Origin of the sequence: Streptomyces sp. NPDC001717, from assembly GCF_042892775.1 — a bacterium.
Taxonomy (GTDB): domain Bacteria; phylum Actinomycetota; class Actinomycetes; order Streptomycetales; family Streptomycetaceae; genus Streptomyces.
The window spans coordinates 54,922-109,376 of the sequence record NZ_JBIAUK010000002.1 but is presented as its reverse complement, the minus strand read 5'-3'; the positions used below and the strand labels follow the sequence as shown (position 1 = coordinate 109,376).

56 protein-coding genes and 4 pseudogenes (2 of these 60 only partly in view) are annotated in these 54,455 nt (G+C 71.3%); 33 read left to right on the top strand and 27 right to left on the bottom strand.

The genetic code is table 11. The features are described 5' to 3' along the window. The 11 genes from ACFYZL_RS05030 to ACFYZL_RS04980 all read right to left on the bottom strand — a co-directional run. Positions 1–638, bottom strand: the 5' portion of a protein-coding gene (locus ACFYZL_RS05030; protein ID WP_388676113.1) for an ROK family protein. It extends 586 nt beyond the left edge of the window; only the first 638 of its 1,224 coding nucleotides appear in the window; the start codon lies at positions 636–638; its stop codon lies off the left edge, out of view. 384 nt (positions 639–1,022) lie between these two features. Then, the gene (locus ACFYZL_RS05025) at positions 1,023–2,060 is read right to left on the bottom strand and encodes an aldo/keto reductase (RefSeq protein ID WP_384743002.1); all 1,038 of its coding nucleotides are present in this window, start codon (positions 2,058–2,060) and stop codon (positions 1,023–1,025) included. Continuing rightward, the gene (locus ACFYZL_RS05020) at positions 2,057–5,926 is read right to left on the bottom strand and encodes an ABC transporter ATP-binding protein (RefSeq protein WP_388676110.1); all 3,870 of its coding nucleotides are present in this window, start codon (positions 5,924–5,926) and stop codon (positions 2,057–2,059) included. The genes ACFYZL_RS05025 and ACFYZL_RS05020 overlap by 4 nt, the downstream gene beginning before the upstream one ends. After that, positions 5,923–7,275, bottom strand: coding sequence for an LLM class flavin-dependent oxidoreductase (locus ACFYZL_RS05015; RefSeq protein ID WP_388676107.1), 1,353 nt, complete (start codon positions 7,273–7,275; stop codon positions 5,923–5,925). Before ACFYZL_RS05015 ends, ACFYZL_RS05020 begins: the two co-directional genes overlap by 4 nt. Further along, the gene (locus tag ACFYZL_RS05010; protein ID WP_388676104.1) at positions 7,272–8,048 is read right to left on the bottom strand and encodes an ABC transporter ATP-binding protein; all 777 of its coding nucleotides are present in this window, start codon (positions 8,046–8,048) and stop codon (positions 7,272–7,274) included. The genes ACFYZL_RS05015 and ACFYZL_RS05010 overlap by 4 nt, the downstream gene beginning before the upstream one ends. Beyond that, positions 8,024–8,932, bottom strand: coding sequence for an ABC transporter permease (locus tag ACFYZL_RS05005; protein WP_388676101.1), 909 nt, complete (start codon positions 8,930–8,932; stop codon positions 8,024–8,026). The genes ACFYZL_RS05010 and ACFYZL_RS05005 overlap by 25 nt, the downstream gene beginning before the upstream one ends. Beyond that, a complete protein-coding gene (locus tag ACFYZL_RS05000) occupies positions 8,922–9,431 on the bottom strand; it encodes a flavin reductase family protein (RefSeq protein ID WP_384742989.1) in 510 nt (169 codons plus the stop codon). Before ACFYZL_RS05000 ends, ACFYZL_RS05005 begins: the two co-directional genes overlap by 11 nt. Beyond that, entirely contained in the window at positions 9,428–10,564 is a 1,137-nt protein-coding gene (locus tag ACFYZL_RS04995; protein ID WP_384742986.1) for an LLM class flavin-dependent oxidoreductase, read from the bottom strand. Before ACFYZL_RS04995 ends, ACFYZL_RS05000 begins: the two co-directional genes overlap by 4 nt. A 1-nt stretch (position 10,565) precedes the next feature. Beyond that, a complete protein-coding gene (locus tag ACFYZL_RS04990) occupies positions 10,566–11,618 on the bottom strand; it encodes an ABC transporter substrate-binding protein (protein WP_388676096.1) in 1,053 nt (350 codons plus the stop codon). A 108-nt stretch (positions 11,619–11,726) separates the two neighbouring features. Next, complete coding sequence (locus ACFYZL_RS04985; RefSeq protein ID WP_388676093.1) at positions 11,727–12,677, bottom strand: TauD/TfdA dioxygenase family protein; 951 nt, start codon at positions 12,675–12,677, stop codon at positions 11,727–11,729. Between the two features lie 405 nt (positions 12,678–13,082). After that, the gene (locus ACFYZL_RS04980; protein WP_384742979.1) at positions 13,083–14,267 is read right to left on the bottom strand and encodes an ROK family protein; all 1,185 of its coding nucleotides are present in this window, start codon (positions 14,265–14,267) and stop codon (positions 13,083–13,085) included. 622 nt (positions 14,268–14,889) lie between these two features. Here ACFYZL_RS04980 and ACFYZL_RS04975 point away from each other — a divergent pair. From ACFYZL_RS04975 to mtnB, 3 genes are read left to right on the top strand one after another with little or no spacing between them, the layout of a single operon-like run. Further along, positions 14,890–15,477 carry an acireductone dioxygenase gene (locus tag ACFYZL_RS04975; RefSeq protein WP_388676090.1) on the top strand — a complete coding sequence of 196 codons (588 nt, stop codon included), beginning with the start codon at positions 14,890–14,892 and terminating at the stop codon, positions 15,475–15,477. Continuing rightward, the gene (mtnC, locus tag ACFYZL_RS04970) at positions 15,474–16,187 is read left to right on the top strand and encodes an acireductone synthase (protein ID WP_388676087.1); all 714 of its coding nucleotides are present in this window, start codon (positions 15,474–15,476) and stop codon (positions 16,185–16,187) included. Before ACFYZL_RS04975 ends, mtnC begins: the two co-directional genes overlap by 4 nt. Then, positions 16,184–16,789: a methylthioribulose 1-phosphate dehydratase gene (mtnB, locus tag ACFYZL_RS04965; protein WP_388676084.1), complete on the top strand. Its 606-nt coding sequence runs from the start codon at positions 16,184–16,186 to the stop codon at positions 16,787–16,789. Before mtnC ends, mtnB begins: the two co-directional genes overlap by 4 nt. A 71-nt stretch (positions 16,790–16,860) precedes the next feature. Here mtnB and mtnA read toward each other — a convergent pair whose 3' ends face one another. Next, positions 16,861–17,892, bottom strand: a complete 1,032-nt coding sequence (mtnA, locus tag ACFYZL_RS04960) for an S-methyl-5-thioribose-1-phosphate isomerase (protein ID WP_388676081.1) — start codon at positions 17,890–17,892, stop codon at positions 16,861–16,863. Positions 17,893–18,277: 385 nt separating this feature from the next. On the opposite strand from mtnA, the gene ACFYZL_RS04955 reads away from it, so the two are divergent. Genes ACFYZL_RS04955 through ACFYZL_RS04935 form a run of 5 tightly spaced genes read left to right on the top strand, consistent with a single transcriptional unit; the run spans position 18,278 to position 23,497 of the window. Next, positions 18,278–19,327, top strand: a complete 1,050-nt coding sequence (locus ACFYZL_RS04955; RefSeq protein ID WP_388676078.1) for a BMP family ABC transporter substrate-binding protein — start codon at positions 18,278–18,280, stop codon at positions 19,325–19,327. After that, positions 19,308–20,813 carry an ABC transporter ATP-binding protein gene (locus ACFYZL_RS04950; RefSeq protein ID WP_388676075.1) on the top strand — a complete coding sequence of 502 codons (1,506 nt, stop codon included), beginning with the start codon at positions 19,308–19,310 and terminating at the stop codon, positions 20,811–20,813. Before ACFYZL_RS04955 ends, ACFYZL_RS04950 begins: the two co-directional genes overlap by 20 nt. Position 20,814: 1 nt before the next feature. Then, positions 20,815–21,882 (top strand): ABC transporter permease, encoded by a 1,068-nt coding sequence (locus ACFYZL_RS04945; protein WP_388676072.1) that lies wholly within the window; start codon positions 20,815–20,817, stop codon positions 21,880–21,882. Further along, positions 21,882–22,751, top strand: a complete 870-nt coding sequence (locus tag ACFYZL_RS04940) for an ABC transporter permease (RefSeq protein ID WP_388676069.1) — start codon at positions 21,882–21,884, stop codon at positions 22,749–22,751. The genes ACFYZL_RS04945 and ACFYZL_RS04940 overlap by 1 nt, the downstream gene beginning before the upstream one ends. Beyond that, on the top strand, positions 22,748–23,497 hold the full coding sequence (locus ACFYZL_RS04935; protein ID WP_388676066.1) for a nucleoside phosphorylase: 750 nt from the start codon (positions 22,748–22,750) through the stop codon (positions 23,495–23,497). Before ACFYZL_RS04940 ends, ACFYZL_RS04935 begins: the two co-directional genes overlap by 4 nt. Before the next feature lie 393 nt (positions 23,498–23,890). Here ACFYZL_RS04935 and ACFYZL_RS04930 read toward each other — a convergent pair whose 3' ends face one another. Both ACFYZL_RS04930 and ACFYZL_RS04925 read right to left on the bottom strand, forming a co-directional pair. Continuing rightward, positions 23,891–24,124 (bottom strand): STAS domain-containing protein, encoded by a 234-nt coding sequence (locus ACFYZL_RS04930; RefSeq protein ID WP_388676063.1) that lies wholly within the window; start codon positions 24,122–24,124, stop codon positions 23,891–23,893. A gap of 564 nt (positions 24,125–24,688) precedes the next feature. Next, complete coding sequence (locus ACFYZL_RS04925) at positions 24,689–25,045, bottom strand: STAS domain-containing protein (protein ID WP_384587175.1); 357 nt, start codon at positions 25,043–25,045, stop codon at positions 24,689–24,691. Positions 25,046–25,244: 199 nt separating this feature from the next. Here ACFYZL_RS04925 and ACFYZL_RS04920 point away from each other — a divergent pair, with 199 nt between their 5' ends. From ACFYZL_RS04920 to ACFYZL_RS04905, 4 genes are all read left to right on the top strand, one after another. Continuing rightward, a complete protein-coding gene (locus ACFYZL_RS04920; RefSeq protein ID WP_384742944.1) occupies positions 25,245–25,520 on the top strand; it encodes an isoamylase early set domain-containing protein in 276 nt (91 codons plus the stop codon). Between the two features lie 16 nt (positions 25,521–25,536). Beyond that, positions 25,537–26,013 carry a hemerythrin domain-containing protein gene (locus ACFYZL_RS04915; protein WP_384742941.1) on the top strand — a complete coding sequence of 159 codons (477 nt, stop codon included), beginning with the start codon at positions 25,537–25,539 and terminating at the stop codon, positions 26,011–26,013. Beyond that, positions 26,010–26,435 (top strand): hypothetical protein, encoded by a 426-nt coding sequence (locus ACFYZL_RS04910; protein ID WP_388676059.1) that lies wholly within the window; start codon positions 26,010–26,012, stop codon positions 26,433–26,435. Before ACFYZL_RS04915 ends, ACFYZL_RS04910 begins: the two co-directional genes overlap by 4 nt. An 81-nt stretch (positions 26,436–26,516) precedes the next feature. Continuing rightward, positions 26,517–27,212, top strand: coding sequence for a DUF6766 family protein (locus tag ACFYZL_RS04905; RefSeq protein ID WP_388676056.1), 696 nt, complete (start codon positions 26,517–26,519; stop codon positions 27,210–27,212). Between the two features lie 153 nt (positions 27,213–27,365). Here the strand turns inward: ACFYZL_RS04905 and ACFYZL_RS04900 are convergent, their stop codons facing one another. Both ACFYZL_RS04900 and ACFYZL_RS04895 read right to left on the bottom strand, forming a co-directional pair. Continuing rightward, the gene (locus tag ACFYZL_RS04900; RefSeq protein WP_384742932.1) at positions 27,366–28,169 is read right to left on the bottom strand and encodes a hypothetical protein; all 804 of its coding nucleotides are present in this window, start codon (positions 28,167–28,169) and stop codon (positions 27,366–27,368) included. Between the two features lie 350 nt (positions 28,170–28,519). Further along, positions 28,520–29,176, bottom strand: a complete 657-nt coding sequence (locus ACFYZL_RS04895; RefSeq protein ID WP_388676053.1) for an HSP18 transcriptional regulator — start codon at positions 29,174–29,176, stop codon at positions 28,520–28,522. Between the two features lie 128 nt (positions 29,177–29,304). Here ACFYZL_RS04895 and ACFYZL_RS04890 point away from each other — a divergent pair, with 128 nt between their 5' ends. The 5 genes from ACFYZL_RS04890 (at position 29,305) to ACFYZL_RS04870 (ending at position 31,464) form a co-directional block, all read left to right on the top strand. After that, a complete protein-coding gene (locus ACFYZL_RS04890) occupies positions 29,305–29,739 on the top strand; it encodes an Hsp20/alpha crystallin family protein (protein WP_388676050.1) in 435 nt (144 codons plus the stop codon). A 103-nt stretch (positions 29,740–29,842) separates the two neighbouring features. Further along, the gene (locus ACFYZL_RS04885; RefSeq protein WP_388676047.1) at positions 29,843–30,238 is read left to right on the top strand and encodes a DUF2267 domain-containing protein; all 396 of its coding nucleotides are present in this window, start codon (positions 29,843–29,845) and stop codon (positions 30,236–30,238) included. A gap of 64 nt (positions 30,239–30,302) precedes the next feature. Then, a complete protein-coding gene (locus tag ACFYZL_RS04880) occupies positions 30,303–30,746 on the top strand; it encodes a DUF2267 domain-containing protein (protein WP_384742923.1) in 444 nt (147 codons plus the stop codon). Positions 30,747–30,874: 128 nt separating this feature from the next. After that, on the top strand, positions 30,875–31,159 hold the full coding sequence (locus ACFYZL_RS04875; protein WP_384742921.1) for a hypothetical protein: 285 nt from the start codon (positions 30,875–30,877) through the stop codon (positions 31,157–31,159). Next, positions 31,159–31,464: a barstar family protein gene (locus ACFYZL_RS04870; RefSeq protein ID WP_384742919.1), complete on the top strand. Its 306-nt coding sequence runs from the start codon at positions 31,159–31,161 to the stop codon at positions 31,462–31,464. Before ACFYZL_RS04875 ends, ACFYZL_RS04870 begins: the two co-directional genes overlap by 1 nt. On the opposite strand, the pseudogene ACFYZL_RS04865 reads toward ACFYZL_RS04870, so the two are convergent. Together ACFYZL_RS04865 and ACFYZL_RS04860 are read right to left on the bottom strand one after the other, a co-directional pair. Then, positions 31,465–32,288 (bottom strand): annotated as a pseudogene (locus ACFYZL_RS04865) (IS5 family transposase). It lies immediately after the preceding gene. 295 nt (positions 32,289–32,583) lie between these two features. Continuing rightward, the gene (locus ACFYZL_RS04860; RefSeq protein ID WP_388676042.1) at positions 32,584–34,371 is read right to left on the bottom strand and encodes a PucR family transcriptional regulator; all 1,788 of its coding nucleotides are present in this window, start codon (positions 34,369–34,371) and stop codon (positions 32,584–32,586) included. Between the two features lie 264 nt (positions 34,372–34,635). On the opposite strand from ACFYZL_RS04860, the gene dnaK reads away from it, so the two are divergent. The 9 genes from dnaK (at position 34,636) to ACFYZL_RS04815 (ending at position 44,922) form a co-directional block, all read left to right on the top strand. Beyond that, on the top strand, positions 34,636–36,531 hold the full coding sequence (gene dnaK, locus ACFYZL_RS04855) for a molecular chaperone DnaK (protein ID WP_384742914.1): 1,896 nt from the start codon (positions 34,636–34,638) through the stop codon (positions 36,529–36,531). Positions 36,532–36,540: 9 nt separating this feature from the next. Continuing rightward, a complete protein-coding gene (locus ACFYZL_RS04850; RefSeq protein ID WP_384742911.1) occupies positions 36,541–37,155 on the top strand; it encodes a nucleotide exchange factor GrpE in 615 nt (204 codons plus the stop codon). Between the two features lie 6 nt (positions 37,156–37,161). After that, positions 37,162–38,112: a DnaJ C-terminal domain-containing protein gene (locus ACFYZL_RS04845; RefSeq protein WP_384742908.1), complete on the top strand. Its 951-nt coding sequence runs from the start codon at positions 37,162–37,164 to the stop codon at positions 38,110–38,112. Further along, positions 38,109–38,516 carry a chaperone modulator CbpM gene (locus tag ACFYZL_RS04840; RefSeq protein WP_388676037.1) on the top strand — a complete coding sequence of 136 codons (408 nt, stop codon included), beginning with the start codon at positions 38,109–38,111 and terminating at the stop codon, positions 38,514–38,516. The genes ACFYZL_RS04845 and ACFYZL_RS04840 overlap by 4 nt, the downstream gene beginning before the upstream one ends. Beyond that, positions 38,507–41,146, top strand: coding sequence for an ATP-dependent chaperone ClpB (clpB, locus tag ACFYZL_RS04835; RefSeq protein ID WP_388676034.1), 2,640 nt, complete (start codon positions 38,507–38,509; stop codon positions 41,144–41,146). The genes ACFYZL_RS04840 and clpB overlap by 10 nt, the downstream gene beginning before the upstream one ends. Then, complete coding sequence (trxA, locus tag ACFYZL_RS04830) at positions 41,143–41,601, top strand: thioredoxin (protein ID WP_388676031.1); 459 nt, start codon at positions 41,143–41,145, stop codon at positions 41,599–41,601. Before clpB ends, trxA begins: the two co-directional genes overlap by 4 nt. A 70-nt stretch (positions 41,602–41,671) precedes the next feature. Then, positions 41,672–41,935 (top strand): UBP-type zinc finger domain-containing protein, encoded by a 264-nt coding sequence (locus tag ACFYZL_RS04825; RefSeq protein ID WP_376613969.1) that lies wholly within the window; start codon positions 41,672–41,674, stop codon positions 41,933–41,935. Next, positions 41,935–43,686 carry an FAD-dependent oxidoreductase gene (locus tag ACFYZL_RS04820; RefSeq protein WP_388676027.1) on the top strand — a complete coding sequence of 584 codons (1,752 nt, stop codon included), beginning with the start codon at positions 41,935–41,937 and terminating at the stop codon, positions 43,684–43,686. Before ACFYZL_RS04825 ends, ACFYZL_RS04820 begins: the two co-directional genes overlap by 1 nt. Before the next feature lie 102 nt (positions 43,687–43,788). Beyond that, on the top strand, positions 43,789–44,922 hold the full coding sequence (locus ACFYZL_RS04815) for a hypothetical protein (protein WP_384742894.1): 1,134 nt from the start codon (positions 43,789–43,791) through the stop codon (positions 44,920–44,922). Between the two features lie 507 nt (positions 44,923–45,429). Here ACFYZL_RS04815 and ACFYZL_RS04810 read toward each other — a convergent pair. The 3 genes and pseudogenes from ACFYZL_RS04810 to ACFYZL_RS04800 all read right to left on the bottom strand — a co-directional run. Next, on the bottom strand, positions 45,430–45,687 hold the full coding sequence (locus tag ACFYZL_RS04810; protein WP_384742891.1) for a hypothetical protein: 258 nt from the start codon (positions 45,685–45,687) through the stop codon (positions 45,430–45,432). Between the two features lie 61 nt (positions 45,688–45,748). Beyond that, on the bottom strand, positions 45,749–46,450 hold the full coding sequence (locus ACFYZL_RS04805) for a B12-binding domain-containing protein (RefSeq protein WP_388676911.1): 702 nt from the start codon (positions 46,448–46,450) through the stop codon (positions 45,749–45,751). Positions 46,451–46,675: 225 nt separating this feature from the next. Then, positions 46,676–46,855 (bottom strand): annotated as a pseudogene (locus ACFYZL_RS04800) (MerR family DNA-binding transcriptional regulator); the annotation flags it as partial. A 191-nt stretch (positions 46,856–47,046) separates the two neighbouring features. On the opposite strand from ACFYZL_RS04800, the pseudogene ACFYZL_RS04795 reads away from it, so the two are divergent. The 5 genes and pseudogenes from ACFYZL_RS04795 to ACFYZL_RS04775 form a co-directional block, all read left to right on the top strand. Further along, positions 47,047–47,646, top strand: a pseudogene (locus ACFYZL_RS04795) (cryptochrome/photolyase family protein); the annotation flags it as partial. Between the two features lie 282 nt (positions 47,647–47,928). After that, positions 47,929–49,461, top strand: a complete 1,533-nt coding sequence (locus ACFYZL_RS04790; protein ID WP_384742885.1) for an SDR family oxidoreductase — start codon at positions 47,929–47,931, stop codon at positions 49,459–49,461. A 134-nt stretch (positions 49,462–49,595) separates the two neighbouring features. Then, positions 49,596–50,135 (top strand): DUF4383 domain-containing protein, encoded by a 540-nt coding sequence (locus ACFYZL_RS04785; protein ID WP_388676021.1) that lies wholly within the window; start codon positions 49,596–49,598, stop codon positions 50,133–50,135. Between the two features lie 7 nt (positions 50,136–50,142). Then, the gene (locus ACFYZL_RS04780) at positions 50,143–50,871 is read left to right on the top strand and encodes an SDR family NAD(P)-dependent oxidoreductase (protein WP_388676018.1); all 729 of its coding nucleotides are present in this window, start codon (positions 50,143–50,145) and stop codon (positions 50,869–50,871) included. 22 nt (positions 50,872–50,893) lie between these two features. Beyond that, positions 50,894–51,073, top strand: coding sequence for a DUF6480 family protein (locus tag ACFYZL_RS04775; protein WP_384742880.1), 180 nt, complete (start codon positions 50,894–50,896; stop codon positions 51,071–51,073). Positions 51,074–51,394: 321 nt separating this feature from the next. On the opposite strand, the gene rpsR is transcribed toward ACFYZL_RS04775, so the two are convergent. From rpsR to rpmG, 4 genes are read right to left on the bottom strand one after another with little or no spacing between them, the layout of a single operon-like run. Then, complete coding sequence (gene rpsR / locus ACFYZL_RS04770; protein WP_388676015.1) at positions 51,395–51,631, bottom strand: 30S ribosomal protein S18; 237 nt, start codon at positions 51,629–51,631, stop codon at positions 51,395–51,397. 39 nt (positions 51,632–51,670) lie between these two features. Continuing rightward, positions 51,671–52,813, bottom strand: coding sequence for a CobW family GTP-binding protein (locus tag ACFYZL_RS04765; protein ID WP_388676012.1), 1,143 nt, complete (start codon positions 52,811–52,813; stop codon positions 51,671–51,673). Then, entirely contained in the window at positions 52,810–53,058 is a 249-nt protein-coding gene (locus ACFYZL_RS04760; RefSeq protein WP_384742873.1) for a type B 50S ribosomal protein L31, read from the bottom strand. Before ACFYZL_RS04760 ends, ACFYZL_RS04765 begins: the two co-directional genes overlap by 4 nt. A gap of 31 nt (positions 53,059–53,089) precedes the next feature. After that, positions 53,090–53,254: a 50S ribosomal protein L33 gene (rpmG, locus tag ACFYZL_RS04755; RefSeq protein WP_030162346.1), complete on the bottom strand. Its 165-nt coding sequence runs from the start codon at positions 53,252–53,254 to the stop codon at positions 53,090–53,092. 69 nt (positions 53,255–53,323) lie between these two features. On the opposite strand from rpmG, the gene rpmB reads away from it, so the two are divergent. Continuing rightward, positions 53,324–53,560: a 50S ribosomal protein L28 gene (rpmB, locus tag ACFYZL_RS04750; RefSeq protein ID WP_384742870.1), complete on the top strand. Its 237-nt coding sequence runs from the start codon at positions 53,324–53,326 to the stop codon at positions 53,558–53,560. Beyond that, positions 53,560–53,865, top strand: coding sequence for a 30S ribosomal protein S14 (rpsN, locus tag ACFYZL_RS04745; RefSeq protein ID WP_384742868.1), 306 nt, complete (start codon positions 53,560–53,562; stop codon positions 53,863–53,865). Before rpmB ends, rpsN begins: the two co-directional genes overlap by 1 nt. A gap of 230 nt (positions 53,866–54,095) precedes the next feature. Here the strand turns inward: rpsN and ACFYZL_RS04740 are convergent. Together ACFYZL_RS04740 and ACFYZL_RS04735 are read right to left on the bottom strand one after the other, a co-directional pair. Next, positions 54,096–54,272 (bottom strand): annotated as a pseudogene (locus ACFYZL_RS04740) (VOC family protein); the annotation flags it as partial. Positions 54,273–54,302: 30 nt separating this feature from the next. Continuing rightward, a protein-coding gene (locus tag ACFYZL_RS04735) for a MurR/RpiR family transcriptional regulator (protein ID WP_388676007.1) crosses the window boundary here: on the bottom strand, positions 54,303–54,455 show its 3' end. Its footprint extends 714 nt past the window's final position; only the last 153 of its 867 coding nucleotides appear in the window; its start codon lies beyond the right edge, outside the window; the stop codon is at positions 54,303–54,305.

The following is a 54,455-nucleotide window of genomic DNA, read 5'->3' as shown; positions in this document are numbered from 1 at the left end:
TGGCCGAAGAGGATCTCCGACTGGGCGAGGGCGCGCGCGTGGTTGTCGACGTACACCGGCAGTCCGGTGACCCGCTCCAGTGCGTCGCGCAGCGGTACCTCGTACCAGCCGAGCGGCTCGTGCCGTGCCGCGATCCCACGCTCCGGATCCACCCTTCCGCCCAGCACCGCACCCACCCCCGCGAGGGTGAGACCACCCCGGTGCGCGGCGAGGAAGGCGGGCAGCCGGCTGGTCACCCGTCCCAGGATCCCGGCCGGGCCGGGATCCCGACTGCTCACGTCCTCCCGGGCCAGGACGCGCCCGCGCAGGTCGATCAGGGACAGCGTCGCGCCCGGCACCCCGATGTGCACACCGGCCACCGCGACCCGGCCGCAGTCGATGTCCACCGGAACCTGCGGGCGGCCGACGCCCGCCGCGGCGACCAGTTCCGGGCGTTCCCGCACCAGCCCCAGCCGGGCGAGGTCGACCACTTGCCGTGAGACCGCCGCCGGGCTGAGCCCGGTGAGCGCTGCGATCCGCCTGCGGGCCACCGGACCGTGGTCGAGCACGGTCCGCAGCACCGTGGAGGTGTTCGCCTCCCTCCGGCCGTCGCCGCCGCCGCGGAGTTGCCGGTAGGAGCTGTTCAGCGGGGCGGGCATCTGCGGTTCCTCACTCGGGCACGGGTGGTTCCGGCGGGGCGGTCGCGCGTACCGACCGCGCGGGGGAGCCGGGTGCCCCGGTGCTGATCGTAAGCTGGCCGCCGTCCGGGCCGGGCCGGCCACCCGTGGCGGATGCCACACGACCGCAACGCCGCCGCAACAACCGACGGGGAGAAACGGCCGCGGGGGCGCGGCGCGAACGGCCGCCCCGCTGCCCCCAGGTTGCACGAACAGCGGTGGAGGACCCTGCCGTACCCGTCCCCCTGCCTCGCCGGGCCCCGTGCGGACCTCCATCCCGAAGAGGCGGAACGGGTGCGTGGAGAGCAGGGATCGCCGCAACGCGGCACCGGGCCCCGCCCCTGCCCTCTCCCGCATGACCGCCGGTCAGTGGCCGCCCCGCCGTCGTGCGGCCGGGTCGTGCAGGCTCGCCGGCACGTACCCCGCGTCCCCCGCCGAGAGGTTGGTGCCAGGCGGGACGATCTTGTCGATCTCGTCCAGCACGTCCGACGGCAGCGGGCTCTCCGCCGCCCCGAGCTGCTCCTCCAGCTGGGACGACGTGCGTGGGCCGATGATCGGCGCGGTGACCGCCGGGTGCGAGAGCACGAAACCGAGGGCCAGGTCGATCAGGGTGATCCCGGCCTGCTCGGCCAGCACGGCGAGCGCCTCGACGGCCTCCAGTTTGGCCGCGTTCTCCTTACTGCCGACGTCGAAGCGTCCGGGCTGCCGGGCCGCGCGGCTGGATTCCGGCTGCGGTCGACCGGCTCGGTAGCGCCCCGTCAGCCAGCCGCCGGCGAGCGGGCTCCAGGGGATCACCGCCAGGCCGTACCGCTGTGCCACCGGGAGCACCTCGGCCTCGACACCGCGCGCCAGGATCGAGTAGGGCGGCTGCTCGGACACCACCCGCTCGCGGCCCCGCTTCTCCGCCGTCCATTGCCCTTCGACGATCCGCGACGGCGGGAACGTGGAGGTGCCGAGGTAACGGACCTTGCCCTGGCGGACCAGGTCGGAGAGGGCTCCGAGGGTCTCGTCGAAGTCCGTGTCGTCCTCCGGACGGTGCACTTGGTAGAGGTCGATGTGGTCGGTCCCCAGCCGCCGAAGGCTGTCCTCGACCGCGCGGAAGACCCACCGCCGCGAGTTGCCGAACCGGTTGACGTCCTCACCCATGCGGCCGTGGAACTTGGTGGCCAGGAAGACGTCGTCCCGGCGGCCCGCGAGGGCCTCGCCGACGATCGTCTCCGACTCGCCCTGCGAGTACACGTCCGCCGTGTCGATGATGTTGATCCCGGCGTCGAGGGCGCGGTGGATGATGCGCACCCCGTCCTCGTGGCTCGGGTTGCCCCGGGCCCCGAAGTTCATCGCGCCGAGTGCGAGCGCGCTCACCTGCACGCCGGTGCGGCCGAAGGGCCGGTACGGGATGGTCATGACATTCCTTCCTTGGGAATGGACAGCCGTCCGGGCACTGCCCCGGATTCGGCGAGCTGGTCGACGCTCGACGCGTCGCCGGCGGCGCGGAACGCGTCCCACAACCGGCGGTACGGGCCGTGTGCCGCCAGGAGTTCCTGATGGCTGCCGACCTCGGCGACCGCGCCGTCCCGCAGGACGATCACCTGGTCCGCGCGGGCGGCGGTGGTGAGCCGGTGCGCCACGACGAGGGTGGTGCGCCGACGGGTGAGCGCGGCCGTCGCGGCGGCCACCCGGCGTTCACTGGCCAGGTCGAGAGAGGCGGTGGCCTCGTCCAGCAGCAGGACGTCCGGGTCGACGAGTTCGGCCCGGGCCAGCGCGAGCAGCTGGCGCTGGCCCGCGGAGAGGCCGCGGCCGCGTTCCCCGACCTCGGTCAGATAGCCGGACGGCAGCCCGGCCACCATGTCGTGGGCACCGACCGCGCGTGCCGCGGCCTCCACCTCCGCGTCGGTGGCGTCGGGGCGGCCGTACGCGATCGCGTCCCGCACCGTCCCGCCCAGGAGGTAGGTCTCCTGGGGGACGACTCCCAGCCGGCGCCGGTATCCGGCCGGGTCCAGGGTGCGCAGGTCGATGCCGTCGACCCGTACGGTCCCGGTCGTCGGGTCGTAGAAACGGGCGACGAGCTTGACGATCGTGGACTTGCCCGCGCCGGTCGTACCGACGAGGGCCACCGTCTGCCCGGCGGCGATGCGCAGGGTCACGTCGCGCAGCCGCTCGCGTTCCCCGTCGCGGTAGGCGAAGGACACCCGGTCGAACTCGATCTCGCCCCGCAGTTCACGCACGGGCAGGGGGCGTGCGGCGACCGGCGTGCCGACCGGTTCGCGCATCAGGGCGCGCAGCCTGCCGAGGCCCACGACCGCCTGCTGGTAGCCGTCGAACGCCTGGGACAGCTGTTGGATCGGCGAGAAGAACAGCTCGACGTAGAGCAGGAACGCGATCAGGGTGCCGGCGGTCAGCCGGCCGTCGCGCACCTGTCCGGCGCCGATCACCAGCACCGTGGCCGTCGCGGCCGTGCTCAGGAACTCGACGAACGGGAAGAACGTCGCCATCAGCCGATGGGCCCGCAGCCGGGCGTCACGGAACGCCCAGGCCAGCCGGGCGAAGTCCCGAGCGTTGTGCGCCTGACGGCCGAACGCCTGGGTGACCCGGATCAGGGCCACGTTCTCCTGGAGGTAGGCGTTGACGGCGCTGACCCGCTCACGTGCTTCGAGGTACGCGGGCAGCGACCGCGCGCGGAACACCATCGTGGCGGCGATCAGGCCCGGCAGTATGACGAGCAGGGTGACGGCGAGCCCCGCGTCGATCACGAGCAGGGCGACGAGCACCCCGAGGATCGTCAGCAGCGAGACCACGAAGGTCACCAGACCGGTCTGCAGGAACGCCGACAGCGCGTCCACGTCCGTGGTCATCCGGGTCATGATCCGGCCGGCCGGTTCGCGCTCGTAGTAGTCCAGGCCGAGCCTCTGCAGCTGGGCGTACGTACGCACCCGCAGGGTGTGCAGCAGGCGCTCACCGGTGCGGCCGGTCACCCGTACCTGAGCGATGTTCACCACCCAGCCGAGCAGCACCACCGCAGCCGCGAGGGCGGCGATCAGCAACAGCGCGCTTGGCGCGGACCGGGTGACGCCGCTGTCGACCCCGTGCCGGACGAGTACCGGGACGGCGATCTGCGCGAGCGCGTCCGCCCCGACGAGCGCGAGGCCGGCGAGCAGCGGCAGACGGAACGGGCGCACCAGGGACCACAGACCGAAGTCCGGGTCCCAGGCACGTGCCTGCTCGGGCGCAACCTTCGGATCGGCGTCCACCGGCGGCAACGCGGCCAGCCGCTCCTGGAGCTCCGCGCCGGGCGGGGCGCCGCCGAGCAGACCGGCCCCGTGGCCCGGCCGGCCGGGCCCGGACGTCGCGGCGGCCTGCGCGTAGGCGGTGGCGACCCGCGCACCGACGTCCCGGCCGGCCCGGGCCGTGTCCGGGCCGCCGCGCCAGAGCTCCTCGGTCACGCCGCGCGGCCGAGGGGCCTGCGCCGCGGACGCCTCGTCCACGCCGAGTTCGCCGGGTTGCCCGTCGGGGGACAGCAGCGACCGGTAGAGCGGACTGCGCGCCCGCAGCTCCGCGGCCGTGCCGACGTCGACGACCCGGCCGCTGTCGAGTACGGCGATCCGGTCGGCCAGCTCCAACGTCGACGCCCGGTGGGCGATGATCAGCGTCGTGCGCTGCCGGGCCAGTTCGCGCAGCCCGGTGTGGATGGCCGCCTCGACCTGGGCGTCGATCGCGGAGGTGGCGTCGTCGAGCACCAGTACGGCGGGGTCGTGCAGGATCGCCCGGGCCAGCGCGATCCGCTGGCGCTGCCCGCCGGAGAGCGTGAAGCCCTGCTCGCCGATCACGGTGTCGTAGCCGTCCGGCAGCGCGGCGATGAATCCGTCCGCCTGGGCCAGCCGCGCCGCGCGACGGATCTGCCCGGGCGCGGCGTCCGGGCGACCGTAGGCGATGTTCGCCCCTATGGTGTCGGACAACAGGTACGGCTCTTCGAACACGAAGCCGATCCGGGCCCGCAGATCGGCCAGCCGCAGCTCGCGCACGTCGGTGCCGCCGACCCGGACCGCCCCGGCGGCCGGGTCGTAGAACCGCGGCAGCAGCGACGCCGCCGTGGACTTGCCGGAGCCGGCCGCACCGACCAGCGCCAGCGTCTCTCCCGGCTCGACCCGCAGGGTGAACCCGTCCAGCAGCGGGCCGGCCGTCCGGTCGTGGCCGAACACCACACCGTCCCACTCGAGGGCCGGCGTTCCGTCCGCAACGCCGACGGCGTCCGGTGCGTCGGTGATGCCGGGGGCCGCGTCGACGATGTCGAGCACCCGTTCCACCCCGGCGCGGGCCTGCTGCCACACGGTGAGCAACATGGCCACTTGGCGCACGGGCGTCACGAACGATCCGAGGTACACGGTGAAGACCACGAACGTGCCCAGGGAGATGCTGCCGCGCAGCGCCAGCCAGCCGCCCAGGGCGAGCACGGCGACCTGTCCGAGTACCGGGACGGCCTGAAGGGCCGGGTTGTACTTGCTCGTCAGCCGGGCGACGCGGACCCGGGAGGAGAACAGGCTGCGCGACCGCCGCTCCAGCGCGTCCAGTTCGCGCCGCTCCTGCCCGAACCCCTTGACGACGCGGACGCCCGCGACCGCCGCCTCCACGGTCACCGCGACCTCGGCCGCCTCGTGCTGCGCGTGCCAATTGGCGGGGAACAGGTCACGGCGGCTGCGGAAGGCGATCAGCCACAGCACCGGCCCGACGACGAGGGCGACGAGGGTCAGCAGGGGCGACAGCGACGCCATCAGCGCCACCGACAGGACGAACATCAGCGCGTTGCCGAACATGTTCGGCAGGAACTGCAGGAGCATCTGTATGAGCGTCACATCGGAGATGGCGCGGCTGACGACCTGCCCCGTGTGCAGATCGTCCTGCTGGTTGCCGCCGAGGCGCAGCAGCGCCGCGAAGGCGTCGCCCCGCAGGTCGTACTGCACGCCGAGGGACACCCGTCCGGAACAGTACCGGCGCAGGAAACTCGCCCCGAACCTCAGCACGCCGATGCCGAGCAGCAGCGCGACCCACGGGGTCAGGTCCGCCGCCGAGACCTCCACCCCGTCCACGACGTGGCGCAGGACGAGCGGCAGTACGGCCGTGGCGACCGCGGCGACCACCGCGGCGCCGTACGCCCAGGCCAGGTCGGCCCGGTAGGCCAGGCAGTACCGGGTCAGCCGACGTACCCATCCCGGCGCGACCGGTCCGGGGGACGCCTGGGACGTACGGTCCGCGGTGCTACAGGAGGTGACGGTCACGCGGACACCCCGACGGCCGGCGAGGGCGCGAACGAGTCGGCGGGGCGGGGCAGTCCGTAGTGCTCGCGCAGGGTGGTGCCGGTGTAGTCGGTGCGGAACCTGCCGCGTTCCTGGAGGATCGGAACGACCTTGTCCACGAACACCTCGAGTCCGGACGGAAGGACCGGGGGCATGATGTTGAACCCGTCGGCGGCGCCGTTGTCGAACCACTCCTCGATCGCGTCGGCCACCTGGACGGGCGTGCCGGTGAACGTCCGGTGCCCGCGACCGCCGCCGAGTCGCCCGATGAGCTGTCGCACCGTCAGTTTCTCCCGGCGGGCGAGGTCCACGATCAGGGTGTACCGGCTCTTGGAGCCCTCGATCTCGTCCTCGGACGGCAGGTCCTCGGGCAGTTCGCCGTCCAGGTCGAGGGCGTCCGGATCGAGCTTCAGGAGCCGGGCGAGTTGCCGCCTGGCGAACTCGGGGCTGATCAGTCGGTCGAGTTCCCGATCCAGCTCCGCCGCCTCGGCCTCGGTGTCGCCGATGACCGGCACGATGCCGGGCAGGATCTTGATCCCGTGCGGATCACGTCCCTGGGCCGCGGCCCTCTTCTTCAGGTCGGCGTAGAACGCCCGGGCCTCCTGGAGGGTCTGCTGCGCGGTGAACACCGCCTCCGCCCACCGGGCGGCGAAGGCCTTGCCGTTCTGGGACGAACCGGCCTGCACCAACAAGGGGTGGCCCTGTGGGGAGCGCGGGACGTTCAGCGGGCCGTCGACGCGGAAGAACCGCCCGGCGTGGTCGATCTTGCGGACCTTCGCGGTGTCGGCGTGGACACCGGCACCCTTGTCGGCCACGATCGCGTCGTCGGCCCAGCTGTCCCAGAGCCTGGTGGAGACTTCGAGGAACTCGCCGGCGCGTTCGTACCGCTCCTTGTGCAGGGGCGTGTCGTCCAGGCCGAAGTTGCGGGCCGCGTCCGCCCCGGCCGTCGTGACGATGTTCCATCCGGCCCGTCCGCCGGAGACGTGGTCGAGGGAGGCGAACCGGCGGGCCAGGTTGTACGGCTCGTTGTACGACGTCGACGCGGTCGCGATCAGGCCGATGCGCTCGGTCACCCCGGCGAGCGCCGTCAGAAGCACCGTCGGCTCGAGCTGTCCGGCCGGCCTGCGGCCCGGGTCGCCGTGCTGGCCCGGACTGTCGGCGAGGAACAGCGAGTCGAGCTTGCCGCGCTCGGCGATGCGGGCCAGGTTCTGATAGTGCGCCACGTCCCAGCCCGCGTACGGGTCCGACTCCGGCAGCCGCCAGGCGGCCTCGTGGTGGCCGACCCCCATCAGGAAGGCGTTCAGGTGGAGTTGTCCGGCTCGCTTGCTCATGACTGTTCCTTCGTACGGTGGGCGGGCAGGACGCCCAGGGCGCCCAGCAGGGTGGTGCGGTAGTGCTGGAACCTGTGGTCACCGGGGTCGCGTCCGGCGGGCAGATCGATGCGCAGGTCCTGGACGAAGCGCCCCTCGTCGAGGACGAGCACCCGGTCGGCGAGCGTCACCGCCTCGTCCACGTCGTGGGTCACGAGCAGCACGGCGGGCCGGTGCGCTTCGTACAGGCGGCGGAGCAGCCGGTGCATGCGGATCCGGGTCAGCGCGTCCAGGGACCCGAAGGGTTCGTCGGCGAGCAACAGGTCCGGTGCGCCCACCAGGGAGCGGGCGAGCGCGGCCCGCTGCTGTTCGCCGCCGGACAGCTCGTGCGGCCAGGCCGCTTCCCGTCCGGCGAGGCCGACTTCGTCCAGGGCGGCGCGTCCGCGCTCCCGGGCGTCCCTGCCCGGCAGACCGAGCACGACGTTGTCGAGGATCCGCAGCCACGGAAGCAGCCGGGAGTCCTGGAACACCAGCGAGACCCGGGCCGGGACGAGGATCTCCCCCGAGCCGGCCGCACCGTGGTCGAGACCGGCGACCGCTCGCAGCAGCGTGCTCTTGCCCGACCCGCTGCGTCCCAGCAGCGCCGTGAACTCGCCGTGGCCGATCGTCAGGTCGACGTCGTCGAGCACGTGGCGGTCCCCGAAGGACCGGGTCAGGCCGCTGATGCGGACGGCGGCGCGCTCCACGGCCGGGGCCGCCGCGGCGCCGCTCAGGCGGTGATCGTACGACGCCACGACAGCACCCTCCCCTCGACCAGGCGGACGAGGCCGTCGGAGGCGAACCCGAAGGTGCCGTACAGCACCAGGCCGACGAGGATGATCCCGGACTGCGCGTACTGCTGGGCCTGGAACATCATGTAGCCGATGCCCGATGTGGCGTTGATCTGCTCGACCACGATCAGCCCGAGCCAGGCCGCGGTCACGGCCAGCCGCAGGCCGGTGAAGAAGCCGGGCAGCGCGGCGGGCAGCACGACCTTGCGCAGGAACTGCGGGCGGGAGAGCCGCTGTGCCTCGGCGAGTTCCACGTAGCGCGCGTCGATGGAGACCAACGCCGCGTGCGTGTTGATGTAGATGCTCACCAGCACACCGAGTGCGATGACGACGACCTTCATCGTCTCGCCGATGCCGAGCCACAGGATCAGCAGGGGGAGCAGGGCGAGGTTGGGGATGGAGCGCTTGACCTGCAGCGTGCCGTCCACGAACGCGTCACCGATGCGGGACAGCCCGGACGCGAGGGCCAGCACGACGCCCGCCGCGACCCCGATGAGCAGCCCGAGGAGCGCACGGGTCAGCGAGGTCTGCACGCTGTCCTGCAACCGTCCGCTGGTCCACAGTTCCTGGGCGGAGGTCAGGACCGACGAGGGGGACGACAGCTTGCGCGGGTCCAGCCATCCGGCTGCCGAGGCGGCCCACCAGACCACGATGACCAGCAGCGGGCCGAGAAGCCGGCCGAACGGGATCTGCTGGCCGCGCCCGAGGCGTCGCTGGAGCGCGGGGACCAGCCCGCGGGCTTCCTGGTCCGGCCCCGGCGGGGGCGCGGTGGCCGTTGGGGCCTCGCGGGGTCCGCCGTCCACGGTGGCCGGGCCTGCGCCCGTACGGGTGGAGATGTCAACGTTCATCGTGGCTCCCGGATACGGGGGTGAGCGAGCGGAACGTGCCGGCATGGAAGACGAGGGGATCGACGGCCTCGTCGAGGCGCAGGTCGTGGACGCGGAGCACGACGATGTCGTGGTCCCCGGCGCGCACCTCGTCGTCGACGGAACACTCGAGCCACGCACCCGCGCCCTCCAGCAGGACCGCGCCGTCCGGTGTGGTCCGCCACGCGGCCCCCTCGAACCGCTCGTCACTCGGACCGGCGAGGCGTCGGCAGAGCGGCCCGTGGTGCGCGCCGAGCACGCTGATGCCCAGGCGCCCGGCACGGCGCAGCACCGGCCAGGTACTCGAGGTGTGCGCCATGCAGACGGAGACGAGCGGCGGCGCGAGGGACACCGTCGTGAAGGAGCTGGCCGCCAGCCCGACCGGAGCTCCGTCGATCAGGGCGGCGATCGCGGTGACGCCGGTGGGGAACGCGCCGTACACGGCGCGCAGGGACGTGGTGTCGTGCAGCACTGCGGTCATGCCGGAGCCTCCGTCGGTCGAGTGGCCGGCAGCCGCCGGCTTCCGGTGGGGGAAGCCGGACCGGTTGGGTCGGGCTCCTTCAGCAGGGGGAGCAGCTCGTCGCCGATCCGGGCGATCTCCTGCTTGTACGGGGTGTCCGACAGCACGAAGTGGGTCACGCCCAAAGCCCGGTACCGCCGCAGGGCGTCGGCGACCTCCTGCGCGGAGCCGACCAGCCACGTCGTACCGGCACCGCCGCCCCCGTAGCGGCCGGGCGCCGTGTAGAGGCAGGTGTCCAGGACGTCGCCCCGTTCCGCCAGGGCCAGGAGGCGTTGCTGGCCGACCGCCGTATGGCGGCGGAACGCTTCCCGGGCGCGCGGTCCCTGCTGCGCCATGCGGGCGACCTTCTCCTCCGCCGCGCGCCACGCCTCTTGCGAGGTGTCGCGGACGAGCGTCGTGATGCGCAGCCCGAACTCCAGCGGCCGGTGTGTGCGCCCCACCGTCTCGGAGAGCGCGCGCAGCCGGTCGATCCGCCCGGCGATGCCGTCCAGCGGCTCGCCCCAGAACAGCTGGACGTCGGCCTCCTGCGCGGCGACCCGTTCGGCGGCCGCGCTGGCGCCGCCGAAGTACAGCCGGGGGTGGAGTCCCTGTTCGGCGCCCCAAGGGCGCGGGCGGACCGTGGAGTTGTCCACCCGGTAGTGCTTTCCGTGGAAGGTCACCTCCTCCTCGTCCCACAGGCGGCGGACCAACTGGAGGAACTCGAGCGTGCGCTCGTAGCGGCGCGACTGGTCGAACTCGCCGTCGCCGTACGACGCGGCGTCGTCGAGTCCGCTGACGATGTTGACCAGGACGCGGCCCTGGCTGAGCCGGTCGAGCGTGGCCGAAGCCGAGGCGAAGTTCGCGGGATGCCAGTACCCGGGCCGGATCGCGATGAGCGGCTTGAACGTCGTCGTGCGGGCGGCGAGGGAGGCCGCCACGGTGAAGGTGTCCGGTCGCCCCCAGCCGGTGCCCAGCAAGGCCCCTGCCCAGCCGTGGTGTTCGACCGCCCGCGCCAGTTCCGTCGAGTGGTCGAGCGTGTCCCAGCCGTCAGGAGTGTCGTCGCCGCGGTGACCGGGTTCGACGGTGTTCGGGATGTACCAGAGGTATTCGCCCATCTCAGGCCTGCCCGCGGTACTCGGCGGGTGCGGACTGCGCGGCGACGCGCTCGAACCGCCGGTCGAACAGCACGCTGACGTCGAATCCCTTGACGAAGCCCGCGCCGGACATGAGATCGGCGACCGACTGCTCCCAGGCGATGGAGGAGTCCCAGTTCTCCGGGTACAGCGGCTTCTTGCGTGACGTGACGATCCGTTCGCCGTCCTCCTTGGTGACGCCCTGGTCCTTGACGTAGTAGGAGTCGATCCACTTCTCGGGGTTCTCCCAGGCCCAGTTGTTGCCCTTGACCCAGAGGGGGATGAACGCCTGGATCGCGGCCGCCTTCCGGTCGTCGGCGAGCACCGACGTGGGTGCCCACAGCAGGCTCAGCAGGTCCTGCACCTCGATGGGCAGGGTCCGCGCGCCGTCCTTCTCGTACTGCTTCAGGTACTTCGTCAGCGACGGCTCGGTCAGCGGCGCGAGGTCGACCTGCTTGCCCTGGAGAGCGGTCAGGAACTGGGAACTCGGCAGGGGCACCAGGGTCACGTCCTTGTGGGAGATCCCGTTGTCCTTCAGCCACTTCAGGATCGTGACGCCCTGCGCCTGCCCTTGGGAGAAGGCGATCTTCTTGCCGACGACGTCCTTCACCGTCCTGATGTCGCTGCCCGGCCGTGTCGTCGGGATGTAGTTGACCGCCGTGTTGTGGGAGATGGCGACGATCTTGGCGTCGACGCCGATGTCATGGGCCTGGATCGGCGGCATCCCCGCGTTGGCGGCCAGATCGACCGCCCCCGCACGGAATCCTTGAATGGTCTCCGGCCCGCCGTTGAGCCGGACCCACTCGACGGAGAACGGCGGCGGGCCGAGCGACGGCTCGGCGGCCAGCTGGACCTGCGCCGTGCTGACTCCGATGCGCAGGGTGGTGCTCTTGTCGGGGGACAGGGTCGGGAGCGCGCCGCGCGTCGTGGGATCGGACTGATCGGAGGAGGCGCAGCCCGCGAGCGTCAGCAGCGCACCGCTGCCCAGGGCGATGAATCCTCGGCGGTTCAACGGTCTTGAGAGATATGCAGACATGGCGGTACTGGGGGACCTTTGCGTGTTCGGCGCAATGACGGATGCGCGGTATGGCGGTGTCGCCGCCGGCGCCGTGCGGACGGCGCCGGCGGCCTGTCTCCGGCGGGGTCAGGAGGCGACGGCGACCCGGTGTTCGGCGGTGAAGGGGCGTCCGGCGACGAGCTCGGACTCCTGCCCGTCCGGTCCCACGGGGACGTCGCCGATCAGCGTGACCCGGTGCAGCCGGCGCTCGACGTCGAGGTGTTCCAGGTCGCGCGGGGCGAGGTGCGCGGTGGCCCGGTTGTCCCAGTACGCCACGTGTCCGGGCTCCCAGCGGAAGCGCACCGTGTACTCGGGCCGGGTGATCTCGGCGTACAGCAGGTCCAGGATGCGCCTGCTCTCGGCGGCGGTGACGCCCACGATGTGGCTGGTGAACCCGGGGTTGACGAAGAGCGCGCGCTCCCCGGTCTCGGGGTGCACCCGCACCACGGGGTGCACGGACACGAGCAGGTTGTCGTTGACGCGGCGGGCGTACTCGCCGTCCGCGGCCACCGGCCGGCTGCCGCCGTACCGGTGCTCGGCGCGGAGGGTGTCCACGAACGCCCGGACCGGGGCGGACAGTCCCTCGTACGCGGCGACGAGGTTGGTCCACTGCGTGTCGCCGCCGAACTCCGGAACGCTCTCGGCGCGCAGGATGGAGCCGGCGGGCGGATTCACGGCGGCGGTGACGTCGGTGTGCCAGCCGTCGAAGTAGCTGTACTGACGCTTGCGGTACTCGTCCCGGAAGTTCTTCCCGTAGCGCTCCTCGAAGCGGCGCGGATCGATGGTGAAGATCTCCGGGTGGTCCTCCGGCGGGGCGTCGTCGTGCGGGTGGGCGTAGGTGAGCTCGCCGAAGTGGCGGGCGAACGCGATCTGGGAGGAGTGGTCGAGTTGCTGCCCCCGGAAGAAGACGACCTTGTGGCGGTGGAGGGCCTGCTTGATCCCTTCGACGGTCTCGGCGGACAGCGGTCGGGCGAGGTCCACGCCGTCGATGTCGGCGCCGATGTGACCGGCGACGGGGCGGACGGAGAGCGTGCTCATGGGCAGGGGTCCTTTCGGGCATGGCGGATACGGCGCCGGTGGCGGTGACCGCATCGGGGCGCGCGGAGTTCACCCGACGGGTGGGAGCCGGCAGGTGTGGAAGACGCCGGGCCGGAGGTCGATCCGGTGCCGGGCCGGAGTCCGGGGGAAGAGGTGTGCGCCGGTGGCGGCGGTCAACGCCGCGGTGCGGCCGCGCGGGGGCGCGTCGGCGGAACGCCGGTCAGCGGGCGCGACAGCCCAATCCGGCGAAGTGGTGCACGCGGAAGGCGTTCACGGGGTGCCGACCTGCGGCTGCCCGGATCGTGGCCCTCTGCTGTGCGTCCATGGGAGGAGTCTGCTGCCGCGGTGCCGGTGCGGACAATGTTTTGTGTCGGTGCGGAAGAATCCCCGCCGGCCCGCTTCGGCTCACCGGGCGCTGCCGGCCGTGCGCAGTCCCAGCGGGTCCCGGTAGACGGCCGCGAGCACCGGCGCGGTCGCCGCCACCGCGAGCGTGTCCGTACCGAAGGATCCGACACGCACCTGGTCGCCGTCGCTTTCCAGTTCGTCGATCAACTCGTCCAGCAGTTGCGGGAGACGGAGGGTGGCGGACTCGGTCAGCACCAGGGCGTCCGGACTGATCAGGTCGAGCAGAGGACGTACCGCGTGCGCGATGAGCCGCAGCCGGGCGCGGCACAGTTCCATCGCACGCGCGTCGCCCGCCAGAGCGGCGCGTACGAGCAGTCGTAGGTCGGGATGCGGGATGATGCCCGCCGCGACGGCGCGCTGCGCGACGGCCCGGTCGGAGACGGTGGCCTGCAGACAGCCGGTACGACCACACGGGCAGGGCTCGGTCGAGCCCGGGACGGGCAGGTGGGCGATGCCTCCGGCGCCGGACCGGCGGCCCTGGAGGAGGACGCCGCCGGTGGCGATCGCCGCGTCCACGGCGTTGCCGACGAACACATGCACCAGGTCACCGCCGCGGCTCGCGCCGAACAGCAGTTCCGCGTGGGCCAACGCCCGCGCGTGGCCTTCCACATGGACCGGCAGCCCCACCGTCCGTTGCAGCGTGCGCCGCAGCGGGATGTCACGCCAGCCGAGGGCGGAGTTCTCGACGAGGACCCCGGCGTCCGGGTCGACCCAGCCGCCGGTGACCACCCCCAGGCCGAGCACGGAGCGGCCGCCGGCGTACCGGCGCAGAAAGCCGGGCAGCCGGGCGGCGACGTCGTGCAGGGCGGCGCCGTGCTGCGGCTGCCTGGGCACACGCTCGTGCGCGATGACACCGCCGCGCAGATCGGTGAGCGAGAAGGTGAGCCGCGCCATCGAGATGTGCACGCCCACCGCGACGTGGTGCGAGGTCTCGATGTCCAGCGGGATGCGGGGCCGGCCCGGCCGGGGCCGCCGCGAGGGCTCGGGCGGTTCCCATACCAGCCCCATCGCGAGCAGTTCGGCCGAGTGCCGCGACACGGCGGCCGGGCTGAGCCCCGTCTCCCCGATGATCGCGGTGCGCGCCAGCGGGCCCCCGTGCAGTACGGCCCGGAGTACGGCGGTCGCACCGTCGGACTGGTCGGCGGCGGTCTTCCCGCCCGGCGTCGCGATGAGCGCTGGTCGCATCGGTGATCCTCGGTCCGGGTCGGTCACACGGCGGTACGGCGGCACGGCGGCCCCGGAAACCGGGGGTACCGGCGCTGGGGCCAGTCCGACAACCTCAAGCTCCGATGCTCGCAAGCGCACGAAGACCGGTCAACGATCCGGCGTTACGGGGCAATGACGGTTGTGCGAAGCCGACGGGCGACCCCTCCCGGCGCCGGCTCTGTCGCGGGGCCGCAGGTCGGAGAAGACATCCAGGCCGCCCGGCCGACCGCGACCACGGCCCAGGCCGACCGGAGACTCCGCGGCACGCGGCCGGCCGGCCCACGGCCGGCGTCCTGGACCACTACCTGCTCGTGCACGAGTGCGGTCGTGAGGGGACCGGCGCACGGCCGCGCCACCCCGCCGGGTACGACGGCTCGTCTCGATTCCTTCGCGGGCGCGGTTGGTGGCAAGGCGGTAGGAGTCCGTGCCGTCCTCGATGGCACGCGCGGTATGGCGGGGCGGTCACGCGCGCGGGGCCGGCCACCCGTGGCACCTGCCATACGGCCGCCATGCTGTGGCAACAACGGGCGGCGAGAATCGGGCCGGGGTCGGGCCGTCGAGGAGCCCACCCCCGCACCCATCTCATCCCCCGGAGCATTCCGTGACGCTGCTGACGACCTGGCCGGAGAGCGGTCCCGAGACCGTCGTACGCCGTACTTCCGAGCCTGCCGAGATCGCCGCCGCCCTGGCGCCGATCGGGGTCCGCTACGAGCGTTGGCCGGTACGCGAGGACCTGGCGCCCGACGCCGACAGCGATGCCGTCTTCAGCGCCTACCGGGCCGAGATAGACCGGCTGACCGCCACGGAGGGCTTCGCCACCGTCGACGTCGTCGCCCTGCACCCCGGTGACGACGACCCCGGTTTCGCCGAGAAGGCGAAGGCCGCGCGGACGAAGTTCCTGGAGGAGCACACGCACGACGACGATGACGAAGTGCGCTTCTTCGTCGCGGGCTCCGGCATCTTCTACCTGCACGTGGGAGGGGAAGTGCACGCGGTGCTGTGCGAGCGGGGCGACCTCCTCGGCGTGCCGAAGGGCACCACGCACTGGTTCGACATGGGTACCCGGCCCGCCTTCACCGCGATCCGCTTCTTCCACGAGGAGGACGGCTGGATCGGCACCTTCACCGGCAGCGGGATCTCGCGGCGCTTCCCCGACTTCGACACGATCACGGGGCAGGGCGCGGCGTGAGCCGAGTGGTGGACGCCGTGGTGCTGGACGTCGAGGGCACCACGAGCGCCACCGGCTTCGTCGTCGACGTGCTCTACCCGTACGCGCGCGAGCGGTTCGGAGCCCTGCTCGCCGAGCGGTCCGACGAGCTGGAGGTGGCGCGCGCCCTGGCCCAGGTGCGCACGGAGCTGGGCGAGCCGGACGCGGGCCCGGCACGGATCGAGCAGGCGCTGAACGCCTGGCTCGACGAGGACCGGAAGGTGACGCCGCTGAAGACCCTTCAGGGAGTGCTGTGGGCCGAGGGGTTCGCACGGGGCGAGCTCGTCTCCCATTTCTACGCCGACGTGGTGCCCGCCCTGAGACGCTGGCACGCGGAGGGCCTGCGCCTGTACGTGTACTCGTCCGGATCGGTGGCCGCGCAGCGGGCGTGGTTCGGGCACAGCCCCGAGGGAGATCTGCGCGGGCTCGTCACCGGCTGGTACGACACCCGCAACGCGGGCCCGAAGCTGGAAGCCGGCTCCTTCCGCACGATCGCCGCGGACAGCGGGATCTCCCCGGACCGGCTGCTGTTCCTCTCCGACCGCCCGGGCGAGCTGGACGCGGCCAGGGCGGCGGGCTGGCGGACCGTGGCTGTGCGCAGGCCGCAGGAGCCGTACTACGCGCAGGACCTGCAAGGACACGCGGAGGCAGAGACCTTCGAGCACATCGATGTACGGGGGAGCGGAGCATGACGACGTCGACCGACCTGGAGCAGGCGGGTGCGGTGCTGGCGGCCGAAGCGGCGCGCTTCGCCTCGTTCGGCTGGATGCGCGGCACCTCCGGCAACCTCTCGGTACTCCTCTCCCGCGACCCGTTCCGGCTGGCCGTCACGGCGAGCGGTCACGACAAGGGTGAACTCGCGGCGCATGATGTGGTGTTGGTCGATGAGCAGGGTGCGGCGCTGAGCGGCGGAAAGCCGTCCGCCGAAGCGGAGCTGCACGCGCGCGTGGCCCGCCTGACGGGTGCGAACGCGGTGGTGCACGTGCACACGGTCGCCTCCGTGCTCATGGGACGCAAGCAGCCGGGCGGCATCGTTCTGAAGGACCTGGAGATGCTCAAGGGCGTCGGCCATCCGGCGGAGGGGGAGGAGATCACCCTGCCCGTGATCGCCAACAGTCAGGACATGCGGGTCCTGGGGGACCGGCTGGAAGCCGCTCGCGATCCGCGGATGCCGGCGGTGGTCGTGGCGGGGCACGGCCTGTACGCGTGGGGCGACTCGCCGCGTCAGGCACGCCACCACACCGAGGTCGTGGAATGGCTGCTGGAGCTGGAGTTGAGGCTGACGACGGGCTGATCGCACGTCCTTCGTGCCGCGGTGCCGAGGGCGCTTCCCGCGCGGGGAGCGCCCCCGAGCCGTGCCCCGCGTCAGACCAGGTGGTCCGAGGGGAGCTCGCCCGCCGACACCTCGAGTACGCCGCGCTCGGTGACCAGCGCCGTCACCAGGCTGCCCGGTGTCACGTCGAAGGCCGGGTTGTGGCCGCGGGAACCGGCCGGAGCGGTACGGACGCCCGCCCATTCCAACACCTCCTCCTCGCCGCGCAGCTCGATGGGGATGTCCTCGCCGCTCACCGTGGCCAGATCCACCGTCGTGGTGGGTGCGGCCACGAGGAACGGGATGCCCGCGTGCGCGCACGCCAGAGCGAGGGCTACCGTGCCGACCTTGTTCGCGGTGTCGCCGTTCGCGGCGATCCGGTCGGCGCCCACCACCACGGCGTCGACCTCCCCGCGCAGAATGGTTCCGGCGGCCGCGCCGTCGGCCTGGACGTAGTGCGCGATGCCCTCCTCGGCCAGCTCCCAGGCGGTCAGCCGGGCTCCCTGCAGGAGCGGCCGGGTCTCGTCGGCGTACACCGTCTCCAACTGCCCGCGAGCGTGGAGTTCACGGATCACTCCGAGCGCGGTGCCCCAGCCGGCCGTGGCGAGCGCGCCGGTGTTGCAGTGCGTCAGGATGCGCAGCGGACGGTCCTCGTCGAGTCGCTTCAGCAGCCAGTCGACGCCGTGCGCGCCCAAGGCGTGATTGGCTTCCACGTCCTCGCGCTGCACGGCGGCGGCCTCGGCCAGGACCGCCGTCAGCCCGCCGTCCAGTGCCGCCAGTACCCGGTCGACGGAGACGGCCAGGTTGACCGCCGTCGGTCGCGCCGCCCGGATCCGGGCGACCTCCTCGCGTATGCGCGTACGGTCCCAGCCCTCGCGCTCCCCCTGCAGCAGCGCGATGGCCACCCCGTAGGCTCCGGCCGCCCCGATGGCCGGGGCTCCGCGCACCACGAGGCGCACGATCGCATCCACCAGAGCGTCCACGTCCGCGACGTGCAGCACCTCCTTGCGATGCGGCAGAGCGGTCTGGTCGATCAGCGCGAGGCCGTCACCGACCCACTCGACGGCACGCAGTTCCCTGGTCATGGCAGTGCACTCCAAAGCTCGAAGCAGAAAGGGGGGAGGGGTGCGCGTCACCGTACAGGAGGCGGGGAACCACAGTTCGAGACGGTGAACCGGTCACACGCACCCGGGTGTTACTCTCCTGGCCTCAACGATCTGTTGCACGGTAGTCCGGGGGGAGAGCGCACATGCTGCTGACGCTGCGCCGCTACCTCGACTACGGCCGGTGCGCCAGCGACGCCTGTCGCGGCTGACCGCTCCGTCACCGGACGCCTGACGAGGCTTTCACAACTCGTCTGATTTCACATCGATTTCACACACTTCGCGCGCCGTTCATCCACGAGCGGCCGCGTGCCTCGCGCATCCCCCCGTACTGCCGTACCCCCGTACCGTCCTGGAAGGCACCTCCATGTCCCGGAGATCCCGTACCCGCGCCCTTCGACTCGCCGCCGCCGTGGCAGGAGGGGCCCTGCTCGCCACCGGCTGCAATGCCGCGGCGGCGAAGAAGGACGAGGACGGCAAGAGCGCCGGCCCGGCGTTCACGCTCGTCACCCCCGACGCGGTGGGACAGAACGAATTCCTCAAGCTCGCGGTGGACGGCGTGAAGGCGGCGGCCGGAGCGCGCTCCGGCAGCTCGAAGGTGTACGAGTCCACCGACGCGGCCTCCCGGCAGCAGAACGTCCAGGCCGCGGTGGACGCCAAGCCCAAGGTGATCGTCCTGGTCGGCTTCGAATTCGCCGACCTCGTCGCCCAGCAGGCCGAAGCCCACCCCGACCAGAGCTTCCTGGTGGTCGACGCCTGCACCAAGCAGACGTACGCGAACGTGAGCTGCGCCGTCTTCCGGGAGCACGAAGGAGTGTTCCTGGCCGGAGCCGAGGCCGGACTGCTGAGCAAGAGCGGCAAGGTCGGGGCGGTCGACGTGCTCGACACCCCCCAGTTCCGCCGGTACAGCGAACCGTTCGCGGCCGGGGCGAAGAAGACCGCGCCCGCGAGCGAGGCGGCCACCCGATTCGTCGGCGGCCAGTCGCCCTTCAACGACTCCGCCCGCGCCAAGGAGCAGGCGAGCTCGCTGATCTCGGGTGGGACGGACCAGCTCATGGCGGCCGCGGCCGCCGGCAATTACGGCGTCTTCGAGGCGGCGAAGGCCAAGGGCGCCTTCGCGTACGGAGTGGACGTCAACCAGTGCGTCTCCGCGCCCGGCACCGTCGTCGACAACGTCATCAAGAAGACCGATGTCGCCGTGGAGAAGGGCATCGAGCAGGCGATCGGCGGCAAGGGCGGCCAGATCGTCTCGTACGGGCTCAAGGAGGGCGGCATCAGCCTGACCGGCCTGGAGCAGGGCGTCGTCGACTCCCAGTGCGTCATCGCCCAGCACGCCCCGGTCCTGGACCAGGTGAAGAGGCTGCGTGACCAGATCGTCTCCGGAGAGCTGAAGGTTGATGACCCCGCCGCCAAGTGACCCCGCAGAGACGGTCGTCGAGCTCACAGGAATCACCAAGCGGTACCCCGGCACGCTCGCGAACGACGCCGTCGACCTCAGCGTGCGGCGCGGCGAGATCCACGCCCTGATGGGGGAGAACGGCGCTGGGAAGTCCACCCTCATGTCCGTCCTCTACGGGACGGAGCGGCCGGACGCGGGAACGATCCGCATCCACGGGCGCGAGGTGGACTTTTCCGGCCCGGCCGACGCGATCGCCGCCGGACTCGGCATGGTCCACCAGAGCTTCCGGCTCTTCGACTCGCTGACCGTCGCCGAAAACGTCGTCTTCAGGGCCGAGCCGCGCAGGTTCGGCCTCCTCGACCGGGCGGCCGCGCGCCGACGGGTCCGCGAACTCGCCGAGGAACACGGGTTGCCCGTCGACCCCGACGCGCGCGTCGGCGACCTGCCCGTCGGAGTACGGCAGCGGGTGGAGATCCTGAAGCTGTTGTACCGCGGTGCCCGCGTCCTGATCCTCGACGAGCCGACGGCCGTCCTCACGCCCGACGAGGCAGTCCGGCTGTTCGCGGTCCTCGAATCTCTTGCCGCCCAGGGGCGTTCCGTGATCCTCGTGACCCACAAACTGCATGAAGTACTGGAGGGCGCCCACAACGTCACGGTGCTGCGCGACGGACGGGTCACGGCCCGACTGCGGACCGCCGACACCACCGCGGCCGAGATCGCCGGGGCGATGACCGGCCGCCGGGTCGAGTTGGACCGCGTCCATCCGCCCGGGACCCCCGGCGAGGTCGTGCTGTCCGTCTCGGGAGTCCGTGGGGTGGACCTGACCGTGCGCGCCGGCGAGATCGTCGGCATCGCCGGCGTCGCGGGCAACGGCCAGAGCGAGCTGATCGAGGCCCTCGCCGGGCTGCGCCCCGTCGAGGCCGGACGCATCGAGCTCACCGGGCACGACATCACCCACGCCTCACCGGCCGCCCGCCGTGCCGCCGGCCTCGCCTACATACCGGAGGACCGTGCGGCGGTGGGCACCGCTCCCGCCGCCTCGGTGGCCGACAACCTGGCGATGGGACACCACCGGCGGCCGCCGGCCACCCGACACGGACTGCTGCGTCCCGCTGCCCTGCGCGCACACGCCCGCTCCCTCATCGAACGCTTCGGCATCAAGACCCCCTCACCCGGGACCCCGGCGGGCGCACTGTCCGGCGGCAACCTCCAAAAGCTGCTGGTCGGCCGCGAACTCGCCCACGACGCCCCACTCCTCCTGGTGGAACAACCCACCCGCGGCGTGGACGTCGGCGCGATCCAGCAGATCCACGAACAGCTGATCGCCTGCCGGGACGCGGGCCACGCGGTGCTCCTGGTCTCGGCCGAACTCAGCGAGATCCGCAGCCTCTCGGACCGGATCCTGGTGATGTACGAAGGCCGGATCTCGGCTTCCCACACCCGGGACGACGCCGACGAACACGGCCTGGGCCTCGCCATGGCCGGGGCGGGAACGGCGAACTGACATGACCACATCGGCCACCCCCTCGCCCCTCGCGTCCGCGGCGCGCTCACCCGTCCTGTCCTCCGTCGTCGCGGCCCTCCTCGTCGGAACGCTCCTCCTGGCAGCGACCGGGGCGGACCCGCTCACCGCGTACGGCGCCGTCCTGAGCGGATCCCTCGGCCCCGACGGGCTCGCGGCCACCCTGACCACCGGCACCAGCGTCCTGGGCATGGCCCTCGCACTGTCCGTGCCGCTGCGCGCCGGCATCGTCAACCTGGGCGGCGACGGACAACTGGTGCTCGGCGGCCTCACCGCCACCGTCACCGGCCTCTACGCACCGCTGCCCGCACCCCTCGCCGTAGCCGCGGCCCTCCTCGCCGGCATGGCGGCCGGAGCCGCGTACGCCGTACTCGCCGCGGTGTGCGAGACCCGCCTCGGAGTCCCCCTGCTGGTCAGCAGCCTGCTCCTGTCCTATCCCGCGGTCTCCTTCGCCTCCTACCTGGTGCGGTACCCGCTGAAAGAGCCCGGCTCCAGCCTGCCGCAGACCAGACGGCTCGCCGAAGGCGTGGCCCTGCCCGCGTTCGGGTCGACCACGGTGACCGTCGGTCTGCTCCTCGTGATCGCCGCAGCCATCGCCCACTCCTTCGTCGACGCGCGTACCAGCGCCGGCTACGAGGTCCGCATGACCGGCCTCAATCCGCGTTTCGCCGCCTATGCCGGCGTGGACCGGGCCCGACTGACCCTGCGGCTGATGGCCACATCCGGCGCGATCGCGGGACTGGTGGGAGCGATCGGAGTACTGAGCTTCCCGTACCGCTTCCTCGACGGCGCGCTCACCGCGCCCGGCTACACCTGGACGGGTCTCACGGCGGCGCTGCTCGCCGCCGCCGCTCCCCTCGGCACGGTGCTCGCCGCGCTCTTCTTCACCGTCCTGCAGGTCGGCGGGCTGAGCATGGAGCGGGCCACCGAGGTGCCGCGCGAACTGACGCAGGTGTTGCAGGCCCTGGTCATCGTCCTGCTCGCCTCCCGGCTCCGGATGACCTGGCGCCGGACCGGACGCCGCGGGCAAGAGAACGGGAAGGCTGCCTGATGTCCCTCGAATCCGACCTCTTCCTCTCGGTGCTGCGCGCGCTCACCCCGATCCTGCTCGCCGCGCTCGGCGGCGCGATCTGCGAACGGGCGGGCGTCTTCAACATCGGTCTCGAAGGCATGATGCTGATCGGCTGCTTCAGCGCCGTCACCACCAGCTGGTTCACCGGGAGCCCGTGGCTCGGAGTGCTCGCGGCAGCGCTCGCCGCCGCCGCGTACTCCTTGATCCTGGCCGTGGGCGCGGTGACGCTGCGCGGCGACGCGGTGGTGCTGGGCGTGGCCATGAACCTCCTCGCCGTCGGACTCACCGGCTTCCTGCTGCGTACGGTCTTCGGCGTGCGGGGCACCTTCGACGACCCCCGGCTGACCGGACTCCCGCTGATCGGAGGCCAGTCACCCCTCGCCTACCTCAGCTGGTCCGCCGCCCTGCTCACCGCCTTCACGCTGTCCCGACACGTGTGGGGGCTGCGGCTGCGCGGGGTCGGCGAAGCACCCGACGCCGCGGCGGCACTGGGAGTGAGCCCCGTCAAGTACCGCTACGGCGCGGTCCTGGCCGCCGGCGTTCTGTGCGGTCTGGCCGGCGCCCAACTCGCCCTCGGTAACGTCACCTTGTTTTCGGAGAACATGACCGCGGGCCGCGGCTGGATCGCGGTGGTCGCCGTCATGCTCGGCCGCGCCGCACCCGTCGGAGTGCTGCTCGCGGCCCTGCTCTTCGCCGTCACCGAAGCGGCCGGCTTCCGCTTGCAGGGCCTCGGCCTCCCGCAGCAGGCCACGGACGCCGCACCGTACGCCGTCACGCTCGCGGCCCTCTTCCTGACCACCGCCGGCCGCCGCCGTGCCGGCCGCCGTACTACCGGAGCCGTCGTATGACACAAGAACTGCTACCCCTCACCCGCATCCCGCGCACCGGCCTCCCGGCCCACGCGCTCGTCGTCGGCGACCCGGCCCGGGCCGAAGCCGTCGCGGGACTGCTCGAAGACGCCAAGGAGGTGTCCCACCACCGCGAATTCCGTCTCTTCACCGGGAGCCGGCAAGGACTTCCGGTGGCGGTCGCCTCGCACGGGGTCGGCGCCCCCGGGGCCGTCCTGCTCTTCCGGGAGCTGGCCGACGCGGGTGTGCGCACCCTCATCAGGCTCGGCACGGCGGGGGCGATCCGGCCCGGCACCGCCGACGGAGACCTGGTGATCGCGGAGGCGGCGATACGCGACGACGGGGTCACCGGGCAGCTGCTGCCACCGGAGTATCCCGCGGTGTCCACGCCCGAGGCGGTACTGGCGCTCCAGCGGGCGGCCCGCGACGCGGGCGTTCCCCACCACCGCGGCGTCGTCTGGACGCGCGCCGCCTTCCAGCCCGGCCTCATCCCCTTCACCGACTACGGCAAAGCCGGCGTCGTCGCGATCGAGATGGAACTTTCCGCCCTGCTGGTGACGGCCTCGCTGCGCGGACTGACCGCAGGGGGAGTGCTGGTGGTGGACGGGGCGAACGCCGACGAACTCGTGGACGAGCAGGCGACCGGCGGCTACAACCCGCACCGCCGAGTGGTAGCCGACGGCATCGGCCGAGCCGCCACCGTCGCCCTGGAGGCGCTGCGGCTGCTGGCCGCAGATGGGCGCTGAGGGGCGCTGAGGGGCGTGCAAACCGGGGGCGGCCACCACCGGGCCGACGCGACGGAGGCACCTTCCGTCGGCTCGGTGGCTTACCTCAGCCCGGGGCAGCCGGGGGTTCAGGAGCAGACTCGTCATCGGCGACGGTTCGGCGCGGGGATGTGGGGCAGGTGCGGTGTAGGTGCCGCTGGGGCCGGTGGCCTTCCCCCCGATCCACCAGGCCTCGCGGCACCGTTGGCCGTGTACTCCTTCCTCCGGGCGGCCCATGGGTGGAACTCCGGCGGAGGCCGGCTACCGGGGGCGGGTCAGACGATGTGGCAGGTCTCCCGGGGCCGCGTTGGGCGGCGGGGTACGGGTGCCGGTGAGGTCGAGGACGCGCAGGGCCTGTGGGGGGACGCAGACCAGTTACAGACTGCCGCCTTCGGTTTCGGCACGTTGGCGGAGGGCGAGGAAGGCGTTGAGGCCGGAGGAGTCCATGAAGGTGAGTGCGGTCAGGTCCAGGACCAGGGTCCGGCCGTCAAGGTGCAGGGCGTTGATGACCTGGGTGAAGTAAGGGCAGGTGTCCATGTCGATGGTGCCTGCCAAAGTCACGATGGTCCGCTTCGGATGCGCGCGGACAGCGATGTCGAGGGGTTGCACGGCCGGCGCCGCCCTTTCTCGGAGCCCCTCACGGTCGGCTCCCCGAGGTCGGGGCGGAGTCGGCCGTCAAGCGCGCGGCGCCGGGCCGCGCAAAGCCGGACAAGACAACCCGCACCGAACCGTCAGCCACCCCAGGTGACCGTGTGGTGGCGCGGGGTCTCCCACCAGACCAGGCTGGTATCGGTTGCTTCTTCCCCGCTCCAGCGGCCTTACGCCTGCCGGGGCCTTCGGCCGGCGTCTTTGAAGGAGGCCGTGGCAATTTCCGGCCGCCGTGAGCTGGAATGCGGGGGCGTACGGTGAAAGCGCACGCCCCGGGGTCGCTTGGCGATGTGGTGTGTGCTGTCCCGCAGGAGGAGGCCGACACGGACGGCTACACCGACACCGCTCTGAAGGAGTCCCTGCCGGATGTCCGCGTCCATCTCACGGCCAGACGGACGGATCAGATGGAGTATCGGCGGATGGTCACGCTGGCCGGATGAGACCGGTTCCCGTGCTGTTCCAGGACCTGCACGGGAACCGGCCTGCGACGGGGTGGTTCAGGTGGGCATGCGTGACGCGTCGGGATCAGGAGGGAGGCGCAGGCTCGATGGGGAAGAGATCGTCGGTGCCGGTGATCTCCAGCAGGCGCATGAACTGGGAGGTCGGAGCGGCGAGAGAGAGCCGCTGCCCGGTCTGATCGGCGACGGCGCGGGCATTGAGAAGTGCGTTGAGGCCGGAGGAGTCACAGAAGAACAGGTGCTGGAGATCCACGCAGACTTCGTGGGGACGGACCTCGGTCTGCAGGGCGGTCAGCAACACCTGGCGGAAGGCGGTGGCGCGGGCGATGTCCATCTCGCCGTGGGGACGGACCACGGTGACATCGCCGACGTCCTCGACGTCGATCGCTTCACTTCCACCGCCGTCGCCTTCATGGGGTTGCACCTTTTCTCCTTTCAGGCCTGTGCGGCCACGCTATGGCCTGCGAGCGGCGGCCGGGCTGCGCACCGCGTGCGGGGGTGGGTGTCCGGCGGCCGCCCGGGTGACTGCCCCGCTATGGGCGGCGTGGGGAGGGCTGGGTACGGGTGTGCCTGTGTGACGGTGCGGGGGCCTCTGTCCCGCATTCTTCCGCTGGGAGTTTCCGTTGCTCGAACGCAAGCAGCTCAAGGGTCGCACCCAGGTCACCTTCGTCCTGCCCGAGGGCACCCCGCCCGGCCCTGTCAGCGTGGTGGGGGACTTCAACCACTGGAACCCCTCCGCTCACCCCCTGACGTCCCGTGGTGACGGGACCCGGGCCGCCACGGTTTCCCTGCCCAATCGCGCGAGGCATTCCTTCCGCTACCTCGCGGCCGGGGACTACTGGTTCGACGACGAACACGCCGACGCCCACGACGGCGCCAACAGCCGTATCCACACCTGAGCCGAGGGGACTGGTCATGGATGCGATCGTGCTGCTGCGCGAGGACCACAAGACGGTCGAGAAGCTCTTCAAGCAGTTCGAGAAGACCGACGATGACGACACCACCGAGCGCCGGGAGATCGCCGACAAGGTCATCGAGGAACTGACCGTGCACGCCTGGATCGAGGAGAAGTACTTCTACCCCGCCGCCCGCGAGGCCGCGCCCGATACGACCGATCACATCCTGGAGAGCATCGAGGAGCACCACGCAGTGGTGTGGATGCTGTCCGAGCTCAAGGGCATGGATCCGGCCGACGAGCGGTTCAAGGCCAAGATGAGCGTGCTGATGGAGCAGGTACGCCACCACGTCGAGGAAGAGGAGCAGGACTGGTTCCCCGACGTCCGCAAGGCCATGGGCAGAAACCGGCTCACCGAGCTGGGCGATCAGATGCAGACCGCGAAGGACGACGCGCCTCGGGACCCGCTGGCCGTGCCCAGCGCCGACTCCAAGTGACACGGCCGCACCATACGTCCCCGCGCAGCCTGCGCACGGTGGTGCTGTGCGCGGTCGTCCTCGCCTTGGCCGGGTGCGGGGGCCCCGCGGCGCGGGAAGACGCCGCGGCCCGGGCGGGATCGGCGTTCGAAGAGGCGCTGGCCGTCGGTGACCACGCCAGGGCCTGCACCATGCTGGCTCCGTCCACCCGTGAGCAGCTCGAACAGGACAAGCAGCAGGGCTGCGCGCGGGCGCTCGCGGGCGAGGAGCTGCCCCGGGCCGGCCGCCCGCAGAGTGTGGACGCGTACGGCAGGCAGGCGATGGTGCGGATGGCCGGCGACACCCTGTTCCTGTCGCAGTTCACCGGCGCCTGGAAGGTCGTGGCCGCCGGCTGTACGCCACGCCCGGACCAGCCCTACCAATGCCGGGTGAAAGGAGCGTGACGTGCGTGGTCTCTTCGTTGCCGTCCTGGCCGTGATCCTGGGCGGCCTCGGCTACTTCATCACCATCGGGATGCTCCAGCGATGAACGACGATCGTGAACACCGGGGGAGTTTCTGGCGGGACAACAGCCTGACACTGGCGTTCGGCACCGCGTTCCTGGTGGTCCTGGCCTGCCAGGCCGTCGTCGGTCAAGCGGAGTTCAACGAGCAGCTCACGGTGGAGGGACTGCAGCCGCTCGCGTTCGGCGAATACCTGACGTCCTCGGACTTCGCCGTGGACGTGACGGAGAACTGGCAGTCGGAGTTCCTGCAGTTCTTCCTCTACATCTTCGGCACCGTCTACCTCGTCCAGCGCGGCTCGCCGGAGTCGAAGAAGGTCCACGAGGCGGGCACCGAGAGTGAGGAGGAGCAGCGCATGGGCGACCATGCGCGGGCCGACTCGCCCCGTTGGGCCGGTACAAAGGACTGGCGCCAGACGCTGTACTCCCGCTCTCTCGGCACGGTGATGGGGCTGCTGTTCGTGCTGTCGTGGCTGGCCCAGTCCATCACCGGCACTGCCGCCTACAACGATCAGCAACTGCGGCAGCTCGAAGAACCACTCAGTTGGGGCGGCTACATCGTCACCCCCGACTTCTGGAACCGGACCCTGCAGAACTGGCAGTCCGAACTCCTCGCCGTCGCCGCCATGGTCGTCCTGTCGATCTACCTCCGCCAGCGCGGCTCCCCGGAATCCAAACCCGTTGGTGCCGCGCACCACACGACCGGAGTCGAAGGCTGACCACCGGCCCCGGCCGGTCCGGCCCGAGGAGATACAGCAGCTGTGCCCGGGCACGCCGGGGATCGCCGAGCGGTGGCCACAGCAGGGTTTTCCGCCCTGCTCCCCGAAGGCACCGCCAACCGCGCTGTGGATCCCGTTGACAGCAGGGCTCGGTCAGTCGCTGTGCCCGTAGTTCATGAACCAGTGAGTATCGAAGAAGCAGGCCATCGTGAACGGGTGATGCGGATCGATGAGGATGCGGCAGACGAACTCGGCGGCTTGGCAGTCGAAGGCGACGTCCTCACCGTCGAAGGACCGGACCACGACAGGCCAACGGTCGGGGTCGCCGCCGTCGGCCCTCCAGCAATACAGGTTCTCGTGCTCCGTGCCGGCCCAGATGAGCAGGCCGTCTTCCCTGAGACTCGTCCACGGCTCCTGGTTCAGGTCCAGGAATCCGTCGAAGGCGCCCTTGCCGAACGTCTGGACCATGTGCTTGTAGTCGCTCGGCAGCGCGGTGCCCAGGCGGGACTCCATCTCCGTCCAGTCCATGTCCGGCCGCTGGTCGGAGTGTGTCCAGCCGGTGATCAGTCTGAGCCGCTCCATCCAGTCGATGTCCCCGTCCTCGTCCGGAGCGACGCCCGAGGGTTGGGGCACCTCTCTGGGAGCGATCACCAGCACCGACCGCTCGGGCCCCTCGGCGTCCCGCACCGTCCCCGTGCCAATCCACTGGTCCCCGTACGCCCACGCCCGTAGCGTCACGGCTCGGTCCTCGAAAGGGATGATGAGGGCGGCCCCCTTGGAATCGTCGACCGTCGGATCGGTGAAGCCATCGAGGATGAGGGTGCGCGGGGCGCCATACCTGCCTTCGAGTAGGTCGGCCAGGTCCGGCAGGTCCAGATCGCCGGGCAGGTACATGTAGCTGGTCCCGGGGCCGAGTCGGGCCAGCAGATCGTTGACGTCCGTTTGCGTGAGCTCCATGGCGGACAGTGAAGCGCGCCGCGCTGACAACGGCCCCTCAACCTTCGAACACTCCGGCCCGTGGCCCGCGTGCGCCAGCGGTGCGACTTCGGCCGCTTCTGCTGAGTGGCCCGGACCATGCCCCGCACGTCCAGGACCACCGTGCTGCGCTCCTTGCCCGATCGCGCAGCTCGGGCTTCCGCGGGTGCCGCATGCCCGTCCACCTGCCCGATCCGACAGCGGGTCCACTCGGTCAGGGCGCCTACCAGGAGCCTGCGGCCGTCGCGACCGCCGCGCAAGGACAGAGCAGGCGCCCGGAGAGCGGGCGGTGACCCACGTCCGGGCCGGTGCCGCTCATCATCTATTGCGGATCACGTGTTGCGCCGGTCGTGGGTGTCCTGGCGGAGCTGGTCGGTGTGGCGGGTGAGGGCGTCGATGCGTTCGGCGAGCTCGGTGTCCTCGGGCCGCAGGTGGGGCCTGGTGTCGGCCAGGGGGCGCACGAGGCGGGCGGTGTCGTTGTCGGCGAGGGCCTGGTTCAGGTCGTCGATGGCGCCCTCGGCGCCGGCGGGCAGGCCGGCCAGGGCGGTGATCTGGCCGGCGAGGCGACGCAGGTCGGCGGCGTTGTCGCGGGCCCAGGTGTTCACGCTGCGGTCGGCGGCGCGGGTGTCGCGGGTGGCCTGGACGCGTTCCTCGCCGGTGCTTCCCGCCTTGCCGGGGCGCAGGCGGAGATAGCGGCGTTCGGCGGCCTGACGGCTGGCGAGTCCGAGGGGGCCGGCGAGGTCGGCCCAGCTGGCGCCCTGGCCGCGGGCGTTCTCGATCAGGCCGGTTTCCCAGCCGGCGAGCTGCTCGCGGACCTCGCGGAGCATCAGCAGGGCGGCCAGGGCCGGGTGCGGCCCCGCGGCCGGTGCCGCTGCCGACGTGCTTGTGGGGGTTTGCTGCGCGTCCTTGACGGCCTGGTGGATGGTCTCCAGTGCCGCGACGGCGGCCAGGAACGTGACGGGTGGGGTCGGCTCTGCGGCCTCGGTCATGGCGGTCTCCGTGATCTGTCATCCTCCAGATGACGTCTTGCTTGTCATCTTTTCGATGACATGTTACAACGGAAGCACGTTGAAGCGCATTGGCAGTTTCTGCCTGAACCCACTGGAGGTGTTTCGCGATGTTGATGCGCACCGACCCGTTCCGCGAGATGGACCGGATCGTTCAGCAGCTCTCGGGTACGTCGGGCACGTGGTCGAAGCCGTCCGTCATGCCCATGGACGCCTACCGCGACGGCGAAGCGTACGTGATCGCCTTCGACCTCCCCGGTGTGAGCACCGATGCGATCGACATCGACGTCGAACGGAACATGCTGACCGTGAAGGCCGAACGCCGGCCTGCGGAGAAGTCCGAAGGCGTACAGATGGAACTGTCCGAGCGCCCTCTCGGTGTCTTCTCCCGTCAGATCATGCTGGCCGACACCCTGGACACCGACCGCATCGAAGCCGACTACGACGCGGGTGTCCTGACCCTGCGGATCCCGATCGCCGAGCGCGCCAAGCCGCGCAAGATCGCCATCGGCGGAGAGTCCGGCCGCAAGCAGATCTCCGGCTGATCCGGCCGGCATCGGCGGCGGAGGACGGGGAACCCGATCCCCCTCCGGCACCCCGTCCTCCGCACCCCTTCCCCTTTCACCCCTCCCATGGAGGTGATGTGACATGTCGATGCGCTGGGAAGCGTTCCTGGACCATGTCCGGGAACGCGGGGAGTACCGGACCCGGGAAGAAGCCGAACGGGCGGCCCGCGTCGTCCTCGCCCTGCTGGGCGCCCACTTGGTCGGCACCGTGCGGGCCGAGCTCGCCGCCCGGCTCCCCGAGACCTACGCCCTGATCCTCCTCAACCCCCTGCAGGCCGCGGAGCCGCTCTCCCCCGAACGCTTCGTGCGGGCCACCGCTGCCTGGATCGAAGGCGCCACCGAGAAGACGGCCCTGTGGGACATAGGCGCGGTCCTGTCCACCGCGGCCGCCGCAGCCGGAGACATCCTCATGCGGGACGTCCTGCTCCAGCTCCCGCCCGGCTACGACCTCCTCTTCGGCCACCCCCGGCCCACCTGAACGTCCGACGCCACCGCAACGGGCCGGACACCGAGCCCGCGACGAGAAAGGCAACCGCAGCACCATGTACGACCAGCCTCGACCGCACCAGGCCCAGCCCGCCATGACGTTCGAGCAGATGCTGGAACGCGTGCGCTACGAAGGCGCCTACCCCACACGCGAACGTGCCGAGGACGCCGTCCGCACGGTCCTCGCCGCCCTCGGCCGCCAGCTCGTCGGAGACGAACGCGTCGACCTGGCCCAGGCCCTGCCCGTCGAAGCCGCCCTGGCCCTGACCGCCCAGATCCCTGCCACCGAACAGCTCACCGGCTGGAGCTTCGTCAAGGACCTGGCCGCCCGCACCGGCACCAGCCCGGCCATCGCCCGCTGGGACACCGGCGCCGTACTCGCCGTCGTCACCCGCCTCGCCGGCCCCGACCTCCTCACCCGCATCCTCCACCAACTCCCCACCGGCTACGCCCTCCTCTTCGGCCGGGCCGAACTGCGCCGGCCACAGCCCGCTGTGTGATGCGGTGGTAGCAGGCCGGCTCCCCGGGTCGGCGGGCGGCCGGTGACGGTCGGGGGGCGACGCGCTCGCGGCGCTGCGGCGCGCGGCCGCCGTGTGCGCCGAGGGACTCCGGCCGGACCCAGGGGCCCGTGGTCCCGGGTGCCCGGGTCTTTCTCCTCGGCCGTGAGGCCGGCGAGAGCACATTCGAGGAAGTCGCGACGTTCGGCGGCCCGGACGGCCGCTTCTTCGCCGCGGACGGCCTGCTGTACTCCTCCTCGCAGGCCGGCCTGGAGTTCTGGGATCCGATCAGCGGCTCCCGCCTCGGCAGCCTCGCCGGTTTACGGCCCGCCCACCACGACCTGGCTCGCGGCGAACCAGGACCTGTCTGTTTGGAACTCCGACGCCTCGGAAGCGCGCTGACTACTCTGTCGTGATGGCCAAGAGGAATGAGTCGGAACTGGTGGTCGACCTGCGGGGTAGGCCGATCGAGACGCTCGACGATTTCTGGGACGCCGTGGCTGAGCCTTGCGGACTACCGGATTGGTTCGGCCGGAACACGGAAGCCTGGCGGGACACCATCCAGACGCGGGGCATCTCCGAGGTCATCGATAGCCATGACGTCCTGGTCGTGCACGTGGACAAACGAGGCGTCTTCGCTGCCCGGAACCGTGAGGCCCGAGCCCTGCGAAGCGCTTTCTCGGGGAAGCAGTCGCGCCTGGTCGTGCACGAGCTGCTCTGATCACCGCGTCGAGCGGGACCAGATCAGGATGGCTGCCAAGTGCGAAGCAGCCTCGTAGGTCAGGGCAAGCTTGTCCGTGCGCATGGCCAGACCACGCCATTGCTTCAAGCGGTTGATACACCGTTCGACGGTGTTGCGCTGCTTGCATGCCTTCGCGTCGAAACCTGGCGGCCGACCTCCGGCTCGCCCTCTCCGCAGTCGGTGTCCGACCTGGTCAGCTGCGGATCGCGCGCGAAGAATAGGCGCGGTCCGCGAGGACGGCCTCCGGTCGAGTCCGGGGGCCTGCCGAGTCCGCTTCGGGGGACGCGGATTCCGGCCATGACGGCCTCGAATTCCGGAGCATCGCCCGCCTGGCCGGCGGTGACGTGGAGGGCCAACGGCCGTGCCCGGTTGTCGCTGGCCAGATGTACTTTCGTACTCAGGCCGCCACCAGAACGTTCGAGTGCGTGGGCGTGGGGTTCTGACCGTCGCGCGGCCCCTTTTTCACAGCCCCAGCCGCGTGCTGGTGGGCCCGGCAGATGGTGGCGTCCACCGAGACCGTCCATTCCACGTCGTCATCGGCGTCGGCGGTGGCCAGGACGGCGGCCAGGATCCGTGCCCAGGTACCGTCGACGGCACACCTGATGAGGCGTTCGTGGGCCGTCTGGAAGGAGCCGAGTTCCCCCGGCAGGTCCCGCCAGGGCGAACAGGTGCGGTACTTCCACGCAATGGCCTCAAGGGTGCGGCGGTGGTCGGCCCATCGCCGACCGCGGGACCGGAGCGGCCGGCATCAGCGGCTCGATCCGGTCCCACCTGGCATCAGTGATCACTAACCGGATGGACATGTCCGCTCAACCGACCAGCCGCCCCGGTCCGGCGGCGGCCCCGAGTCCGCCGCCGCTGGAAGGATCCTCGGATCCCGGCACGCAGTATCGCCCGCGAGCACATGGACGCCCTCCACGCCTTCCTGCTCCGGCGCACCGTCTACCTCGTCGAAGCCCACCCGCCCGGCACCGAGGAACGTCGGATGGCCGACACCCTGCACCGGGCCGTCGCCCGGACCTGGGCGGAGCTACAGGACTGCCTGGAGGTCGCGGACGTCCGCACCGACAACACTCCGATCGACAGTTCCAGTGCGCTTCAGCCGGATCCGCCCAGCACGATCTTCCACACTCGGGTCGCCACCTGGAGGTTGAGCCGGTCCTCGACGTTCGCCAGGTCGTTGCCGCTGATGTCACGGATGCGCTTGAGTCGGTAGCGCAGCGTGCTGCGGTGGATCGCGAGGGATTCGGCGGTCTCGTCGTAGTTGCCGCCGCAGTCGAAGTACCGGGACAAGGTCTCCACCATGGCCGCGTGGTGCCGGGAGTCGTAGTCGATGAGCTGCCCGAGCCACTCGTGGACGAACGTTTCCAGCTCCCGGTAGTCGTTGCCGGGTCCCAGGACGCGGTAGAGGCCGAGTTCGTCGAAGAACGTCGTGCCATAACGCTCCGTGGAGTGGCGGCGCACTTCCAGGGCGCGCTGCGCCTCCTGGTAGCGGTGGGGGATGGCGTCCAGGGATTCGCACGCAGCGCTCACGCCGATCGTCCCGGACCGTGTTCCGGTCTCCCGGGCGAGCGCCTCGTACAACGCGCTCGCGTCCGGCCTGTCGTCTGCGACCAGCACCACGTGGTCGGAACGTCGGGTCAGCAGCGAGCGCATGCCCACGTCAGCAGCCGCCCGGCCCACGGTCTGCGCGAAGGAATCGTCCGCGGTCCGGTTCGACCACTGCACCACGATGATGTAGTGGCTGCGGTGCAGGTCGTGCCCGACTGCCTCGGACCGCGCGTAGGCGCTCGCCTCGTCCGTCCCTGCGAGGAGGTCCTCGACGAGCTCGCCGTGCAGCCTCAGCTCCACTTCGGCCAGGTTCCGCAGGTGCGCCAGCTCCAGAGAGAGCGACGTGGCGGCGTGTTCCAGCGCGAGCACGGTGTGCTCGTCCGTCTCGCCCCGGGCACCGACCACGGCGAGGACGCCCAGGATCTCGACGTGCGGGCGGATCAGGGCGACCAGCCGGTCTCCCATCCGTACCGGCCCGACCTCCCGGGCAATGGCGTGCAGCATTTCGGCCTGGCGCACGGGGTCCGGTTCCGGATAGGGGTCGGGGCGGTCGGGGCCCGTCCAGGACCTCAGCCGACCGAAGCGGTCCTCGACCAGCGCAGGGAGCCCAGTGAGCTCGTGCAGTGCGCGGGTGATGGCTTCCTCGCCGCCGCCCGAGGCGGCGACGTCGGCCATGAGCGCGTGGACAGCCCGCTGATGCCCGAGCTCAGCCGCCACGGAGACCAGCTGCTCCTGGAGGGCTTTCCGCTCCTCCCTCAGCAGCCGCAGCTCGAGCACGTCCTCGCGCCGGCGGCGGTGTGTGAACGCGACTGACAGCGCAGCAGCGGTGTGTCGGACGAGCGTGGCGAGGAGGAAACGTTCGGATTCGCTGGGCCGGGAGCGGGACGTCACCACGAGGTATCCGTGGAGTCCCTCCTGCCCGCGTAGCCCCAGGGCCCGGCCCCACGGTCGGCCGGGTACCGTGACGGGCCCGTCCTGCCCGGTCAGCTCGCGCACCCTCCGGTCCACGGCCACGGCGTGGCCACGGCTGCCCCTGGGGCAGCGAACCAGGTCACCGTTTACCTTCAGGTATCCGGCCTCGGCACTGTACGGCCCCGCGGCAGCGATGTGGTCCATGGCCAGGCGCAGGATCTCGCCTTCGTCCCGGGTCTCGAACAGGGCGCTGGACAGCACCATCAGTTCGTGGCGGGCTCCATCGGATGGGGTGGGCACGGGAACGGATCGGCGGGGGCCTCTCCGCGCGGCCGAGGGCTGCCGCCCGGCCCTGCCCCGCGGACGGTCTCGCCCTCGATCGGAGCAGTGACGGTACAGGTCGTGCGGCCGGTTGCCGGCCATGGGGTCACTCCGTTCCTCGGCCGTGTCCCTCTCTCTGACCCTACCCAGATTGTTCGGAGTATTCGTGTCGTGCTCGCAGGGCCACGGGCCCGGTGGTTCTTTGACCCGCCAGGCCCAGGCCTTCGTACTGCTCCGTGCGCGACTCTGGAACGCGCGGGGGCCAAGCGGGCGCGGACACCGGAGCCGGCGGCCGCCCCGTGCATACGTGATCAGATCCGCAGTGTCGGCGCATGCCGTCGCACGGGAGGAGTGGAGGAGTTCCTCATGGCGAAGGCAGTGGGCATTGACCTGGGCACCACGAACTCGGTGATCGCCGTATGGGAGGGCGGCGAACCTTCCGTCGTGCCCAACAGCGAGGGAAACCGTACGACCCCATCCGTGGTGGCTTTCACCGATACCGGCGAGCGCCTGGTGGGCCAGCTGGCCCGGCGCCAGGCGATCCTCAATCCCAAGGGGACCATCTACTCGGCCAAGCGGTTCGTCGGTCGGCACTACGACGAGATTTCCGACGAGGCCAGAGCGGTGGCCTACGACGTCGTCGAGGGCGACGGCGGCGCGGCCCGCTTCAAGGTGCGCGACAAGTTGTACGCGCCCGAGGAGATCAGCGCCCAGGTGCTGCGCAAACTCGCCGACGACGCCTCCAAGCAGCTGGGGGAGCGGGTCACGGAGGCGGTCATCACGGTGCCCGCCTACTTCAACGACGCTCAGCGCACCGCCACCAAGGACGCCGGAAGGATCGCGGGACTGGAAGTGCTGCGGATCATCAACGAGCCGACCGCGGCGGCCCTCGCGTACGGCATGGACAAGAAGCAGCACGAGACCGTCCTCGTCTTCGACCTGGGCGGCGGCACCTTCGACGTGAGCATCCTCGACGTCGGCGACGGTGTGGTGGAGGTGCGGTCCACAGCGGGTGACAGTCACCTGGGCGGCGACGACTTCGACCGGCGTCTGGTGGATTACCTGGCGGACGACTTCCAGAAGGAGAACGGCATCGATCTGCGCAAGGATCCTCAGGCGCTGCAACGCCTTTTCGAGGCGGCGGAGAAGGCCAAGACCGAGCTGAGCTCGGTGACGCAGACGCAGGTCAGCCTGCCGTTCGTCACGGCCGATGCCTCAGGCCCCAAGCACCTCACCGACTCGATCATGCGGTCCACGTTCGAGCAGATCACCGGCGACCTGGTGGAGCGGTGCCTGGGACCGGTCCAGCAGGCCATGGCCGACGCGAAGGTCGGCGAGAGCGATATCGACGAGGTGATCCTCGTCGGCGGTTCCACCCGCATCCCCGCCGTTCAGGCCCTCGTGCGCCGGCTGACCGGCGGCAAGGAACCCAACATGAGCGTCAACCCCGATGAGGTCGTGGCCCTGGGCGCCGCGATCCAGGCCGGGGTGCTCAAGGGCGAGGTCAAGGACGTCCTGCTGCTCGACGTCACGCCCCTGTCGCTGGGTGTCGAGACGCGTGGCGGCGTGATGACGAAGATCATCGAGCGGAACACCACCATCCCGGTGCGTCGCTCCGAGACCTTCTCCACTGCCGAGGACAACCAGCCGGCGGTCGATGTGGTGGTCCTCCAGGGCGAGCGCGAGCGGGCCGCGGACAACCGGGTGCTCGGCCGGTTCCAGCTCACCGACATCAGGCAGGCGCCGCGGGGCGAACCGCAGATCGAGGTCACCTTCGACGTCGACGCCAACGGCATCCTCGAGGTCAAGGCCCGGGACCGGGACACCGGCAAGGAACAGGGCATCACCATCAGCGAGAGCTCCAACCTGGACCGCGGCGAGGTCGACCGCATGGTCCAGGAGGCCGAGAGCAACCGGGGCCAGGACCAGGCGCTGCGCGAGGCCGTCGATGCCCGCAATGAGCTCGACGCCGTCGCCTACCAGGTCGAGAAGCGCCTCGCCGAACTGGGCGACGCCGCACCCGCGCACGAGAAGGCACGCGCCGAGATGCTCGTGTCGGATGCCCGGGCGGCGGTCAAGGAGGAGGCGGGCGCGGAGCGGGTGCGGCCCCTGACCTCCGAACTCCAGCAGGTGCTGGCAGGGCTGGTGGCGCATCAGAGCGGTGCCGCCACGGGCGGTCCGGGCCATGACACCACCGGGGACGGCGCGACCGGCGGTGGCGGTGACGACGACGTCATCGACGCCGAGTTCGACAAGACCTGAGGACCCGCCATGCCGATCCACTCCAGGGAACCCGACCCGGCCGTGCAGGACCAGGCCGGCCCGGCTCCGGAGGCCACCGAACGTCCCCGCAGGGGCCTTCCGCCCTCGGGCCCGCCGGCAGGGCCGGGGTCTGCCATGGACGAGGAACCCGGCCCTGACGCGGCCGGCGGCCCCGCACCGATCGAGGACGAGCACACGACCGCGATCCGGGAGCTGGAGGACCGCTGGCGGCGGGCGCTCGCCGACCTCGACAACCTCCGCAAGCGTCACGCGAGGGAGCTGGAGCGGGAGCGGACGGTCGAGCGTTCCCGTACAGCCGCCGCCTTCCTGCCCGTCCTGGACAACCTCGAACTCGCGCTGGCCCACGCCGGAGCCGACTCCGGCGCGATCGTGGAGGGTGTACGGGCCGTACGCGATCAGGCGGTGAACGTCCTCGAACTGCTCGGCTACCCGCGGCACGCGGAGACCGGCATCGCCTTCGACCCGGCCCGGCACGAAGTGGTCGCCGTCGTCGAGGCCCCCGAGGCGGAACCGGGGACGGTCGTCGAGGTGCTGCGCCCGGGCTACGGGGACGGCGAGAGGCAGCTCAGGCCCGCCGCCGTGACGGTCGCGAAACGGGAGTGACCGGTCATGGCACGGGACTTCTACGAGGTGCTGGGCGTGTCGCGGACCGCGAGCCAGGACGAGATCCAGCAGGCATATCGCAAGCTCGCCCGCAAGAACCACCCTGACGTCAACAAGGACCCGGGGGCGGAGGAACGCTTCAAGGACCTCAACGAGGCGTACAGCGTCCTGTCGGACCCGAAGACCCGGTCCCGCTACGACCGCTTCGGCGAGGACTTCCGAAAGATCCCCGAGGACTTCGACGAACGGGTCGCGGCCGGCGCGGGCGGCTTCCGCACCCGGAGGACCGCGGGCGCGGGAGGCCCCCGCGTCCGGTACGCCACCGGCTTCGGCGACGACTTCGAGGCGGACGGTGTCGACTTCGAGGACCTGCTCGGCTCGATGTTCGGAGCAGGCGCCGTCCGCGGCGGTGTGCCGGGAGCCGACCAGGAGGCCGAGCTGCCGCTCACCGTGGAGGAGGCGTTCAAGGGCGGCCGTCGCACTGTCACGCTCGCCGGTCCCGCCGGTCAGCCGCGGCGATACGAGGTCAACGTGCCGCCGGGCGTCACCGACGGGCAGCGCATCCGGCTGGCGGGGGAGGGCGGTCGGGGAAGCGGTGACGCCCCCGGAGGCGACCTGTACCTGCGGGTGCGCATCCGGCCCCACCCACAGTTCCGACTGGACGGCCGTGATGTCCACGTCCAGGTACCGGTCACTCCCTGGGAGGCGGCGCTGGGCGCGACCGTTCCGGTGCCCACCCCTGGCGGTGGCACGGCCAAGGTCGCCGTGCCGGCGGGCTCGTCCAGCGGTCGGCGACTGCGGCTGCGCGGTGAGGGCATGCCGGGCCCGCGCGGCGCCGACGGCGACCTGTACGCCGAACTCCGCGTCATGGTGCCGCCCACCCTGGGCGACCGGGAGCGCGAACTGTTCGAGGAGCTCGCCGCCACCTCCTCGTTCGATCCCAGGAGGACGCGATGAACGACCGACCCTCGGCAGCGGCAGGCACCGGCCGGGCCGGCGTGGGCGACCGTCCGGTACGAACGGGAGCCGACCTCACCGTCTCGACGGCTGTCCGGTACGCGCTGGTGCCCGTCCACAGACTCTCCCTGGACGCCGTGGCCCGTCTCTCGGGCCTCCACCCCGACCTGATCCGCCGGTTCGTCGCCCTCGGACTGGTCGACGCCGACCGCGACGCGGCGGGGCACCTGGCGTTCGACCCCACGGCCCCGGCGGTGCTCGCCCGCATCCAGCGGCTGCGCTCCGGACTCTGCCTCAACTACGCCTCGATCGGCCTGGTGCTCGACCTGCTCGATCGCATCACCCTGCTCGAAGCCGCCCTGCGCGGCCGCGGCACGAGGAGTGAAACACCCCCATGGACATGAACCGCCTCACCCAGAAGTCCCAGGAAGCCCTCCAGGAAGCCCAGACCGCGGCCGTCGGCATGGGGCAGACCGAGGTCGACGGGGAACACCTGCTGCTCGCACTCCTCGGTCAGGAGGACGGTCTGATCCCCAGGTTGCTGGAGCAGGCCGGCGCCGAGCCGAACGCACTGCGCGAGGCCGTCCGCGAGGAACTCTCCCGTCGTCCCAAGGTCACCGGCCCCGGCGCCTCACCCGGCCAGGTCTTCGTCACCCAGCGACTCGCCCGCCTGCTCGATGCCGCCGAACGGGAGGCCAAACGCCTCAAGGACGAGTACGTGTCCGTGGAGCACCTCCTGCTCGCCCTGGCCGAGGAGGGCTCATCGACCAAGGCCGGGCGTCTGCTCAAAGAGGCCGGCATCACCAGGGACTCGTTCCTGAGCGCGCTCACCCAGGTCCGCGGCAACCAGCGCGTCACCTCCGCCAACCCCGAAGTCGCCTACGAAGCCCTGGAGAAGTACGGCCGCGACCTGGTCGTGGAGGCCAGGGCCGGCAGGCTCGACCCGGTCATCGGCCGGGACGCCGAGATCCGCCGCGTCACCCAGATCCTCAGCCGCAAGTCCAAGAACAACCCGGTCCTCATCGGCGACCCGGGCGTCGGCAAGACCGCCATCGTCGAGGGACTCGCCCAGCGCATCGTGCGCGGCGATGTCCCCGAAGGACTGCGCGACAAGATCGTGTTCGCCCTGGACATGGGCTCCCTGGTCGCCGGCGCCAAGTACCGCGGTGAGTTCGAGGAACGCCTCAAGGCCGTGCTCAGCGAGGTAAAGGCCGCCCAGGGACGCATCCTGCTCTTCGTCGACGAACTGCACACCGTCGTGGGCGCGGGTGCCGCGGAAGGCGCCATGGACGCGGGCAACATGCTCAAGCCGATGCTCGCGCGCGGAGAACTCCACATGATCGGCGCCACCACCCTCGACGAATACCGCAAGCACATCGAGAAGGACGCCGCCCTCGAACGTCGCTTCCAGCAGGTGGTGGTCGACGAGCCGAGCCTGGAGGACACCATCTCCATCCTGCGAGGACTGCGAGAACGTCTGGAGGTCTTTCACGGCGTCAAGATCCAGGACACCGCGCTGGTCTCCGCGGCCACCCTCAGCCACCGCTACATCACCGACCGGTTCCTGCCGGACAAGGCCATCGACCTCGTGGACGAGGCGTGCGCCCGGCTGCGGACCGAGATCGACTCCATGCCCGCCGAACTCGACGAGATCACCCGCCGCGTCACCCGCCTGGAGATCGAGGACGCCGCCCTGTCCAAGGAGACCGATCCCGCCAGTGAGGCCCGCCTGGCGGAGCTGCGCAGGGAACTGGCCGACCTGCGCGCAGAGGCCGACGCCAAACACGCCCAGTGGGAGGCCGAACGGCAGGCGATCCGCCGCGTACAGGAACTGCGCCAGGAACTGGAGCAGGTCCGCCATGAGGCGGAGGAGGCCGAACGCGCCTACGACCTCAACCGCGCCGCCGAACTCCGCTACGGCCGCCTCCAGGACCTGGAGCGCCGGCTCGCCGCGGAGGAGGAGCAACTGGCCGCCAAACAAGGGCAGAACCGGCTGCTGCGCGAGGTCGTCACCGAGGAGGAGATCGCCGAGATCGTCGCCGCCTGGACCGGCGTCCCCGTCGCCCGTCTCCAGGAGGGCGAACGCGAGAAACTGCTGCGCCTCGACGAGATACTGCGCGAGCGCGTCATCGGGCAGGACGAGGCCGTCAAGCTCGTCGCCGACGCCGTCATCCGCGCCCGCTCCGGCATCCGCGACCCTCGCCGCCCCATCGGCTCGTTCATCTTCCTCGGCCCCACCGGCGTCGGGAAGACCGAGCTGGCCAAGACCCTCGCCCGTGCCCTGTTCGACTCCGAGGAGAACATGGTCCGCCTCGACATGAGCGAGTACCAGGAGCGGCACACCGTCAGCCGGCTCATGGGTGCCCCGCCGGGATACGTCGGCTACGAGGAGGGCGGCCAGCTCACCGAGGCCGTACGCCGCAAGCCGTACTCGGTCGTGCTGTTCGACGAGGTCGAGAAGGCGCACACCGATGTCTTCAACACCTTGCTGCAGATCCTCGACGACGGTCGCATCACCGACGCCCAGGGCCGCACCGTCGACTTCCGCAACACCGTGATCATCATGACGTCCAACATCGGCTCCGAGCACCTCCTCGACGGCGCCACCGCCGAGGGGGAGATCAAGCCCGATGCCCGCGCCCTCGTGATGGGCGAGCTGCGCGGACACTTCCGCCCGGAGTTCCTCAACCGCGTCGACGACATCGTGCTGTTCAAGCCGCTCGGTGAGCGGCAGATCGAGCGGATCGTGGAGTTGCAGTTCGACGAGCTGCGGCAACGGCTCGCCGAGCGCCGCATCACCGTCGAACTCACCGATGCGGCCCGTGAGCTGATCGCTCACCAGGGCTACGACCCGGTGTACGGGGCCCGGCCGCTGCGGCGCTACATCTCCCACGAGGTCGAGACGCTGGTGGGGCGCGCCCTGCTGCGCGGTGACGTCCAGGACGGCGCCACCGTGCTCGTCGACGCCGAGCACGCGGAGCTGGTGGTCACCTACGACCGGCAAGAGGGCCAGCGGGAAGCGAGGGCGGCGTGAACACCACCCGGACGACGACGGTGACCTGTACGAACTGCGGGCGCGGCAACCGGATTCCCGTGGCCGCCGAGGGGCGTCCCCGATGCGGACACTGCAAGCAGCCTCTGCCCTGGGTCGTCGACGCGGGCGACGACGACTTCGCCGAGGTCGCCGACAACGCCACGGTGCCCGTCGTCGTCGACCTCTGGGCGACCTGGTGCGGCCCCTGCCGCATGGTCAGCCCAGCCCTCGAACAGGTCGCCCGGGACCTCGCCGGCCAGATCAAGCTCGTCAAGGTCGACGTGGACCAGAGCCCACGGCTCAGTCGGCGGTTCGAGGTGCAGGCGGTACCGACCCTGCTCGTCCTGGACCAGGGCGAGACGGTCGCCCGGCAGGCCGGCGCGGCACCCGCGCACGTCCTGCGCTCGTGGGTCGAGGAGGCGATGGCGGGCCGGCAGACGACTGCTGGAAGGTGAACACGACGGTGATGAGGAAGACCATCGCCGGCTGTGGCCGATCAGGCCCATTCACGGAAGGAAGACCCTCATGGCCACGATTGTCGACCCGCACCTGGCGATGGTGCGCCCAGTGACGCCGCGTACCCCGGAGGGCTGCGAGGAGTGCCTCAGGGAGCATTCTCCGTGGCTGCACCTGCGCCTCTGCCTCACCTGTGGGCACGTCGGCTGCTGCGACTCCTCCCCCCTCAAGCACGCCCGACGGCATGCGGGGAGCGTCGGTCACCCCGTCGTGCAGTCCTTCGAGCCGGGAGAGGACTGGCGCTGGTGCTTCGTTCACGAGGCCCTGGTCTGATGAGCACGGCCGAGCACGAGAATGGTGCGGTCCGCGAGACACCTGATCGGTACGGGGCGTTCCCCCGGCTCACGCCGGAGCAGCTCGAGGACCTGACCGCGCACGGTGAGCGCCGCAGGACAGCCGAGGGTGAGGTGCTGTACCGCGAGGGCGAGCCGTTCCGGGAGTTTCTCGCGATCCTCAGCGGGACCGTCGAAGTCCTCCACGACCAGGGCGGCCCCGACGAGCGGACGGTGGCGGTCCACGGACCCGGCAGGTTCCTGGGCGAACTCGGGCTGCTGGAAGGCCAGGCGGCGTTCAACACCGCCGTGGTGCGCGAGGCCGGCGAGATCCTGGCCGTACCGGTGGAGCGGCAACGCGCCCTGGTCGGCAGCGACCCCGTCCTCGGAGATCTGATCCTCCGCGCCTACCTGGGCCGCAGGTACCTGCTCATCGGCCTCGGTGCAGGCTTCCGGATCCTGGGGTCGTGCTACTCACGGGACACGCTGCGGCTGCGCGAGTTCGCTGCCCGCAACCGGCTGCCCCACCGCTGGGTGGATCTGGAGAGGGACAAGGAGGCCGAGGCGCTGCTGCGCCGGTTCGCCATCCGTCCCGAGGAGACTCCGGTGGTCCTCTGGCAGGGCGAGCGGCTACTGCGCAATCCGAGCAACGCCGAACTCGCCCGGCTCATCGGGTTGCCCGCCCCCTCGCCCGAGAGCGAGCGGTGCGACGTCATGGTGGTCGGTGCGGGCCCCGCGGGACTCGCCGCCGCCGTGTACGGTGCCTCCGACGGCCTCACCACGGTCACCGTCGACGCCGTGGCCACCGGAGGCCAGGCCGCGACCTCGTCCCGCATCGAGAACTACCTCGGCTTCCCGTCCGGCATCTCCGGAGGCGAACTCATCGAACGTGCGGTCCTCCAGGTCCACAAGTTCGGCGCCCGCCTGATGGTGCCGTCGGAGGTCAGCGGGCTCACCCCGCAGGACGATGAGTACGTCGTCACGTTCACAGACGGGTCCCGGGCCCGGGCCGGCGCCGTGGTGCTGGCCTCGGGCGTGCGGTACCGCAGGCTCGAACTGCCCGGCATCGACCGCCTGGAAGGCATCGGGGTCTACTACGCGGCGACGGTCCACGAGGCCGGCCTCTGCCGGGCGGATCCGGTCGCCGTGGTCGGCGGCGGGAACTCAGCCGGGCAAGCGGCGCTGTTCCTCGCCCAGCACGCGTCCCGGGTCCACCTCCTCGTCCGGGGCAGCGACCTCAACGCGGACATGTCGCGCTACCTGGTGGACCAGGTGGAGCAGCACCCCAAGATCGAGCTGCTGCTCCACACCGAAGTACGGGGCGTCGCCGGCGAGGAGCAGTTGGAGTCGCTGACGGTGGAGGACAACGCAAGCCATGAGCGCCGTGAGCTGCAGGCCGCGGCGCTGTTCGTTTTCATCGGGGCCCGGCCGCGCACGGAATGGCTCGCGGGCGTGCTGGCCCTGGACGAGAAGGGCTTCGTCCTCACCGGCGCCGACGCCCGGGCGGTGGCCGACGCGAACCGGTGGGCCTCGCTGGGCCGCGAACCGATGCTGCTGGAGACCACCCTTCCCGGGGTGTTCGCCGCCGGCGACGTCAGGAGCGGCTCGGTGAAACGGGTGGCCTCGGCGACCGGTGAAGGTGCCATGGCGATCCGCCTGGTGCACGAGCACCGGGAAAGGAAGGGAAACCTGGTCACCGCCGACTCCGAAGGACGTCGGCCGGTAGCGGGCGCGTCCGTGTCCTCGCGCTGACCCCCGCCTCCGAACAGCGTGTCACCACGGCTTCGCGTTCACCCCGGGGGATCCTGTGAACCCTTGCAATCGCGGAGGGCAGCCGAGGAGGATGGTCCGGTCGTGCGGGTGTCGTCGCAGGACGTTACGGTCGTGGCTCTCTTGGCGGATCCGGACGCGCCCACGGACATCGCGCAGCGCATGGCCCGGATACTCCCCGATCGGCTCGCCGAAAAGGCGGGCCAGGGGCGACGGTTCGACGTCAAGGTGGTCAGTGAGCCATTCACCTCGGGGACCGAGGACCCGCCCACCTTGATGCGCCGGATCATGGACCGCGGAAGTGCGGAGAACTGGGACATCGTGGTGGCCCTCACCGACCTCCCGCTGCACTCACACGGGCGCAAGATCGCTGTGGATCTGAGTCACGAACACGGCCTGGCACTGCTGTCCCTTCCATCCCTGGGGGGCTTGCGGCTGCAGACGAGGGCTCGGCGGGCCGTGGAAGAAGCCGTGCTCGGTTTGGCGGGTTCGCAGGCCACCGGGGCTGAGGGGCTTCCGCCGAGTCAGCCGCCTCTGGGCCCTTTCGCCGGTCGTCTCGCGCCCATCCATCCGGGCCCGGTGGGTGAGGAGGAGACCGCCGATCTTCGATACGTCGTCAGCGGGCCGCGCGGCTACCTGCGGGTGCTCTTCGGCATGGTCCGCGCCAACCGGCCCTGGCGGTTGGTATCGGGCCTGTCGAAAGCCCTGGCGGCGGCACTCGCCACGGGAGCCATCGCCACCCTGGACTCCACCACCTGGAGCCTCTCCGGGGCCCTGAGCGCGCCACGCCTCGTGATCGCCATGGTCGGATCCGTCGGGCTCATGATCGGCTGGCTGATCGTGGACGGGGAGCTATGGCATCGATCGACTGAGGGCTCGCCGGAGGCGAGGCAGAGGGCGCGGCTCTACAACACCTCGACGGTCCTCACCGTCGGTATCGGGGCGCTCGTCTGCTACGTGGGTTTGATGGTCATCAACTTGGTGTGGGCGCTGTTCATCCTCAACGACCGGGTGTTCGCTTCCATGACAGGAACCCCGCTGCACGCCACGGAGTACCTGACGCTGTCCTGGTTCGTCGCTTCGGTCGCCACGGTGGCCGGCGCGCTGGGATCAGGTTTGGAGAGCGACGAGGCGATCCGCGCAGCCGCCTACTCCACGCGCGAAAAGGAACGTCGCCACATGCTCCAAGGCGACCACGGTGACCAGCCGGTGACCTGACTCGCAGACGCGTCGGCGGTCCTGGAACCGAACAGAGACGGGAAGGGGTACGAGCAGTGAGGGGGGCCCGAAGACAGGAGGCGGCGTGGCCGGCGCGACCCCGGGAGGGGGTCCGGCCAGGCTCGTGTCCGTGACGTGGCTGCGGGCCCTCCGGGAAGCCGTACGATCCGGGCTCACGATCGAGGAGGCGCGGTGCCGATCCCGCGGTCTCCAGGACACGTGCGGTGTACGACGCCGCCGGAGACATGGCAGCTGCACGGCGTGTTCTGGGAGACGCGTGCCGCGACGGTGGCCGACGTCCGTCACGAATGGCGCGAGGACTGCCCGCGGTTCCCGGTGGGCGGCTACGCGGAGCGCCCCACCGTCCGCACCTCCGATGGACGGGGCCCACCGCGGCCGGGTCGCCGTACTGCGCAAGGCGGCGGCTTGGGCGAACAGCTGAACCATGTGCCCGACGGCCCGCCCGGTTGTCCGGAGGGGCCGTCGAGCCGCCGAGCGCAGCCGGGGTCACACTTCGTGGCCTCCGCCCGTCGACCCGCCGCCGCGGACCCCGTCCCGCTCCTCGTAGTGCGCCAGAGCGAGACCCAGGCCGAAGAACGTGGGGGCCCATTCTCCGACGAAGATGCCCCACCGGTCGGCGCGCTCCAGGCTCTCGTTCCTGCTGGAGGTGAGCCAGGACGCGAGGGACAGGCCGATCGACGCGGTGGCGGCCAGGTAGGCGTGCTCGCTCGTGACCCCGGCCTCGTGCAGCTTCTTGACGATCATGATCACTCCTCTGAGAGGGAGAGTTGCATCCCCGTGCGCTCACGAAGCCGCCCGGGGGATGTCATGCAATGATCTCTTCGCTTCTCGTACCGCGTTCGGATGCGCCGGCGGGTGCGGTCCGCACGGTCCGCGCCGTCCGCTCCCCTTCGGGACGCGCTTCGCCGGCCGGGCTGCCGGCGGAGAGCATGATCCTCACAGCGTCCCTCAGCCCGTGCGGCCGCAGGAGTTCCGGGTCCGGACGCGGCCCCCATCCCGGGCCGCACAGCAAGACGTGGCTGCGGGTCCGGGCGCCGTGCACCCCCCAGCGCAGTGCCGCGAGGTGACGCGCCATCGGAAGGTCGGCGGTGTTCCGGGATTGCGACCACAGGCCGACGGCCACCGGAGCGACTCGGCGCACGGAGGCCTCCAGGGCATCGACCGGTACCGATCCGCCCAGCATCAGGACGCGTTGGCCGCGATCCCTCAGAGCGGCGGTGAGCGCCTCCAGGGGAAGGGTGTGCTGCTCGCCCGGCAGGCATGCCAGCAGGACCGGGCGAGTGTCCGCCGGCCTGCCGCGAGCCATCGCGCCCGCGTAGGCGTACCTGAGGGCTGCGGAGATGTGCCAGGACAGCATGTGTTCCACCTCCACGTACCGGTCCTCGGACGACTCCCATTTGCGCCCCACGTAGCGCAGGGTCGGCATCAGTACGTCGTCCCACGCGGCGATCAGGCCGTACGTTTCGATCGAGGTCATGATCTGCTCGTGCACGGCCTCGGCGTCCATGCGTACCGCTGCCCGGGCGAGCCCCCGGCCGCGCCGCCGCGTGTCCCCTGGCGGCGAGGTCTCTCCGTGAGGATCGTCCGGACCGGTCGACGACTCGACCCGTGCCTGCCGGAGGGGTGCCGCTGCCGGGGCCGGTCCGGACGCGCGGACCTCGGCGGCGTGAGCCTTCGCGGCGCGGGCCGCCTCGGCCGGGGGCACGCCCTCAGCCGTCAGACGGCACATTTCCCGGACCATCGCGACGTCCGGGGCCGTCCATCGCCGGTGGCGTCCCTCGACCCTCGTCGCGGGTCCCAATCCGTAGCGACGGTCCCAGGAACGCAACGTGGTGGGGGAGATGCCGAGCTCCCGCGCGAGGCCCCCGGTCGTCACACCGGCCCCGGAGCCGCGGCCCCCGTTCCCGTCCATCTTCGCCTCCACTGGTGCAGTGCACGTGTCACATCGACGTGTTCTCCGTGCGTGCGGTGTGTGGATGCGCCCCGACGGGGATCCAGGAGGAGCAGGGCGGGCACGGCGTCGCCGGGGACACCGGTCGGATGAGATCGCGTTCCTCGTCGCCCCGGTGACTTCCGGACAGGCGGTGGTCCGGTGGTACCGCGCACCGGCAGCGAGTGGCCCACCTGGTGCTTTCCGCCATGCGTCACCGTGCCGCCGAGCTGGGGGACCGTGTCCGCTACGTGCGCGCCGAGACCTACGCGGCGGGTCTGCGCCAGGTCGTCGGCGATGCTCCGGTGACCGTCCACCACCCCACGTCATGGGCTGCGTACGGGCTGGTCGCCTCGATGGACGGGGTGCGGGTGCTGCCCGCGAGCGGCTCAGGCACGAGGACTTCTACCGGTGGATGCGCCGCGAACTCGACCTCCTCATGGACGGTGACCGGCCCGCCGGCGGGCGCTGGAACCACGACCGGGACAACCGGGAGCCACCGCCCAGCGGCATGCGCACCCTCGGCGTTCCCGCACCGTACCGGCCTCGTGAGAACGACATCGACGAGGAGGTACGGGCCGATCTGGACCGGTGGGAGCGGGACGAGGGCATCCGCTTCGTCGGCCGCGACGGGCCTCGCTCCAACCTGGGACTGCTCGACCCGCCTGCGGCACCGCGCGCCCCTGCCCGAGTGGTTCCCCGAGCCCGATGCCGACGGCGCCGCCGCACGCTGCCTCTCCACGGTGCTCGCGCAGGTCCGCGACACGGGATGGCCCCCTACTGGTCCTTCGTACACCGCCACCACACGCGGCCGGCCGCCAGCCCCGCACCGCGCGGGCCGTAACGGGGCTGGACCGCCTCCACGACATCGAACAGGTGCTGCGCGCCGACCGACGTCAGGACCGGAACCCACCCTGACACCCCAATGGACGGCGGTATGCGGCAGCGGGGCCCGCACGCGGCCTCCGACCGGAATCTCCGCGCGAACCGGGTGATCCTGAAGGAAAGGCGTCGGCCGCGGACCGTCCAGGGCGGCCACGGAAACGGAGGCTGCCGTGGACACCACTCCGCAAGAACCCCAGGTGCCGCTGTCCTGCCTGGTCACCGGGGCGAGCGGGTACATCGGTGGCCGTCTGGTGCCCGAGCTCCTGGACGCCGGCCATCGGGTGCGCTGCCTGGCCCGCTCACCCGAAAGGCTGCGCGACCACCCCTGGGCCGGCCGGGTCGAAACGGTGCGCGGGGACGTCACCGACGCGGCCGGCACCGTCGCCGCCCTGGAGGGCATCGACGTCGCGTACTACCTCGTCCACTCCCTCAACACCGGCCCGCGCTTCGAGGAACACGACCGTGACGCGGCGCGCACCTTCGCCGAGGCCGCCCGGGTCGCCGGCGTCCGCCGCATCGTCTACCTCGGCGGCCTCGTCCCGGCCGACGTGCCCGCCCACGCCCTCTCCCCGCACCTGCGCTCCCGCGCCGAGGTCGGCGAGATCTTCCTGGACGGGCCCGTCCCCGCCACGGTGCTGCGCGCCGCCGTTGTCATCGGCTCGGGCTCCGCCTCCTTCGAGATGCTGCGGTATCTCACCGAACGGCTCCCGGCCATGGTCACCCCGAGCTGGGTCGGCACCCGCGTCCAGCCGATCGCCGTCCGGGACGTCCTGCGCTACCTCGTCGGCAGCGCCCGCATGCCCGCTGAGGTCAACCGGACCTTCGACATCGGCGGGCCGGACATCATGACCTACGAACAGATGATGCGCCGCTACGCCGAGGTCGCCGAGCTCCCCCCACGGCTGATCCTGCGGGTCCCCATGCTCACCCCGCGGCTGTCCAGCCTCTGGATCGGCCTGGTGACCCCGGTCCCGAGAGCCCTGGCCAGGCCCCTGGCCGAGTCACTGCGCCACGAGGTGGTCTGCCGCGACCGCGACATCACGACGTACGTACCCGACGCGCCGGGACACCCCATCGGCTTCGACCGCTCCCTGGAACTGGCCCTCCAACGGGTCCGCGAGGCCAACGTCACCACCCGTTGGTCCAACGCCTCACTGCCGGGCGCGCCCAGCGATCCGCTGCCCACCGACCCCGACTGGGCGGGCGGCAGCCTCTACACCGACCACCGCTCCCGGGACACCTCCGCGGGCCCGCGCGAGCTGTGGCACATCATCGAGGGCATCGGCGGCGAGAACGGTTGGTACTCCGCCCCGCTCGCCTGGGCGGTACGCGGCTGGCTCGACCGGCTGGCCGGCGGCGCCGGCATCCGCCGAGGGCGCCGCGACGCCACCCGGCTGCGGGTCGGCGACTCGCTGGACTTCTGGCGGGTGGAGGAGATCGAACCGGGCCGCCTGCTGCGGCTGCGTGCGGAGATGCGCCTGCCCGGTCTCGCCTGGCTCGAAATGTACGTCGACCCGGACGGCAGGGGCTCCCGCTACCGCCAGCGGGCCCTGTTCCACCCGCGCGGCCTGCTCGGCCACCTCTACTGGTGGAGCGTGTCCCCCTTCCACGCCGTGGTCTTCGGCGGCATGGCCCGCAACATCACCCGAGCCGCAGAACACCTCACCGACGACGGGGGCGTCCGCCCCGGGGAACCCGGCTGACGCGGCACTGCCCGTTGGTGCGAGCTGGATATTTCGGAAGAATCGGTGCAACAACAGTGCGGCTTTTCTCCTCCGGTGGCGCTGGTCATGCTGGCTTCCTCGGGACGTGACGACGCGATCCTCCTGGAGCACCCATGCGCCTGACAGACGAATTGCCCGTGGACCACCCCCTCAGCCGCGTCTACCGGTTCGGCGCCGGCATGTGCGGGCTCATCCTCCTGGTGTTCGGCACCCTCGGCTTCGCCGGCGGCCTGGCCGCGTTCAGCACGGACGGACAGCGCATCGCCGGCCTGTCCACCAACGGACTGCTGAGCACGATCTCGGTGGTCTTCGGACTCCTCCTGATGGCCGGTGCGGCAATCGGGGGGAACTTCGCCTCGACGGTCAACACCGTCGTCGGAGTGATCTTCGTGGCCAGTGGCTTCGTCCACTTGTTCCTCATCGGTCGACCCGGCAACATCCTGGACTTCGGCCTGTCCAACGTCATGTTCAGTTTCCTGATGGGCCTCCTGGTCATGACGTTCGGGATGTACGGCCGTGTCAGCGGAGGACTGCCTCACGACAACCCGTACTGGCGCCGGCGCCACCCCGAGCAGGCCGCCCGCGAGTCGGCTGCCTCCCAGCCCCGGGCCGGTGTCGCGGACCGCCCGCCGGCCGCGCTGCCGGAGCGTTGAGGCCGTCATGGCCGATCAAGCGCCACGGGTGCTGGTGGTGGGTGCGACGGGCGCACTGGGCCGGATCGCCGTGCACGAGTTCCTCGCTCACGGCGTCCGCCTGGCCCTCGCCGGGCGGGACCGCGCGGGCCTCGCCGACCTGGCCGCCACCACCGGCGGCCCGACCCGCGTCCTCGACGCCTACGACCTCGACACCTGCACCGCTTCGGGACCGTGGGCGCTCTCCGCGCTCGGCGGCCTCGACGGCGTCCTCGTCACCATCGGGGTCGCGGGCTTCGGGCCGGCCGCCACCGTGCCGAACGCGGCCGCCGAACACCTCATGACCGTCAATGCCCTGTGCCCCATGGCCGTACTCAGAGGCGCCGTACCCGCCGTCCGCGACGGCGGCTTCCTCGCGGCCGTGACCGGGGCGATCGTCAACGCCCCGTTGACCGGGACCGCGGACTACGCCGCGTCGAAAGCCGCGTTGGCCTGCTGGCTGGGCGTCCTGGCGCGAGAGGTCCGCACGCGGCGCGTGGCCGTGGTGGATGCCCGGCTTCCTCATCTGGACACCGGTTTCGCTTCCCGAGCCGTGGTCGGCAGCCCGCCGCCCCTACAGCCGGGAGCGGATCCCGTCATGCATGTACGAGGCCTTCTCGGCGACCTGCTCGGGCACCTCGCCGGCCCCGTCCCGGGACGGTCGGCACCCGCGCACCGGAGCGGGCCGTACGCGCCCGCGACCTCGTCCCCCGACTGACGGAACGTTCATGGGAGAAATCATGTCCACACCGAAAGTACCGCCCGAAGAAACTCCGGAAGCGGAAGGCTCCACGGGATCCGCCCATCCGGAACGCCCCGACGGGGGAATGTGGGAGCATCCCTCGGTCTTCCTCCTCCTCATCGCCCTCGGAGCCGTGATGGTGGCCGCCTTCTTCATCGTCCGCATCCTGGGCATGTGAGGGCGCCTCCCGCCCGGGCCAACCTGGGTACGGCCGACAGCAGTTCGGCAACTCGACGAGGACGCCCCGCTCGTGGGGCGCGCCGAGCAGGCCGGAGCGGACGAGATCACGGCGGAACTGCTCCCCGTCCGGCGCCGGCGCCGACTCCTCCTGGTGCTGGAGGAACCCCCCGAGAGCGAACGCGAATTGCGAGAGCCGGTCCCACGCGTGCACAGGCGGCGTGCTCGCCGAGCGGCAGGTGTGGACGAAGAACAGGCCCCGACCATTGCGACCAGGCCTGGCCTGGCCGGGGGAGGCGGGCACTGAGGTCGCTGCCAAGCCCTATCGGGCGCCGTGAGGGAGCAGCGCCATTTCGCGGGCGTTCTTGATCGCGGCGGCCAGCCGGCGCTGCTGCCGGGCGGTGACGCGGGTGACGCGGCGGCTGCGGATCTTGCCGCGGTCGGAGATGAACTTCCGCAACAGGTCGGTGTCCTTGTAATCGATGAAGGTGATCCCTGCCGCGTCCAGCGGGTTGGGACGGGCCTTGAGCGGCTTGTGGGGGATCTGTCGGCGTGCCATGCGCGTTCCTTGTGGTCGTGGGTGTGAGTCCGACGGGTCTTACGGGACCGGGTCGAGGAGGGCGTCGAAGGCTGCGGGAAGGGACCTCCAGGCCTCGGGTCCCGCCGCGTATTCGGCGTCGGTCAGGAGGCAGGATTCGAGGAGCCGTTCCAGGCCGCGGCGGTCCAGGCCGGGTGAGGTGAAGACGAGGTGCTGGCAGCAGTCGCCGTGCTCGGGATCCCAGTCGAGCGAGGCTGCCGCCCGCCGCACCGGCGGGACCAGCTCCCAGGCGGCGTCGGGCAGGGACGCCAGCCAGGGGCCGGCGTTCTCCACGCACAGGGCGCCGCCCGCTGAGTCCCAGGCCAGCAGGGTGTCGGGGCGGTCGGCCAGCCAGAACCGGCCACGGCTGCGAGCGGCGGCGCAGCACAGGTCTTCCAGGGCGTCGTAGAGGCGCTCGGGGTGGAAGGGGCGGCGCCGGTGCCAGACGAAGGTCGTGACTCCTGCCTCCTCCGCCTCCTGGGGCAGCAGGGCGCAGGCCGGATGCTGGGCGGCGGCCGCCGCTTCCACGTCGAACCCGGCGAGGGCCGCCCGCGCCAGCTCGCCGGACGCGGCATCCACCCGTCGAGCGGTCGGGTGGAGCTGGGCCAGCAGGGCGCGGTCCTCGTCCTCGGCGTCGTCGCCGTCGACGAGGGCCAGCACGGGCGCGTACTCGAGCTGCCGCGCCCAAGTGTCGCCTACGGTGCGCCGGTCGGAGGCAGTGGCGGCGAGGCCCGCGTCGGCGAGGTCGTCGCCGTTGACGAGGTAGGGCAGGACGAGTGCCGGATCCACGGCAGTGATCACGCCGGTGAGGTCGAGGGAGCCGGCGCCGTGCGCGGCGACGACCTCGGCCATCGCTTTGGGCTCGACGGAGTCCCACAGTTCCACGACGGCCAGCCGGGTCGGCCCGCTTCCCGCCAGTCGTTCGAGCTCGGGGACCAGGTCCTCGCGGAGCGCGCAGCAGGCGCAGTCGTTGACGAGGGGTGTCTCGCCCCGGGACAGCTCGCCCGAGGCGTCGCGCACCACGCGCTGCACGGTGCCCTGTGCTGCCGTGGCGAGGTCGTGGTGGAGGGCGACGCTGCCGGGGACGGTGTGCAGCAGCCGGTCCACGACCTCCCTGCGGGCGTCGGAGTGGAGTCCGCCGACGATGACGACGGGCAGGATCACGCCGTGCTCCCGTAGCGGCGCCGGAAGCGCTCGACGCGGCCCGCGGTGTCCACGACACGGGCGGTGCCGGTGTGGAAGGGATGGCTCTGCGAGGAGATCTCCACGTCGATGACGGGGTAGGTGTTGCCGTCCTCCCACTCCACCGTCTTCTCGCTGGTGGCGGTCGAGCGGGTGAGGAAGGCGAAGTCGGCGGCCTTGTCGCGGAAGACGACAGGGCCGTAGGAGGGGTGGATGCCGGGCTTCATGGGGGTGTCCTTCGGGCAGTGGGGGCGGGGATCAGCGCTCTTCGCGGAAGTCGACGTGCCGGCGGACCACCGGGTCGAACTTGCGCAGCACCATGCGGTCCGGGTCGTTTCGCCGGTTCTTGCGGGTGACGTAGGTGTAGCCGGTGCCGGCCGTGGAGCGGAGCTTGACGATCGGGCGTACTTCGTTGCGAGCCATGCCGCTACTATACGGCAATGGAAATCATTTCCAACAAGAACTTCCTCAAGAGAAGGGGCGGGTAGCACCTTGTCCGCGCACTGCCAGTTGACCGGAGCCGAGCCGGGCTTCGGCAACAACATCTCCCACTCGCACCGGCGCACTCCCCGCCGCTTCGACCCCAACATCCAGCGCAAGCGCTACTGGCTGCCGAGTGAGGGGCGCCATGTCCGCCTGACCTTGAGCGCGAAGGCGATCAAGACCGTCGACGCCATCGGTATCGAGGCCGCGGTCGCCCGGATCCGCGCCCGGGGGGTGAAGGTCTGATGGCCAAGAAGAGCAAGATCGCCCGTAACGAGAAGCGCAAGGTGGTCGTCCGGCGGTACGCCGCGAGGCGCGCCGAGCTGAAGGAGGTCCTGCGGCGGCCTTCCTCGACGCAGGCCGAACGGGACGTGGCGCTGGGGGAACTGTGCAAGCAGCCCCGCAACGCGAGCGCCACCCGGGTGCGCAACCGGGACAGCGTCGACGGCAGGCCCCGCGGCCACCTTCGGAAGTTCGGCCTCTCCCGCGTCCGGATGCGCGAACAGGCACATGCCGGGTTCCTGCCCGGAGTCACCAAGTCGTCCTGGTAGGAGCGGCCGCTCGGCCGCCATGAGCAGGAAGGCCGGCTGCACGTGGTCGGCCGGTTCGTACCCGTCACACTGCGAAACGCCCGGCCGGCCCTCCCTCGCGGCCGGCCGGGCCCGCCCCGACTGGCCCCAACCCCCGGGCCGGTCGCTGCTCTTCGCGTAGCCGCAGTGCCTCCCGCCCCCCGCCCCGAGCGGAGCCCGGGCCCGAAACCTGAGGGTCGGGAGGTGGGGCCTTACTGCGGATACGGGCGGGTGATCAGCTCGATCAGGTGCCCGGAGGGGTCCTTGAAGTACACGCCTCGGCCCCCGTGCTCGTCGTTGACTTCCCCGGAGCGGCGCATCTGCGGGTCGGCCCAGTGCTCGATGAGGCGGTCGCACAGCCGCCGGTAGGCGCGATCGAACAGCTGGTCGGGAGCTGAGCGCTTCAGGGCGTGCAGCGGCTAGACCATTCCTATGCGGTGGGCGATTTCCTCGTTGTGGCGCAGCCGCTGGTGTGCTTGGGGACCGAGGGTGTTGATGACGCCGGCGATGAGGACTTCGATGACGGCGAGGGTGGGGACGAGGCTGTCGTAGGGGGCGGTGGTACCCACCTG

What these genes read in the sequence shown, in the direction of transcription:
- ACFYZL_RS04955 (WP_388676078.1), top strand. Translation starts at nt 18,278, where the DNA reads ATGTCCCGGAGATCCCGTACCCGCGCCCTTCGACTCGCCGCCGCCGTG.
- ACFYZL_RS05015 (WP_388676107.1), bottom strand. Translation starts at nt 7,275, where the DNA reads ATGAGCAAGCGAGCCGGACAACTCCACCTGAACGCCTTCCTGATGGGG.
- ACFYZL_RS04990 (WP_388676096.1), bottom strand. Translation starts at nt 11,618, where the DNA reads ATGTCTGCATATCTCTCAAGACCGTTGAACCGCCGAGGATTCATCGCC.
- ACFYZL_RS04895 (WP_388676053.1), bottom strand. Translation starts at nt 29,176, where the DNA reads ATGACCGAGGCCGCAGAGCCGACCCCACCCGTCACGTTCCTGGCCGCC.
- ACFYZL_RS04880 (WP_384742923.1), top strand. Translation starts at nt 30,303, where the DNA reads ATGTACGACCAGCCTCGACCGCACCAGGCCCAGCCCGCCATGACGTTC.
- ACFYZL_RS04805 (WP_388676911.1), bottom strand. Translation starts at nt 46,450, where the DNA reads ATGGACGCCGAGGCCGTGCACGAGCAGATCATGACCTCGATCGAAACG.
- ACFYZL_RS04780 (WP_388676018.1), top strand. Translation starts at nt 50,143, where the DNA reads ATGGCCGATCAAGCGCCACGGGTGCTGGTGGTGGGTGCGACGGGCGCA.
- ACFYZL_RS05005 (WP_388676101.1), bottom strand. Translation starts at nt 8,932, where the DNA reads ATGAACGTTGACATCTCCACCCGTACGGGCGCAGGCCCGGCCACCGTG.
- ACFYZL_RS04950 (WP_388676075.1), top strand. Translation starts at nt 19,308, where the DNA reads ATGACCCCGCCGCCAAGTGACCCCGCAGAGACGGTCGTCGAGCTCACA.
- ACFYZL_RS05000 (WP_384742989.1), bottom strand. Translation starts at nt 9,431, where the DNA reads ATGACCGCAGTGCTGCACGACACCACGTCCCTGCGCGCCGTGTACGGC.
- ACFYZL_RS04760 (WP_384742873.1), bottom strand. Translation starts at nt 53,058, where the DNA reads ATGAAGCCCGGCATCCACCCCTCCTACGGCCCTGTCGTCTTCCGCGAC.
- clpB (WP_388676034.1), top strand. Translation starts at nt 38,507, where the DNA reads ATGGACATGAACCGCCTCACCCAGAAGTCCCAGGAAGCCCTCCAGGAA.
- ACFYZL_RS04825 (WP_376613969.1), top strand. Translation starts at nt 41,672, where the DNA reads ATGGCCACGATTGTCGACCCGCACCTGGCGATGGTGCGCCCAGTGACG.
- ACFYZL_RS04915 (WP_384742941.1), top strand. Translation starts at nt 25,537, where the DNA reads ATGGATGCGATCGTGCTGCTGCGCGAGGACCACAAGACGGTCGAGAAG.
- rpsN (WP_384742868.1), top strand. Translation starts at nt 53,560, where the DNA reads ATGGCCAAGAAGAGCAAGATCGCCCGTAACGAGAAGCGCAAGGTGGTC.
- ACFYZL_RS04905 (WP_388676056.1), top strand. Translation starts at nt 26,517, where the DNA reads ATGAACGACGATCGTGAACACCGGGGGAGTTTCTGGCGGGACAACAGC.
- ACFYZL_RS04775 (WP_384742880.1), top strand. Translation starts at nt 50,894, where the DNA reads ATGTCCACACCGAAAGTACCGCCCGAAGAAACTCCGGAAGCGGAAGGC.
- ACFYZL_RS04980 (WP_384742979.1), bottom strand. Translation starts at nt 14,267, where the DNA reads ATGCGACCAGCGCTCATCGCGACGCCGGGCGGGAAGACCGCCGCCGAC.
- dnaK (WP_384742914.1), top strand. Translation starts at nt 34,636, where the DNA reads ATGGCGAAGGCAGTGGGCATTGACCTGGGCACCACGAACTCGGTGATC.
- ACFYZL_RS04885 (WP_388676047.1), top strand. Translation starts at nt 29,843, where the DNA reads ATGTCGATGCGCTGGGAAGCGTTCCTGGACCATGTCCGGGAACGCGGG.
- ACFYZL_RS04940 (WP_388676069.1), top strand. Translation starts at nt 21,882, where the DNA reads ATGTCCCTCGAATCCGACCTCTTCCTCTCGGTGCTGCGCGCGCTCACC.
- ACFYZL_RS04870 (WP_384742919.1), top strand. Translation starts at nt 31,159, where the DNA reads ATGGCCAAGAGGAATGAGTCGGAACTGGTGGTCGACCTGCGGGGTAGG.
- ACFYZL_RS05025 (WP_384743002.1), bottom strand. Translation starts at nt 2,060, where the DNA reads ATGACCATCCCGTACCGGCCCTTCGGCCGCACCGGCGTGCAGGTGAGC.
- ACFYZL_RS04810 (WP_384742891.1), bottom strand. Translation starts at nt 45,687, where the DNA reads ATGATCGTCAAGAAGCTGCACGAGGCCGGGGTCACGAGCGAGCACGCC.
- ACFYZL_RS04900 (WP_384742932.1), bottom strand. Translation starts at nt 28,169, where the DNA reads ATGGAGCTCACGCAAACGGACGTCAACGATCTGCTGGCCCGACTCGGC.
- ACFYZL_RS04860 (WP_388676042.1), bottom strand. Translation starts at nt 34,371, where the DNA reads ATGGCCGGCAACCGGCCGCACGACCTGTACCGTCACTGCTCCGATCGA.
- ACFYZL_RS04995 (WP_384742986.1), bottom strand. Translation starts at nt 10,564, where the DNA reads ATGGGCGAATACCTCTGGTACATCCCGAACACCGTCGAACCCGGTCAC.
- ACFYZL_RS04785 (WP_388676021.1), top strand. Translation starts at nt 49,596, where the DNA reads ATGCGCCTGACAGACGAATTGCCCGTGGACCACCCCCTCAGCCGCGTC.
- ACFYZL_RS04845 (WP_384742908.1), top strand. Translation starts at nt 37,162, where the DNA reads ATGGCACGGGACTTCTACGAGGTGCTGGGCGTGTCGCGGACCGCGAGC.
- mtnB (WP_388676084.1), top strand. Translation starts at nt 16,184, where the DNA reads ATGACGACGTCGACCGACCTGGAGCAGGCGGGTGCGGTGCTGGCGGCC.
- ACFYZL_RS04935 (WP_388676066.1), top strand. Translation starts at nt 22,748, where the DNA reads ATGACACAAGAACTGCTACCCCTCACCCGCATCCCGCGCACCGGCCTC.
- ACFYZL_RS04840 (WP_388676037.1), top strand. Translation starts at nt 38,109, where the DNA reads ATGAACGACCGACCCTCGGCAGCGGCAGGCACCGGCCGGGCCGGCGTG.
- ACFYZL_RS04890 (WP_388676050.1), top strand. Translation starts at nt 29,305, where the DNA reads ATGTTGATGCGCACCGACCCGTTCCGCGAGATGGACCGGATCGTTCAG.
- rpmG (WP_030162346.1), bottom strand. Translation starts at nt 53,254, where the DNA reads ATGGCTCGCAACGAAGTACGCCCGATCGTCAAGCTCCGCTCCACGGCC.
- mtnA (WP_388676081.1), bottom strand. Translation starts at nt 17,892, where the DNA reads ATGACCAGGGAACTGCGTGCCGTCGAGTGGGTCGGTGACGGCCTCGCG.
- ACFYZL_RS04820 (WP_388676027.1), top strand. Translation starts at nt 41,935, where the DNA reads ATGAGCACGGCCGAGCACGAGAATGGTGCGGTCCGCGAGACACCTGAT.
- ACFYZL_RS04945 (WP_388676072.1), top strand. Translation starts at nt 20,815, where the DNA reads ATGACCACATCGGCCACCCCCTCGCCCCTCGCGTCCGCGGCGCGCTCA.
- ACFYZL_RS04850 (WP_384742911.1), top strand. Translation starts at nt 36,541, where the DNA reads ATGCCGATCCACTCCAGGGAACCCGACCCGGCCGTGCAGGACCAGGCC.
- ACFYZL_RS04985 (WP_388676093.1), bottom strand. Translation starts at nt 12,677, where the DNA reads ATGAGCACGCTCTCCGTCCGCCCCGTCGCCGGTCACATCGGCGCCGAC.
- rpsR (WP_388676015.1), bottom strand. Translation starts at nt 51,631, where the DNA reads ATGGCACGCCGACAGATCCCCCACAAGCCGCTCAAGGCCCGTCCCAAC.